Genomic DNA, 56,731 nt, shown 5'->3' on the forward strand with positions numbered 1-56,731 from the left:
TATTGCCGTGACACGCCGAGGCGAGAGGCAATAACTTCATGATCAACGCGGGCGGGCCGGGGGGCGGGGGCGGGCCGGGCGGGGCGGGGGCGGGGCGGGGCGGGGGCGGGGTGGGGGTTACCAGCTGGTGGGGAGGGGCATTCCTTCGGTGAAGCCTGCGGCGCTCTGGACGCCGACTATCGCCCGCTCGTGGAACTGGGTCAGGTTGCGGGCGCCGGCGTAGGTGAAGGCGCTGCGTACTCCTGCGATGATCTCGTCGATCAGGTCCTCCACGCCGGGCCGGTGCGGGTCCAGGTGCATCCGGGCCGAGGAGATGCCCTCCTCGAACACCGCCTTGCGGGCCCGGTCGTACGGGCTGTCGTCGGCCGTACGCGCGCTGACCGCCCGCGCCGAGGCCATGCCGAAGCTCTCCTTGTACCGCCGCCCGTCCGGCTCCGTGTAGAGGTCACCGGGGGACTCGTAGGTGCCGGCGAACCAGGAACCGATCATCACGTTCGACGCGCCGGCGGCCAGCGCGAGCGCCACGTCGCGGGGGTGCCGCACGCCGCCGTCGGCCCAGACGTGCCGCCCCAGCTCCCGTGCCGCCGTCGAGCAGTCGAGGACGGCGGAGAACTGCGGCCGGCCGACGCCGGTCATCATCCGCGTGGTGCACATCGCGCCCGGACCGACACCGACCTTGATGATGTCCGCGCCGGCCTCGACCAGGTCGCGTACGCCCTCGGCGGTGACCACGTTGCCGGCCGCCACCGGTACGCCCGGGTCGAGCTTGCGGACCGCCCGCAACGCCGAGATCATCCGCTCCTGGTGCCCGTGCGCGGTGTCCACGACCAGCGTGTCCACACCCGCCTCGAGCAGCGCGGCGGCCTTGCCGGTGACGTCCCCGTTGATGCCGACCGCAGCCGCGATGCGTAGCCGACCCCGATCGTCCACGGCCGGCGTGTAGAGGGTGGCCCGCAGCGCGCCCTGCCGGGTCAGTACGCCGACGAGCCGGCCGTCGGCGTCCACCACCGGGGCGAGCCGACGTCGGCCGGCGGAGAGCCTGTCGAACCCGGTACGCGGGTCCGCGTCCGCCGGGACGGTGTGCAGCTCGGTGGACATCACATGCCGGAGCTGGGCGAACCTGTCCACGCCCAGCGTGTCCGCCTCGGTGACCACGCCCATCGGCCGGCCGGCGTCGTCGACCACGATCACCGCGCCGTGCGACCGCTTCGGCAGCAGGTGGATCGCGTCGCCGACGGTCTCGGTCGGGCCCAGGGTGATGGGCGTGTCGTAGATCAGGTGCCGCTGCTTGACCCAGGCGACGACGTTCGCGACGACCTCGATCGGGATGTCCTGCGGGATCACTGTGATCGCGCCCCGCCGGGCCACCGTCTCGGCCATCCGCCGCCCGGCGACCGCCGTCATGTTCGACACCACCAGCGGGATGGTGGTGCCGGTGCCGTCGCCGGTGGACAGGTCCACGTCGAGGCGGGAGCCGAGGTCGGAGCGGGCCGGCGCCATGAAGACGTCGGTGTAGGTCAGGTCGTGCGCGGGAACCGCGCCGTGAAGGAAGCGCACCTGAACATCATTCCTGCTCGCGCCCACTCCTGCCGCCGCTGGTGGTCCAAACCACCCCACCACCCGGTCCTGCGCGGTGGGTCACGAGCCGTCGCGTGCGCCGGCACGGCCGTGGGCAGCGGTCCGTGGCGACGTGGGCGGTCCCGTCGATCAGGTCAGTCGCGGGTGGCGCTCTCGTAGGCCGCGCGAAGCTCGTCGACAGCTCGTCGGGCGTGCGGGTCCGGGCGGGGGACGCCGAGGTGCAGCTCGCGGAGGTCGTCCATGAAGCGGGCGAGCAGTTCGGGGCCGCCGTCGCGGAGCAGTTCGGCGCGCACCCGCAGGCGACGGTCGCCGCCGCGCTGGGCAAGCCCCCACGTGCCGAACGCCGCCATGACCGGCAGTGTCTGGATGCCCGCCTCGGTCAGCGAGTAGGCCGCCCGCTGCCCCCGGCGGGCATCCGCACGGGTGAGCAGGCCCGCGTCGGTGAGGCGCCGCAGACGGCTGCTGAGGATGTTCGGCGCGATGCCCTCCTCGCTGCCGGTGAGCAGCTCGCGGAAGTGCCGTCGATTGCCGAACATGATGTCCCGAAGTACGAGCATCGCCCACGGATCGCCCAGGACCTCCACCGCCTGGTTGATCGGGCAACCCGAGCGTGGCGCCGACTCCATCGAGCCCTCCCGGCAAGTGATTGCATCTTGCTATCACCTCATCCTAGGGTAGGGCGGAGCAGTTGCATATCGCTATCACTGAGGGAGAGCCCGTGCCGGGACGATTCGTGTACTGGATGAACGTGTCCACCGATCTGTTGATCGAGCGTGTTCACGGCGAGCAGGGCGGCGGCACCTGGATGCGCATCGGAGAGTCACTGCACCGCGAGTTCAACGCGCGGGCGCGGTCGCTGTCGCTCATGGTCCAGGGACGCACGATCCACGAGACGATGGAGGGCTTCTGGCCGGCAGCGCGCGACGACGAGTCGTTGCCCGACTACCTGCGCGAGTACGGCGAGATCTGGACCTCGAAGCCCAAGGTGCTGGTCTCCCGCACGCGCACCAGCGCCGAGTACAACACCGTGATCATCGGCGGCGACGATGCCATCGGTCAGCTCGCGGAGCTACGGCGGCGGACCGACGGTGACATCGGTGTCGGCGGCGCCACACTGGCTACGGCGCTCTTGCGCGCGGGGCTGCTCGACGAGTTGATGCTCTTCACGCACCCCGTCATCCTCGGTGCCGGCCGCCCCCTGTTCGACGGCCACGACGAGCCGCTGGAGCTGGACCTGCTCGAGCAGGCGTGCTTCGACGAGGGCGTCACGCTCCATCGATACGCCGTCCGAAGCGCGCCTGCACCGCTGCCGCAGACCACCTGACGGGTCCGCCGCCGAGTCAGCCCACCCCTCAGGCGATGGTGCAGATGGCGGCCCCGGCGGTGATCACGGCGCCGACCTCGGCGGCGAGCCCGCTGACCGTACCGGCCTTGTGGGCGTGCAGGGGCTGCTCCATCTTCATCGCCTCGAGCACCACCACCAGGTCACCCTCGGCAACGGTGTCGCCGTCGGCCACCGCGATCTTGACGATGGTGCCCTGCATCGGGGAGGTGAGCGCGTCGCCACCGACCGGTGCGCCGGCCTTGACGCCGCCGCCACGCCGGGTCGCCTTACGGGAGGCGGGTGCGGCTGTGGTCGTACTCCCGCCGAAGCCGGCGGGGAGGCTGACCTCGATGCGCTTGCCGCCGACCTCGACCACGACGGTGTCGCGTTCGGCCGGCGCGTCGGCGGCGCCGGCGGCGGCGGCGAACGGCGGCACGGTGTTCTGGAACTCGGTCTCGATCCACCGGGTGTGCACGGTGAACGGTTCGGCGGTGAACGCCTCGTCCCGCACGACGAGCCGGTGGAACGGCAGCGCGGTGGCCATCCCGTCGACGACCATCTCGTCGAGGGCGCGGCGGGCGCGTTCCAGCGCCTCGGTCCGCGTCTCACCGATGATGATCACCTTGGCCAGCAGCGAGTCGAAGTTGCCGCCGATCACGTCGCCGGCCGAGATGCCGGTGTCCACGCGGACGCCGGGCCCGGTGGGCAGGCGCAGCGTGGTGACGGTGCCGGGCGCGGGGAGGAAGTTGCGGCCCGGGTCCTCGCCGTTGATCCGGAACTCGATGGCGTGCCCGCGCGGCGTCGGGTCCTCGGTGATCCGCAGCTTCTCGCCGTCGGCGATCCGGAACTGCTCGCGGACCAGGTCGATGCCGGCGGTTTCCTCGGTGACCGGGTGCTCGACCTGGAGTCGCGTGTTGACCTCCAGGAAGGAGATCGTGCCGTCCTTGCCGACCAGGTACTCCACCGTGCCGGCGCCGTGGTAACCGGCCTCACGGCAGATCGCCTTGGCGCTGTCGTGGATCTGCGCGCGCTGCGCGTCGGTGAGGAACGGCGCGGGGGCCTCCTCCACGAGCTTCTGGTGCCGGCGCTGCAACGAGCAGTCCCGGGTGCCCACCACGATCACGTTGCCGTGCTGGTCGGCGAGGACCTGCGCCTCGACGTGGCGCGGCTGGTCCAGGTAGCGCTCCACGAAGCACTCGCCACGACCGAACGCCGCGACGGCCTCGCGGGTGGCCGACTCGAAGAGCTGGGGGATCTCCTCCATCGTGCGGGCGACCTTGAGGCCACGCCCGCCGCCGCCGAAGGCGGCCTTGATGGCGACCGGCAGGCCGTGGTCGACGGCGAACGCCATCACCTCGTCCGGGCTGCCCACCGGATCGGGAGTGCCGGGGACCAGCGGCGCGCCGGCGCGCTGGGCGATGTGCCGGGCGGTGACCTTGTCGCCCAGGTCGCGGATCGCCTGCGGGGTGGGGCCGATCCAGGTCAGCCCGGCGTCGATGACCGCCTGGGCGAAGTCGGCGTTCTCACTGAGGAAGCCATAACCCGGGTGTACGGCGTCGGCGTCGGCCCGGGCGGCGATGTCGAGCAGCTTGTCGATGCGCAGGTACGTGTCGGTCGCGCTGTCCCCGCCGAGCGCGTACGCCTCGTCGGCGAGCGTGGCGTGCAGGGCGTCGCGGTCCGAGTCCGCGTACACGGCGACGCTGCCCAGGCCGGCGTCACGACAGGCGCGGATGACCCGGACGGCGATCTCGCCGCGGTTGGCGATCAGTACCTTGCGCACCTTCGTGGCTCCTCCCGGCAGGTTACTGACGGGGAGTGTATCGGCCACCCCTGGCGGCCCCTAACGATCGCTCAGTGTGGGATGACGCACTGAGCTTAGTCAAACTTGGCTATTACGCTTGGCTGGTGTCTGCGACTCGGATGATGATCCTCGGACTGGTGCGGTGGATGCAGCCCGTGCACGGCTACGACGTGCGCCGCGAGCTGCTGAGCTGGAGCGCCGACAAGTGGGCGAACGTGCAGCCCGGCTCGATCTACCACGCGCTGCGCAAACTCACCGAGGAAGGGCTGCTGCGGGCCGTCGCGACGGAGCAGGTCGGCGCCCGTCCGGCGCGTACGACCTACGAGGTCACCCCGAAGGGGGACGACGAGTTCGAGACCCTGCTGCGCAACTTCTGGTGGAACTTCACCGAGCCGGTCGACCCCTTCACGGCGGCCTTCTCCTTCCTGCCCGCCATGCCCCGCTCCGAGGCGGCGGCGGCGCTGCGCAACCGGGCCAACCTGCTGCGCGCCGGCATGGAGTCGATGCGCGCCTCGCTCCAGTCGGACTGGGTGCGCAACACCAAGCCGGTGCACGTCAGTTGGATGTTCGAGCTGTGGTCGGCGAAGGCGGAGGCGGAGCTGAACTGGTGTGAGCGCATCGCGGAGCGGATCGAGTCCGGAGTGTCGTACCTGCCTGCTGAGCTGGCGAACGCCGAGGGTTGGTCGGGCCCACGGGAGGGCGAGGAACGGTTCGACCGTGACGCGAAATAATCAACGTTGACTACAGACGCTATATCGCGTTAGCCTGCTGTCGGCACAGCGGGGGAGTGCGCCGTCCGGCGTCGTCCCACTCGACGGCCGGCCCGACCGGCCGGATCGACACTCGACGGCCGGCTCGGCCGGCCCGACCGACCAGGAGCAGAAATGATCGAGACCAGGGGGCTGCGGAAGTCGTTCCGCTCCCGCGCGGGTCGAGAGACGAAGACGGTGGACGCCGTGCGCGGCGTCAACCTCGAGGTCGCCGAGGGCGAGATCTTCGGCTTCCTCGGCCCCAACGGCGCCGGCAAGACCACCACGCTGCGGATGCTCGCCACGCTGATCGAGCCCGACGGTGGCGAAGCCACCATCGCCGGCGCCGACCTGCGCAAGGACCCGGCGGAGGTCCGCCGCCGGATCGGGTACGTGCCGCAGGGCGGCAGCACCTGGGACGAGTCGACCGCCCGCGAGGAGTTGGTCCTGCACGCCCGGATGTACGGCATCGGCAAGGCCGACGCACAGCGGCGCGCCGTCCGCGCGCTGGAGGCCTTCCAGCTCACGGAGTACGCCGACCGCAAGTGCAAGACGTACTCCGGCGGCCAGCGTCGGCGGGTCGAGATCGCGCTCGGCATCATCCACGAGCCGAAGATCGTCTTCCTGGACGAGCCGACCACCGGCCTCGACCCGCAGAGCCGCGCCCACATGTGGGACGAGATCCGGCGACTGCGCAACGACGGGATGACCGTCTTCATCACCACGCACTACCTGGACGAGGCCGACGCCCTCTGCGACCGCATCGCGATCATGGACAACGGCGAGGTCGTCGCCGAGGGCACGCCGGCCGAGCTCAAGCGGGAGATCTCCGGCGACGTGGTGCTCGTCGGCCTCGACCTCGCCGACACCCCGCAGGCCACCAAGGCGCTCGACGGCGAGCCGTACGTCAACAAGCTGGAGACCGCCGACGAGGGCGGCCTGCGCCTCTACGTCGACGAGGGCGCCACCGCCATCCCCCAGGTGCTGCGCCGCCTCGACCACGCCGGTCTGGAGCTGCGCTCGATCGAGCTGCACCGGCCCAGCCTGGACGACGTCTTCCTGACCAAGACCGGCCGCTCGCTGCGCGAGTCCTGACCCCGGAGAGACGACTCATGAAATTCGCCCGCGACACGTGGCTGATCTTCCAGCGGCAGATCCAACTTCTGCTGCGCAACCCGGTCTGGGTCTTCGTCGGCGTGTTCCAGCCGGTGATGTACCTGCTGCTCTTCGCCCCACTGCTCAAGCCGGCCCTGAACGCGCCCACCCAGGCCGCCGCCTACAAGATCTTCGTACCGGGCCTGCTGGTGCTGCTGGCCATCTTCGGCGGCCTGTTCCAGGGCTTCGGCCTGATCGCCGAACTGCGTGCCGGCGTCATCGAACGCTCCCGGGTCACCCCGATCAGCCGGCTCGCCCTGCTGCTCGGTCGCTCGCTGCGCGACGTGGTGTCGCTCATCGTGCAGGCCGTCATCATCACCCTGCTGGCGCTCCTGTTCGACCTGCGGGTCTACATCGGTGACCTGCTGCTGGCGTACCTGATGCTCGCCCTCATCGCGCTCATGACCTCGGCCGTGTCCTACGGCGTCGCGCTCAAGGTCAAGAGCGAGGACGCACTGGCCCCCCTGATGAACACCGTGGCGCAGCCGGTGCTGCTGCTCTCCGGCATCCTGCTGCCGCTGACCTTCGCACCGGGCTGGTTGCAGGGCATCGCCGACTGGAACCCGTTCTCCTGGGCGGTCGACGGCACCCGGGCGCTGTTCGCCGGTGACCTGGGCAGCGACAAGGTCTGGCAGGGCCTGACCATCACCGCGGTCCTCGCGGCGCTGGGCGTCTTCTGGGCCGCCCGCCAGTTCGCCCGCAGCGTCCGCTGACGCTTGCCCTTCGCCGTGGATCGGGGTGCCCCTTCTCGTAGGGGCACCCCGATGCCGGGTTGTCGGGGTTCAGCGCACCCGGGCGAGGGTGAGGCCGTCCGCGATCGGCAGCATCACCGGGTCGACCCGCACGTCGGCCAGCACCTCGTCGTTGAACGCGGCGATGGCCCGGTCGTTGACGTCCTGCGGCGCGATGACCCGCCCGCCGCGCAGCACGTTGTCGACGGCGATCACCCCGCCCGGCCGCATCCGCGGCACCAGCTCGGCCCAGTAGACCGGGTACCCGGTCTTGTCGGCGTCGATGAACGCGAAGTCCAGGTGGCGCTCCTGCGGCAGCTCGCGCAGCGTTTCGCCGGCCGGGCCGATGCGCAGGTCGATGCGGTCCTGCACTCCGGCGCGGGCCCAGTAACGCCTGGCGATCCCGGTGTACTCCTCGGAAATGTCGAAGCAGGTCAGCCGCCCATCGTCGGGCAACCCCCGCGCGATGGCCAGTGCCGACAGGCCGGTGAACGTGCCAACCTCGACAGCCTGCCGTACGTCGAGCAGCCGGGTCAGGAACGTCAGGAACGCGGCCTGCTCCGGTGCCACCTGCATGGTGGCGTGCTCCGGCAGCACCGACCGGGTCTCCTCGGCCAGATCCTGGATGATCTCGTCCGGCGGTGCGCCGTGTGCGACCAGGTACGCGTGCAGCTCGTCGGTGAGTGGGATCGACTTGGTGGTCATGAATGGACGTTACCGAGCGGCTCGACCGATTGGCCGCCCGGCGCGACCTTTGTCCACAGGTCCGTGATCTCCAGGCCCAGTTCCGCCAACAGCCGACGCAGCAACGGCATCGACAACCCGACCACTGCACCCGGGTCACCCTCGATCCGCTCCACGAACGACCCGCCCAACCCGTCGATGGTGAACGCGCCCGCGACCGCCAACGGCTCACCCGTGGCGACGTACGCGGCGATCTCGTCGTCGCTGATGTCCGCAAAGTGGACGACCGTCGACGCGACCGCCTCCGCCCGCTGCCCGCTGACCAGGTCGATCAGGCAGTGTCCGCTGTGCAGGACGCCACTGCGCCCCCGCATCCGCAACCAACGACGGGTGGCGTCCGCCGGATCGGCCGGCTTGCCGAGAATCTCCCCGTCGAACGCGAGCACCGAGTCACAGCCGATGATCAGAGTCCGCTGACCGGTCCCGGCAGTGGTGTCCTCGCCGGCGCTGCCGGTGGCTGGGTTGGCGTCGGTGGCTGAGCTTGCGCCGGTGTCGTTGGCTGGGCCGGTGTCGTTGGCTGGGCGGTTCGGCGTGGTGCTGCCGGTGCCGGCGGCTTTCGTCGTGGCGGCCGGATGCAGCCGGCCAAGCACCGCTTGTGCCTTGAGCCGAGCCAGCTCCAAGCACAGATCTTCGGCGCGATCGGTCACCACCACGGATTCGTCCACCCCGCTGACCAGCACGTCCGGCTCGATGCCGGCAGCCTGGAGCAATTTCCGGCGAGCAGGGCTGGCAGAGGCGAGTACGAGGCGGAGCGGCAGAGTGTCAGACACCAGCCCGACGTTACCGCCCCCGCCCATCACCACACTGGTCCCCGGCCCTCAACGCCGCGTCCGCCGCCCGTCCCAGCCCTTGATCCACACCACATCGCCGATATCGCGCGATCAACCCGCCCCGATACCCCCACATCGCCGATACGGAGTCGATCAACCCGCCCTCCGCCATGATCCACTCGACTTCCTGCAAACCGGGGCGTCCAATGGCGTGGAATGCCCCGACTTCAAGGAAACCGAGTCGATCGAGGCGCCGAATCCGACTACCGGCTGATTTTGGGCGGCGGATCATCACCGCGCCGCCGACGACGCGCCACGAAAGCCCATCCGGCACCGATGGCAATGATCACTCCGAGGGTGGCAAGGCCGCGAGCGGATGCGCCGTCATCCTCGCCCGGCCGAACACCGGTCGCCGTGGTCGACCCACCGCCGGCGGGCGCGCTCACCGATTCAAACCCCAACGGGGGTACGTCTGCCGTCAGCGCCGCCACAAGATCGATCACGCCATCCCCGTACTCGTCGTCCCGTCCCGGCGGCCCCTTGTCAATGGCCGTGGCCTTGAGCCGATGGGCCACCTCCTGCGCCGGCAGGTACGGATACTTCGACCTGATCAACGCCGCTGCCCCGGCCACGATCGCGGTGGCACTCGACGTTCCCGTGCCCTTCGAATACTTCCCGCCATAGCTGGTGCTGTAAATGTCGACCGCAGGCGCGACCACATCGACCTCCGGCCCAGCCACTGACACAGAGGCATGTTGCCCGGCGCGATCAACACCGCCGACGGCAATTACTCCCTCTTCGGTCGCTGGATATGAGGGGTGGTCATTGGGCTTGTTCCCCGCCGCTGCAACGATAACGATATTCGCTGAAATGGCGGCTTCTACTGCGCGAACGAGTCGTGGTGTTGAGGCCCCACCGCTCGAAATGCTTATTACTTGCACTCCCTCTGATACTGCGAACTCGATAGCTTCGGCAAGGTCGTCTGCTTCGCCGGAATTGTCTGAAGTGGAGGACCTTATCGGAAGAATCTTGGATCGGGGGGCGATGCCAAGCGCGCCCGTTTTTGTAGTTCCGCCATGCGCCGCGATTAGTCCAGCCATGCTTGTGCCATGGCTGTTCAAGTCTGTTCGTCCATCCCCCGAACCGCCGGGAGTGGTATCGGTTCCGATCAGCAAATTCCCGATGAGATCAGGATGAGGATCAACGCCGGTGTCAGGTATCGCAACCACTACGCCGTCGCCTTTGCTGATTAGATGCGCTCGGGGAACCTTCAGAAAGTCTAGATGCCACTGATCCGCTCGAATTCTTTCCGAGCCGGCGGGTTGGGGAGCGCTCTGCGCGGGCCGTGCCAACGTTGTCGATAGCGGTTGGGGGAAGATGATTGGTAAGGTCAGTGCCGTTGCCGTGATCCTCGCAAAAATCGACATTATCGATTGATGCCGATGGCTGGCCCCGGGTTGATCGGCCCTTCGTCTTCAGGGGGCAGAACTACCGGCGCGACGCCCTTATCTGTTTCCCAAGGGTGATCAGGGTCCCAGGAAACCACGTTGTGGCCTGCTGGCCCTCGATCAGTCCATCGAGTGGCGTTGGACTTGATGCCGTGATGGCTGGTTAATCCGGGCGCGCCGCCCGTGGGTATGCCTGCCGTAGGCAACAGGCCACGCCCTGATCCGGGTCGGGAACCTGCACCTCCGCTCGGCGCTGTACCGGCTCCACCGCCTCCGATGACACCGCCGACTGGGTTGACGCGTCGAGGTGAATTCTGTATTGGACCAGGTTGGTTCACACTGCTCCCTGGCACGCCCCCAATTAGGCCTCCTGGTGGCATGGAGCGGCTGGCAGTCGGCGGTATCGGTCGTGGGGTAGGGCTCTCGGCTCCCGTCGGGGGCCTGATATTCGTAGGTGTCCGAGAGATTAGGCCACCGGTGGGTGTAGTGGATATACCAGGTAACAGGCTCGGCGACGCTGTGGGTGGCGCTGATTGCGAAGCTCCGAGGCCGGGAGGCGCTGGGTTCGCTATGCCTGGCGTTAACAACGAACCTGTTCCGCCTAGTACAGGCCCCACCCCTGTTGAACTTTGAACAGGCATGAGACCTGAGGGCGGGGTCTTGCTCGCCACCGCGGTTGCGGTAGTAGCCGGTGTCATCGGTACGGCGACGACTGGAGGAATAACTGGGCCTGGCGAACTGGGGCTGTACGCATCAGGGTCGTTTGGCTGATGGCCAATTCGCCGCGGTGGAGGTGGAGGTTTTTGAAGGGTGGCTTGGGCTTGTTGGAGTTCGCCACTGAGGTTGAACATCATCGCCCGTGCCTGCACGTTCAAACGTTCCAGCTCGCCGTCCGTCACCGGTGCGTCGACGACCCGGTTGCCCATGATGGCCTTCGGGTCGGCGGCTGTCGCCTCGTACGCCTGCTTCTGTTTGAGCTTGACCGCGTACTCCTCGTGGAGCTTGCGTAGCTCGGCCCTGGTGGTGCCGATGGCCTGGGTGGCGGCGGACAGCGCGGTGTAGTTGGCGGCGGCGGCGTCGTGGGTGTGGCGCACCTTGGCGATCAGGTCGTCGAGTTGGGAGAGGTACGTGCCGGAGGCGGCGCTGGTCTCGGGGGGCCACGCTTCGGCCAGCCCTCGGCGGTATTCCTGGAGTCGGCCGAGGTGGATCTGGGCCAGGTCGCAGACCTTGCGCCAGCCGGCGACCTGTTTCCAGTGGTTGGTGGTGTCGTGGTCCTGGAGGCACGCCCACATGCTGTTGAGGTCCATCAGGTGCCAGTCGGTCTGGCCGGAGGTGCGGCCGCCACCACGCTCGATCATGGCAGGACCACCGGCCTTTCGCTGTCGGGGCCGGTGGGGTCGCTGAGTGTCGGCGTGCGGCCTCCGGGTAGGACGGTCCCCGGGTCGGCGAGGGCCCGTTGGACGTCCACGGCGCGGGCGGCGGAGAAGGCGTCGCTGTCGGCGTACTGGGTGGCGACCCGGTCGGCGACGGCGGCCAGGTGGCCGGTGGCACCGCGGAAGGCGTACACCATGTCGGTGGTGGCCTGCTGGGTCTCGTGGTGGGCGTGCAGGAAGGTGACCAGCTCGACGAACGCGTCGCACGGGTTGGGGACCTTCGCGGACATGTCGTCGGCGATGTACGACAGGTGGGGCGCGTAGTTGCTCTCGACCTCGGCGGCGAGCCGGTCGGCGAACTCGCGGAGCTGACGGATGTCGGCCTCGATGCCGCCGTAGCTGTTGAGCCAGGGCGCCGGGTGGTCCTCTTCCGGGATCATCGGTCCTCCCTGTCCGTCACTGCACCATCTCCCTGAGTGAGGTTAACGGCTGCACGGCGATCCTGGCAGCCCCGCAGAGGGGCGAGCCGTGGTCAGCGGGGGAGGCCGGAGGCGCGCCAGGTGTCGTGGCGCGCCGGTCGGCCGCTGCGCGCCCACGCGGACACGGTGGCCGGTGCGGCTGCCGCGGCCGGGCGGGACCGGACGAGGACCGCCCCTACCAAGGCGGCCAGTTCGTCGGCGGTCGGCACGCCGCGGACGACCCGGAACAGCGGCTCTTCGGCAGACATGCCGCCAGGGTACGCGGCCAGAAGTCACGTCACACGCACAGTGGCGTGCCGGCGGTGTGAGCGTCGGCGGGTCCGGGTACCGTCTCACCGATGTCGAACGCGCTTCCCCAACTCGTCGCTGACCGATACCGGCTTCTGTCGCCGCTCGGCCAGGGCGGCATGGGTCGGGTGTGGAAGGCGCGCGACGAGGTGTTGCACCGGGACGTCGCCATCAAGGAGTTGGTGCCGCCGCCCGGCCTCACCGACGAGGAACGCCGCGAGATGCGGGAACGTTCGCTGCGTGAGGCTCGGGCCATCGCCCGACTCAACCACGTGAACGTGGTGCGCATCTTCGATGTTCTGCGGACCGACGGCGACCCGTGGATCGTCATGGAGTACGTGGCGTCGAGGTCGTTGCAGGACACCCTCGCCGAGGACGGGCCGGTGTCGGTGGCCCAGACGATCGAGATCGGCCTGGGCGTGCTCGGCGCGTTGAACGCGGCCCACAAGGCGGGCGTCATGCACCGCGACGTCAAGCCGGGCAACGTGCTGCTGGGCGAGGACGGTCGGGTGGTGTTGACCGATTTCGGTCTCGCCACGATTCCCGGTGACCCGAATGTCACCCGTACCGGCATGGTGCTCGGTTCGCCCGCGTACATCTCGCCGGAACGGGCCCGGGAGGGCACCGCCGGGCCGGAGGCCGACCTGTGGTCGCTGGGCGCGACGCTGTACGCGGCGGTGGAGGGCAAGTCGCCGTACGCGCGGCCGTCCGCGATCGCCACGCTGGCCGCGCTGGCCACCGAACCGATGCCACCCCCGAAGAACGCCGGCCCACTCAAGGCGGTCCTCACCGGGCTGCTGCAGAAGGACCCGAAGGAACGCATCACCGCCGAGGTGGCGGAACGCCTGCTGCGCCGCGCCGGTGGCAAGCGGACGCGGGGGATCTCACTGCTCGACGGCGTACGCCGGCCGGGGCCGAACGGTCCGCGTGAGCCGCGCCCGCCGCTCGTGCCGGCGCCCCGCCCGGCCGAGGAGGTAACCGACCGCCCGGTGTCGCCGCCTGCTCCGCGTACCCCGCCGCCGGTAGCCGCAGCCGCGGCCGGGCCGGCGGTGGCCGACGCGACGCCGACGGAGGTCGTGCCGGGCCGTGTGGACGCCGAGCCGACGGCCACGGTGCCGGCCGAGCCGACCGCGACCATCGACCGACCGGCCACGCCGGAGGCCGACCCGACCGCCGTGGTGTCCGCCGGGGGCGGTGCCAGCGGCGACGGTACGACGGACGCTGACGACGAGCCGACGGCCGTGGACGGTCCGCCGGTGGCGCCGGAGCAGCGCAAACCCTCGACGCCCACGTCGGTGATGCCGCCGGTGGGCCCGGCGGGGCGCGCGGCGGTTCCGCAGTTCGACGGTACGAAGCCGAACAACACCCGCCGGAACGTGCTGATCGGTGCACTGGTGGCCCTGCTGCTGGTCGGCCTCGTGGTGATCGTGCCGATGCTGACCAAGGGCGACGACGACGGCACCCAGCAGGCCGACCCGACGACTGCCGCCGCGACTACCGGGGCCGCGCCGACGACCGCCCCGGCGGCACCCCCGCCGACCAGCGCCGCTCCTAGCCCGACTCCATCGGCCACGCCGTCCGTGGACCCGAACGCGCTGCCGGCGGGCTGGACGCTGCACAAGGGGCCGACCTTCTCCATCCCGCTCCCACCCGGCTGGAGCGGCCGTCAGACCAGCTCGGACACGGTCGTCTTCGACCAGTCCGGCGGGCCCGGCAAGATGCTCGTCCAGTGGACCTCCAGCCCGCTGAAGGACGCAGTCGCCGACTGGAAGGAAAAGGAGCCGTACCGTCGGAATCTGGTCAGCAACTACCAGTTGGTGGGCAGCATCAAGGCCTGCGACTGGTATCGGACCTGCGCCGACTGGGAGTGGTTGGAGACCCGGGACAACGCCCGCATCCACGTGCGCAACCGGGGCTTCGTAACGGCCAGCAACCGGGGCTACGCCATCCGGTGGGAGATCGCGGAGAAGGACTGGCAGGCCAACCTCGCCAACTTCGACCAGATCGTCAAGGGCTTCAAGCCCGACCGGGTCAACTGACCCGCGTTCCACACCTGCGCGAACCTCTCTCGCATGTTCTTGCGTCGTTCGGGGTATCTGATCTCCAACGACGGAGGGAGGTGCGACATGGGTTACCGATACAGGAACGCCCGGCCCCGGCTGGCACTGTGGATGCTCGTCGCACTAGGCGATGTGGCACTGCTGCTGATCAGCGTTGGGCTTCCGGTACTCGTCGCGCTGTTCGGCGTCGTCGCCATCACCGTTGGTGCGGTGGGTGTCCGGCGGCTCGTTCGGCGGGACTCAGTCGTCCGCGAAGAAGCTCCGGTGTTGGTGCCCGCCCTGAGCCGACGGCGGGCCTGAACCGAAACCGGTGGTGTGGCGGCAGCCGGACCGATTGTGCACCGTGAGGTGATAGTCGATCCCGCTGCCGCCAACGGCCCGATCAGGTGTTGTTGGCCAGCGCCACGAGGCGGCTCCGGTCCCCGTTCCAGTAGTTGCGGTCCACGTTGCCGCTGATCCCGGAGACGGCGCCGCTGCTGGTGTACTGCCAGAAGCTCCACACCGACGCGCCGGCCGGCAGGGCACCCGGGGTGCTCGACCAGCGGGCCAGCCAGAGCGGGTGGTTGGCCCACGGGCCGGTCCAGCTGCCGGTGCACTGGTTCCACCAGCTCGTGGTGGTGTAGATGACCGCGTACCGGCCGGTGCGCGAGCGGTAGGTGTTCAGGAAGTCCTGCACCCAGTTGCGCATGCCGGTGGTGCTGAGGCCGTAGCAGTAGCCGCCGCTGTACGGGTTCGCCTCGATGTCCAGCGCCGCCGGCAGGGTGCGGCTGTCCGCCGACCACGCGCCACCGTTGGACGCCAGGTAGTTGGCCTGGGTCGAGCCGGCGGAGATGTTCGGCCGGGCGAAGTGGTACGCCCCGCGGATCACTCCGGCGTTGTAGGCGTTGACGTAGTTCGTGTTGAAGGCGGAGTCCTTGACGCTGGTGCCCTCGGTCGCCTTGATGAAGGCGAACTCGATGCCCGCGTTCCGGACGCTGGTCCAGTTGATGCTGCCCTGGTAGTGGGACACGTCGACACCGGCGGTGGTGGCCGCTGCCGCCGGACCGGCGGTCGCGACCAGGGTCGCCGCCGCGGTGGCGAGGACGGTGAGGCCGGCCGCGAGCGCGCGGCGCAGCGATGATCGGGTACGGGCCATGAGTGCCTCCAGGGACGCCTGTCTATTGACGCCCATCTTTGGAGGTAACTGCCCTAGATCGCAAGAGTCTTAGAAGAAAGTTTCATCGATGGGCGTCTGTCGTCCTACCGTCAGCTGGCGGACGATCAGCGCAACGCGGCCGGATCGAGCTGCCAGCGAAAGGGCTCGACCACGCTCAACGTCTCGCCGGCCTTGGCGACCTGGTCCTCGACGTAGTGCTCGCCGTCGAGCCGGTACAGGCGCAGCGAGTGACCGTCACCGTCCTGCTCGACCAGCAGGTACCAGGGGATGCGCGCGATGGCGTAGAGCTGCATCTTGATGAGGCGATCGGCGGCAGCGTTGCCGGGCGAGACGATCTCGCCAACGAGAGATACCCGGTCTGCGTCGAGAAAGATGCCGTCGCCGTCGATGTCGGTCACGACGAGATCCGGGATGACGACCCGGTCGATGCCGAGCCGGACGTTGATGGCCTCGTAGACCGAAAGCCCGTCTGGATCTGCCGCTGCCTCGATGCTGTTCGCCAGTAGACGCGACACCCGCTGGTGCCAACGGCTCGGGGCAGGGCTCACGATCAGGCTCCCGTCGAGCAGCTCGATGCGGTCAGGCGTCTCGCCCAAGGCGAAGTAGTCGGCCTCGGTCCACAGGCCGATGTGCGGCTCCAGGGGCGCTGCGCTCACCCGCGTTCACCTCCCGCTCGACTCGCCACCCGATCAGTCTCCCAGGATACGGGCCGGTGCCTCGGGCGCGACACGGAACGCCGCCGGTAGGCTCGCGCCCCATGATGTCGATCGACGGACTGGGCGAGATGTGGGACACGCTGTTCGGCGCGCAGCCGGACCCGCCCCCACTGCTGGTGCTGATCACCGCCGCCGTCGCGCTGGTGGTGGTGTCCACCCGGCTGCCGTGGCGCATCGCCCGCAATGCCATCACCATCGCCCACGAGGGCGGGCACGCCCTCGTCGCCCTGCTCACCGGCCGCAAGCTGCGCGGAATCCGGCTGCACTCGGACACGTCGGGACTGACGCTCTCCGCCGGTCGACCCTCCGGGCCGGGAATGATCCTCACCCTGCTCGCCGGCTACGTCGCCCCGCCGCTGATCGGGTTGGCCGGCGCCTGGCTGCTCGGCGGTAACCGCATCACCCTGCTGCTCTGGGTCGCGGTGGCAATGCTGCTCGCCATGCTGGTCATGATCCGCAACGCGTTCGGCGTGGTGTCGCTCCTGGTCACCGGAGCGCTGGTGTTCGCCGTCTCCTGGTACGCGACGCCGCAGGTGCAGGCCGCGTTCGCGTACACCGGGGTGTGGTTCCTGCTGCTGGGCGGGGTGCGGCCGGTGGTGGAGCTGCAACGCCTGCGCTCGCGTGGTCGGATGCCCGCCTCCGACGCCGACCAGCTCGCCGGGCTGACCCCGTTTCCGGCGTTCTTCTGGGTGGTCTTCTTCGCCCTGGTCAACCTGGTCGCCCTCGTCGTCGGCGCCCTGCTGCTCGCCGGCCCGATCCTCACCGACGCCGGCCTGACGCTCTGATCCCATCGGGGCAGAATGAGCCCATGCGATACGTGATCATCGGGGCGGGCGCGGTCGGCGGGACCATCGGTGTACGGCTGGCGCAGGCCGACCGGGACGTGACACTGGTGGCCCGTGGGGCGCACCTGGACGCGATCCGGGAGCGTGGCCTGACGCTGCGGCAGCCGGACGGCGACGTGACCGCCCGGCTCGCCGCCGTCGACGGCCCAGGTGACCGGCCGCTGTCGCCGGACACGGTGCTGGTGCTCACCGTCAAGTCGCAGGACACCGAGGACGCGCTGGCGACGTGGGTGGACGCTCCCGTCGCCGGCGGCGGGACGGCCGGCGAGCGGCTGCCGCTGGTCACCGCGCAGAACGGGGTGGCGAACGAGCGGGCCGCCCTGCGGCTCTTCGCGGACGTGCACCCGATCTGCGTCTGGCTGCCGGCCACCCATCTGGAGCCGGGCGTGGTGGTGGCGAACGGACACCCGCACCCCGGGATGCTCCACATCGGCCGCTATCCGGGCGGCGCCGACGACACCGACCGGGCGATCGCCGCTGACCTGACCGCCGCCGGTTTCGTCGCGCCGGTACGCGAGGACGTGCTGCGCTGGAAGTACGGCAAGCTGCTCAGCAACCTCGGCAACGGGCTTCAGGCGCTGCTCGGGGATGACATCCCGGATGCCCTCATCGAGCGGGTACGCGCCGAGGGCATCGCCGCGCTCGCCACCGCCCGCATCCCGCACACGTCCCCCGAGGAGGAACGGGCCGAACGTGGTGACCTCGTGCAGCAGCGCGCGGTCGGCGGCGCGAACCGGTCCGGCGGCTCCACCTGGCAGAGCCTCGCCCGAGGCACGGGCTCGACCGAGGTCGACCACCTCAACGGGGAGATCGCGCTGCTCGGCCGGCTGCACGGCGTACCGACGCCGGCCAACGTGGCCGTGCAGCGGGCGGTACGGCGGGCCACGCGGGAGCGGATCGGGGCCGGCGCGTTCCCACTCGCCGAGCTGGAGAAGATGATCGCCTGACCGGGGCAACCGAGCGCCCCGCCCGGCGCGTGTTCCCTGCGACCGACACGGGGAGGTAGCGGGGTGCCGGACGTCGACGGGTTCGACGAGTTCTACCGGGGGAGCCGACAACGGCTGCTCGGTTTCGTCTACGCCCTCACCGGCGACCGGGTCGAGGCGCAGGATGCCGTGCAGGAGGCGTACATCCGGGCCTGGCAGCGCTGGTCGACGATCAGCGCCTACGACGACCCGGAGGCGTGGGTACGGGTGGTCGCCAGCCGTGTCGCCGTCAGCCGGTGGCGCAGCCTGCGCAGCCGTGCCCGCGCGTACCTGCGGCACGGCGCGACCGAGACCGTTCCCGGGCCGGGCACCGACACGGTCGAGGTGGTCGCCGCGCTGCGCCGACTGCCCGAGGAGCAACGCACCGCCATCGCCCTGTACTACCTGATGGGCATGCCGGTCGCCGAGGTGGCGCGGGAGACCGCCGCCCCCGTCGGCACGGTCAAGGCCCGCCTCTCCCGTGGGCGTACCGCGCTCGCCGGTCTGCTCGCCGTCTCTGAGCTGGAGGAGGCCACCGATGCATGACGACCTGGCATTCGTCGAACAGGTCCACCGCGACCTGAGCGACGTGCAGTGGCCGGAGCCGCAGGAGATCCGGGCCCGTGCCCGTCGCCGCAGTCGTCGTACCGTCGCGCTGGCGACCGTCGCGGTGCTCGCGGCGGTGACAGGCCCGGCATACGCCCTGACGGGAGGCACCTCCGCTGCGCCCGATGCCGCCCTGCCCGTCTCGACGCAGGGCCCCGCTCGGGCGGACATTCCCCTGGACTCCCTGCTGGCGGTCACCGAGGTGCCGGTGAAGAACCCCGTGCAGCTCGGCGATGCCGGTCTCGGGGAGGTCGTCCGGTTGGATCCGACGTTGCAGAGGTGCGGCGACGACCGTGGCGTACCGGCGGTGCCCGCGTACTCCCGTTACTCGCGGTCGCAGACCCTGTTGTCGTCGACGAAGGACGGTGGCGCGCCGGCGCGGGTCGAACTCAGCCAGGACGTCTACCGGGTCGATCCGCTGGTGAGCACGCGACTCTTCACCCACCTGAGGGCGCTGCTCGAGGCCTGCCCCGAGTGGTATTTCGCCGAGCGCACCCTGGTGGCGGGTGCGACGACGCCGAACGAGAGCAGGCACGCCTGGGAGACGGCGGCGAGCAACTTCGCCGGTGACGAGTCGATCCTGGTGCGGTACGTACCGTTCGCTCCCGCTGGTCCGGCCACCACCGAAAGGACACTCCAGCGCTCCAGCCCGGTCGGGATGACAGTCATGGTCCGGGTCGGCGACCTGCTCACCGTGCTGGAGCCCAATCCGGACCTGGGCCTGCACGACGCGGACCTCGAGGCGCTGGGTCGAGTCGCTGCCCGGCGACTGTGTCCCGCTGCCAACCCGGCCTGCTGACTGTCCGCACAACTTCGGGGATGTTGCTGCCTCCCAGGGCAGGGAAGCAGCACTTTCCCCGAAGTTGCGCGAAAACAGCGAGCGTGCGCGAGAAGCGAGCGTGCGCGAGAAGCGAGCGAGCGGTCAGAGCGGGATGTTGCCGTGCTTCTTGGGCGGCAGGGTCTCGCGCTTGGTCCGCAGGACGCGTAGTGCCCGGACGATCTGGGTGCGCGTCTCGTGCGGGGCGATCACCGAGTCGACGTACCCGCGCTCGGCCGCCACGTACGGGTTGGCCAGCGTGTCCTCGTACTCGGCGATCTTCTCGGCCCGGACCGCCGCCGGATCATCGGAACCGGCCAGCTCCGAGCGGTAGAGGATGTTCACCGCGCCCTGCGCGCCCATCACGGCGATCTGTGCGGTCGGCCAGGCGAAGTTCAGGTCCGCGCCGAGGTGCTTGGAGCCCATCACGTCGTACGCCCCGCCGTACGCCTTCCGGGTGATCACGGTGACCTTCGGGACGGTCGCCTCGGCGTACGCGTAGATGAGCTTCGCGCCCCGGCGGATGATGCCGTCCCACTCCTGGCCGGTGCCGGGCAGGAACCCGGGCACGTCGACGAAGGTCAGCACCGGAATGTTGAACGCGTCGCAGGTGCGCACGAACCGGGCGGCCTTCTCGGAGGCGGCGATGTCCAGGGTGCCGGCGAAGTGCATCGGCTGGTTGGCGACCACACCGACCGGCCGACCCTCGACCCGGCCGTAGCCGACGACGATGTTCTGCGCGTAGAGCGGCTGGACCTCCAGGAACTCCCCGTCGTCGAGGACGTGCTCGATGACGGTGTGGATGTCGTACGGCTGGTTGGCCGAGTCCGGGATGAGCGTGTCCAGCGCACGGTCCTCGTCGGTGATCTCCAGGTCCGCCGGGGCCTCGAAGACGACCGGCTCGTCGAGGTTGTTCGACGGCAGGTACGACAGCAGTGCCTTGACGTAGTCGACCGCGTCGTCCTCGTCGCTGGCGAGGTAGTGCGCGTTGCCGCTGCGGGTGTTGTGCGTACGGGCCCCGCCCAGCTCCTCCATCCCGACGTCCTCGCCGGTGACGGTCTTGATCACGTCGGGTCCGGTGATGAACATGTGGGAGGTCTGGTCGACCATGACGGTGAAGTCGGTGACCGCCGGGGAGTAGACCGCGCCGCCCGCGCAGGGCCCCATCACCAGCGAGATCTGCGGGATCACCCCGGACGCCCGGACGTTGCGGAAGAAGATCTCCCCGTACAGGCCGAGCGACACCACGCCCTCCTGGATGCGGGCCCCGCCGGAGTCGTTGATGCCGACCACCGGGCAACCGATCTTCATGGCGAGGTCCATCACCTTGACGATCTTCTCGCCGAAGACCTCACCGAGCGAACCGCCGAAGACCGTGAAGTCCTGGGCGAAGACGCAGACCTGCCGGCCGTCGACAGTGCCGTAGCCGGTCACCACGCCGTCGCCGTACGGGCGGTTGCGCTCCAGGCCGAAGGCCGTGGACCGGTGTCGGGCCAGCTCGTCCAGCTCGACGAAGGAGCCCTCGTCGAGCAGCATCTCGATGCGCTCGCGGGCGGTCTTCTTGCCCCGCGCGTGCTGCTTCTCGACCGCACGCGCCGACCCGGCGTGCACCGCCTCGTCGACCCGGCGCTCCAGGTCCGCCAGCTTGCCGGCAGTGCTGTGGATGTTGGTCCCGGTCTCGGTAGTCACCCAGGGAATATAACGATGGTTCAGGTCCGTGCGGCTGTGCAGTACGCCTCAACGCCCGTACCGGTCGCCGCCGTAGGCTGACGGTATGCCGGGTTCCCCGTACACCGATCTGGACCGACCACCGCTGTCGGCGGCCCGGCTGCGGCGCGCGCTGGTCGCGCCGAACGGTCCCTGGACGCGTCTGGAGCTGTACGCCGAGACCGGCTCCACCAACGCGGACGTGTCCGAGGCCGCCGCCGCGGGCGAGCCGGAGGGTCTGGTCGTGGTCGCGGAGCGGCAGACCGCCGGGCGCGGCCGTCGCGGCCGGGTCTGGCAGTCGCCGCCGCGCGCCGGCATCGCCACCAGCGTCCTGCTGCGCCCCGGCGAGGCCGCGCCGGACCGCGACTGGGCGGCCGTTCCACCGACGGGGTACGGCTGGCTGCCCCTTCTCGCCGGCGTCGCGCTTGTCGAGTCGGTGGCCCGGCTGTCCGAGCTGGACGCGACCCTGAAGTGGCCCAACGATCTGCTCATCGGGGATGCGAAGTGTGCCGGCGTGCTGGCCGAGGCGGTGCCGGGGCGCTCTGCGGCACAACCGCCGGCCATCGTCCTCGGCATCGGTCTCAACGTGACCCTGCGCGCCGACGAGCTGCCGGTGAACCCGACCGGGCTGCCGGCCACGTCGCTGCAACTGGCCGGCGCGGCGGCCACCGACCGGGACCCACTGCTGCGGGCGTTGCTGCGGGCGCTCGCCGACTGGTACGACCGTTGGCGCACCGCCGGCGGAGACGCCGAGGCGAGTGGGCTACGCGCCGCCTACCTGGCCTCCTGCGCCACGATCGGCCGCGAGGTACGCGTCCTGCTGCCCAACGGCGAGACCCGAACCGGCACCGCAACAAGCATCGACAGCGACGGCCAACTCCAACTAACCACCCCGCTGGAAACCCGAACCATATCCGCCGGAGACGTCCTGCACGTGCGCTAGCCCCCCTCCGCGGCGATCTTGCACTTTCTGTCGTGGCGTATCGGGCTCAAGGGCGCGTAACGGCGACCGAAAGTGCAAGATCGCGGAAGCTGGGGTGGGGCCGCGTGGCGGATGTCGCTGACTGGCTTTCGGGGTTTACCGTCGGCGCGTCAAAGAAAAGGCGTTGGAGGTTGTCGTGGCGTTCCCCGAAGACGTGCTCACGAAGGACGAGCACGTCGTGCTGCACCTGCACCCGCACTGGAAGGCCCTTGTCCGGCCGATTCTGGTGCTGGTCGTCGCCATCGCCGCGGTGGTGGTCGGCGTGCTGCTGCTACCCGAGAGTTCCGGCGGTTCGATCGCGCTGGCCGTGATCGGCGTGATCGGCCTGGTCGCGGTGCTCTGGCTCGGTCTGTGGCCGTTCCTGGTCTGGCGTACCACCCATTACCTGTTCACCAACGAGCGCGTGCTGTTGCAGCAGGGTGTCTTCTCCCGGGACCGGCGGGACCTTCCGCTGACCCGGATCAACGACCACTCGATGAACCAGCACTTCTTCGAGCGGATGCTCGGCTGCGGCACCCTCACCATCGAGTCCGCCGGTGAGCGCGGTCAGTCGGTGCTCAAGGACGTACCGGGGGTCGGCCGGGTGCAGACCACCCTCTACGAGCTGGTCGAGGCGCAGCACGACAAGCACTCGCTCGGCGACGGGGAGATGCGCGACATCCTCGCCGACATGCGCGAGGGCAAGCCGCTGCGCGACACCACGAGCTGATCGGATCGGCACTGATCGCCCCGGCCCGCGTCTGGGCCGGGGTGGTCAGGCGTGCTGCTCGGCCTGGGTCGTCTGCTCGGATGGTCGCGCCTGCACCGGGCCGGCGTGGGGCGGCCCGGCGTGGGGCGGTCCGGCCTGCTGCGGTCCGGCCTGCTGCGGTCCCGCCTCTGCCGGCTCGGTCACGGCAGGCTCGGTTCCGGCCGGCTCGGCCGATGGCGGCGCGGCGTCCGTCGGCTCTGCCGACGACGGTTCCGGCTCGGTGTCCGTCTCGACCGGGCGCAGCGCGAACCAACCGCGGAAGCGCGTACGCAGCACCTCCTGCTCGGGCCGGTTGTCCGGGCCGAGGCGGAGCATGGTGCCGGTGAGGATGACGGTGCCGAGCCCCGGGCGAGCGGACGACGGACGGGCGCCGATGACGTCGACCCGCACGGCGAGACGGTCCCCGGCGCGTACCGGGGCGAGCCACCGCAGCTCCTCCAGACCGGGGGAGGCGTCGGCCGCCGCGCGGGACAGCAGGTGGTCGACGTACGCCCGCATGAACAGGCTGACCGTGTAGAAGCCGCTGGCGATGACGCCACCGTGCCGGCTGGCCTCGGCCAGCTCCGGGTCGACGTGGTACCACTGCGGGTCGAAGCGCCGGGCGAACGCCCGCATCTCGTCGCCGTCCACGGCCACCGTCCCGAGGTCGACGGTGAGGCCCGGGACGAGGTCCTCGAAGAACAGCTCGGCGGGCGCTCCGGTGCCGGAGCGGAGGGCGGGTGGCGTCACCGGCGGGGTGCGCGACGAGTGCCGGCGTGCAGCTCCGCGGCGAGTTCCGCGTCCAGGTCGGCCGGAAGGCCGGCGGTCAACGGCCGCCCCTGGGTCGGAGCGGCGCCGGTCGGGCCGGGTGTCGGGTCGGGACGCTCGGCGGACTGCGCCTCTTCCAACTCGGAGACCGATTCGGCAAGCTCGGCGACCGGGTCCATCTCGGCCATGGTGTCCCACTCGTCGCGCGGGATGTCGTGCCAGGTGGGCTTGGTCTTCGCGGCGTCCTCGGCCGGGGTGACGGGCTGGAAGACGAAGGTGCGGTACGACCAGAACCGGAACAGCGTGCCCAGCAGGACACCGGCGGTCTTCGCCACGTTCAGCGCCAGCAGGCCGTGTACGCCGAGCCCGTACTTCGCCGCCGCGACGGCCCCCAGCTCGATGAGCAGGCCGATTCCGTTGAACAGGAAGAACAGGACGTACTCCCGACGCATCGCCGATTTCGGGCGATCCCGGTACGTCCAGTGACGATTCATCAGATACGACGTGATCGTCGCGACGAGGGTCGCGATCACGTTCGCCTTCAACTGACCGTTGACGAAAACGGTAAGTGCAAGGACATTGAACACCGCGTAATTGATGACGGTGTTCACGCCGCCGACGATGCCGAATTTGAGCGCCTCGTGGATGAACTTCTGCCAGCGCTCAGGCAGCAGACGGACAAGACGCATGCGAAACACCTTAGGGCAGTCGGTGAAGCCGGCGATCACCGGCCGGACAAGGTAAGCGGCAGGTCACGCCCCGTGATCCTGGTCGTGCTCCACCTGCGGCGCGATCGGAGTTCCCGCTTCGACGAAGACGAACCGCCGGTAGGACCAGAATCGGAACAGCGTGCCGAGGCCAGCGCCCACGACGAAGCTGGCGATGTTGTCGGCCAGTTGCGTCTGGAACACGGACGGCCAGATGCTGCCGAGCCCGTACCGGCTGATCGCGAGGCAGGCCACCGCGATCCCCAGGCCGACAGCGTTGAAGAAGAAGAACAGCGCGTACTCCCGGGCCGGGTTGCTGCGCTGGCGGTGCCGCCAGGTCCAGAAACGGTTGCCCAGGAAGGCGAAGGTCGCGGCGATCACCGTCGAGATCGTCTTGGCCGTCACCTGCTCCATGCCGCGCGCGGTGGTCAGGTAGTTGAAGAGCGCGAAGTCGACGAGGAAGGCGATCCCGCCCACGGTGGCGAACTTGCTCAGCTCGTGCACGAGGTGACCGAAACGGTCGAGCAGTCCACGGACCAGACCCGGTCGGGTCTGCCGGGGACCCGGTTGCTCCCCGGTCATCGTGGCGGCCACGGAGCGAGCCTACCGGCTGTCGAGGTGTCGGCGGGGGAGCAACGGCGAGGGGGACATCGTCGCCGATGTGGGCCCTTTCAGCCGGTGCGCCGCAGTTGAACGCAGCGTAACCAGGTGGGAGGACTGACGCGCCTCGGAACGGGAATCCGCGAACCGGTCGGCGGGGTGGGTTGACGGCCCAACCGCAACGCGCGTCGACCGGGGTGCACAACAAGATTTGCGTGAAACTGCGCAGGAAAGCGGGTATCAGATCGCGATGCCGCAGCGTGGCCGTAGCTTGTGCAGTTCTTCACAACCAGTCCCACTGACTCGGAAGGCTGCCCGGTTTACGCTGAGCCCAATCCCAGGTTTCCACGACGGCGGCGCTTCGCGTCGCTGAGACTCGTGCATCCCATAGATCGGTCAGCGTCGACCACAAGGAGATGTGTCATGGTTGCTCCGGCTGTAGTGCGGGGTATCGATCAGGCCCCGACGTCCCATCCGAAACTGCTTGCCTGGGTCCGTGAGGTCGCGGAACTGACCACCCCCGACCGGGTCGTGTGGGTGGACGGGTCCGACGAGGAGTGGCGTCGCCTCACCGATGAGCTGGTCGAGGCCGGCACCCTCATCCGGTTGAACCCGGAGAAGAAGCCGAACTCGTTCTACGCGCGCACCGACCCGTCCGACGTCGCCCGGGTCGAGGAACGCACCTACATCTGCTCCGTCGACGAGGCGGACGCCGGCCCCACCAACAACTGGATGGCGCCGGCCGAGATGAAGCGGACGATGACCGAGCTGTACCGCGGCTCGATGCGCGGTCGCACCATGTACGTCATCCCGTTCGTGATGGGCCCGGTCGAGGCCGAGAGCCCGATGTTCGGTGTCGAGATCACCGACAGCCCGTACGTGGTGGCCTCGATGCGCATCATGACCCGGATGGGCGCGGCGATCCTCGAGGCGATGGGCGACGACGCGGACTTCGTGCACGCGCTGCACTCGATCGGCGCCCCGCTCGCCCCGGGCCAGCAGGACGTGCCGTGGCCCTGCAACGAGACCAAGTACATCTCGCACTTCCCGGAGTCCCGCGAGATCTGGTCGTACGGCTCCGGTTACGGCGGCAACTCGCTGCTCGGCAAGAAGTGCTACTCGCTGCGTATCGCCAGCGTGATGGGCCGGGACGAGGGCTGGCTCGCCGAGCACATGCTCATCCTTAAGATCACCTCGCCGGAGGGCAAGGTCCACCACATCGCCGGCGCCTTCCCGTCCGCCTGCGGCAAGACCAACCTGGCCATGGTCGAGCCGACCATCCCGGGCTGGAAGGTCGAGACCATCGGCGACGACATCGCCTGGATGCGGTTCGGCCCGGACGGCCGGCTCTACGCGGTCAACCCGGAGTACGGCCTCTTCGGCGTCGCGCCCGGCACCGACTGGAAGACCAACGCCAACGCCATGCGCACGCTGGACCGGGGCAACTCGGTCTTCACCAACGTGGGCCTCACCGACGACGGCGACGTCTGGTGGGAGGGCATGGGCGAGCCCCCGGCGCACCTGATCGACTGGAAGGGCAACGACTGGACGCCGGAGAGCGACAGCCTCTCCTCCCACGCGAACAGCCGGTTCTGCACCCCGATCACCCAGTGCCCGATCCTCGCCGACGAGTACTTCGACCCGAACGGCGTGCCGATCGACGCGATCCTCTTCGGCGGCCGGCGCAAGGACACCGTCCCGCTGGTCACCGAGGCCCGCGACTGGGTGCACGGCGTCTACATGGGTGCGACGCTCTCATCGGAGACGACGGCCGCCGCGTCCGGCGCGGTCGGCGTGGTCCGCCGCGATCCGATGGCGATGCTGCCGTTCATCGGCTACCACGCGGGCGACTACTTCCGGCACTGGATCGAGATGGGCAAGGGCGCCGACGGCGACGAGGCCAAGCTGCCGAAGATCTACTACGTCAACTGGTTCCGCAAGGACCCGGACGGCTCGTTCCTGTGGCCGGGCTTCGGGGAGAACTCCCGGGTGCTCAAGTGGGTCGTGGAGCGGATCGAGGGCACCGCGGACGCGGTCGAGACCCCGGTGGGCATGGTCCCGGCGCAGGACGCGCTGGACGTCGAGGGACTGGACATGACCCCGGAGGACGTCCGGATCGCGCTGAAGGTCGACCCGGACGAGTGGCGTAACGAGCTGCCGATGATCACCGAGTGGTTCGAGAAGTTCGGTGACAAGCTGCCCGGCGTGCTCTGGGCCGAGCTGGACGCGCTGCGTGCCCGACTCGACGCGGCGCAGCCCCAGCGCCAGGTGTGAACATCGCCCGTCGCGGGCAACAACGGATCCCATGAGGACGGCCGCCGAGACCGAGGTCCGGCGGCCGTCCGCCGTCCGGGCGCTCACCTTCCTGCTCGCGACGACGGCGGCGGCCACCGTCGTGGTCGAGCTGCTCAACTGGTGGTACGCCCCGGAGCAGGGCTTCGGTCTGGCGGTACGCACCGGCTGGGCGATGCTGCGCTCGTTCGGCTTCCTGCTGCTGATCGGGCATGTGCGCCGTGGCCGGACGGTGGCCCGCCCGTTCGGGCTGATCCTCGCGGTCACCACGATCTTCGCCGTCGGCCGGCTCATCGTCCCTCGACAGGGGGTGCCGCCGCTGCCAGGCCTGCTCGGCTTCGCCGTGCTCAGCGCGCTCTGCGTGGCGGTGGTCTGGCTGCTCTACCGCTCGTCTGCGCTCGCCGGGCATCTCGTGCGGCATCGGCCCCGCCTGGTCATCGACAGGGCTGGAATCTCGTGGCGGGAGACCCCGCCGCGTCGGCCGCAGGCGAGCGCGTGGTTGTTGACCAGCCGGGTGGCCGCGTTCACCTACAGCCCGCTGATGCTGGTGCCGGCGTTGGTGGCCGGAGGCGCCATCCTGGACGATCGGCTCTCCGCCGTACCGGCCGTGCTGTTCTGGTTCGGTGCCGGCATCGCGGCCAGCTACGCCGTGCTGTTCTGCACCGCGTTCCTGATGCGCGGCAAGGACTGGGCACGTGGCCTGCTGGTCGTCGTCACGTTGGGCGTCCTCGCCGTGGACCTGCCGCTGTGCTGGTGGCTGCTGGGCCTGGACGGCCTGATCCGCGACGGCGCACCCCTGCTGGTCGCCGCCGCCCTGGCCCTCTACGGCCTACGCCGAGCCTCCCGCGCCCCCGACGCCACCGTCCCGGCCTGAGAACCCCACCCACCCCCACCCCCACCCCCGCGCCCCACCCCCGCGCCCCACCCCCACCCCCACCCCCGCCCTCGTCGCGCGGCGATCTTGCAGTTTCTGTTGCGACGAAACGTCCTTAAAGGTGCGAAGCGTCGACACAAAGTGCAAGATCGCGTGGGCGTGGGCGTGGGCGTGGGCGTGGGCGTGGGCGTGGGCGTGGGCGTGGGGTGGGGCGTGGGGCGGGGCGGGGTTGGGTGGGGGAAGATTGCGTGGCGGTGGTCACAGCGGGCGGGACGGGAGGTGCGCGGTGAGCGACGAGTTCGACGTGGTGGTGGTGGGTGCGGGTCCGGCCGGAGCGGCCGCCGCGCTGACGGCCTGCCGGGCGGGTGCCAGCGTGTTGCTGCTGGACCGTGCCGACTTCCCTCGGGACAAGGCGTGCGGCGACGGGATCGCGGCGCACTCGGTGGACGTGCTCACCGAGCTGGGCGTGACCGACGCGGTGGCCGGGTACGCCCCGTTGCCCGCGCTGCGGATGGTCGCGCCGGGCGGCCAGGCGGTGGCTCGGGCGCTGCCCCGGCCGGCGTACACCGTGCCCCGGGAGGTCTTCGACGCGCGACTGGTGGCTGCCGCGGTGGCCGCGGGCGCGCAACTGCGCCGACACAGCGTCCGGCGGGTCCAGCCGCGCGGCGATCGGGTGGTGCTCGACGGGGAGCTGTCCGGCCGGGTGGTGGTGGGCGCGGACGGGGCCGGGTCGGTGGTGCGCAGGGCCCTCGGTCATCCGGTCAACCCCGACCGGCACCTCGCGCTGGCCATCCGTGGGTACGCCCCCGCGCTGCCCGGCCCACCCGAGCAGCTCATCGTCACCTCGAAGGCGCGCTGGCCGGCGTACGCCTGGTCGTTTCCGATCGGTGACGGTCGGGCGAACGTCGGGTACGGGGAGGTGCTGCGTGGCGAGCCGCTGAGCCGGACGTACCTGCTGGACCGCCTGGCCGCGTTGCTGCCCGGCACCGACCTGTCGACGGTGACCGCGTTGCGCGCCCACCACCTGCCGCTGTCCACGCACCGGCCGACGCCGGGTCGGGACCGCACCCTGCTCGCCGGGGACGCCCTGTCGCTGATCAATCCGTTCACCGGGGAGGGCATCTTCTACGCGCTGCTCTCCGGTGCGCTGGCCGGGGCCGCGGCGGCCAGCGAGCCCGAGGCGGCGGCCAGCCGCTACGCCGCGGGTCTGCGTCGTCGCCTCGGCACCCACCTGCGCCACAGCTCGGTGGCCGCCTGGTTGGCGCGGCGGCGTCGGGTGGTCGACGCGGCCGTGCGGGCTGCCCGTCGGGACGACCGGGTCTTCGACGATGTTGTCGAGTTGGGGCTCGGCGACGGGCGGCTCACCGCCCGTACGCTGGGCATGATCGGCATCGAACTGTCCGGCGGGGATCGCCCTCCGAAGGGGTGATCCGGCGGGAGGGTCGCTACGCTGCTAGGTGATGACGCTGCGGAACCTTATCTACTCCGTGTACGAGCGCCGGCTCACGGCAAAGCTCGCGGGCAAGCCGGTGCCCCGACACGTCGGAGTGATGTGCGACGGCAACCGCCGGTGGGCCCGGGAGATGGGCTACGTCGACCCGAACGACGGGCACCGGGTCGGCGCGGCGAAGATCAAGCACGTACTCGGGTGGTGTGACCAGGCCGGTGTCGGGCACGTCACCCTCTATCTGCTCGCCACCGACAACCTGCGCCGCCCGGCCAGCGAGCTGGATCCGCTGCTCCAGATCATCGAGGACCTGGTGGTGGAGCTGTCGGAGGAGGGCAATCCCTGGCGGCTGCGTATCGTCGGCGCGCTGGACCTGCTGCCCGCCCAGACCGCCGCGGCCCTCAAGGGGGCCGAGGAGCGTACGCGGGACCGCAGCGGCGGCGCGGAGGTCAACATCGCCGTCGGGTACGGCGGCCGGCGGGAGATCACCGATGCCGTCCGTTCGCTGCTGCTCGAGCACGCCGCCTCCGGCGGCACCATCGAGGAACTGGCCGAGGTGCTGGACGTCGAGCACATCGCCGAGCACCTCTACACCCGTGGTCAGCCCGACCCCGACCTGGTCATCCGCACGAGCGGGGAGCAGCGGCTGTCCGGGTTCATGCTGTGGCAGTCCGCGCACTCGGAGTTCTACTTCTGCGAGCTGAACTGGCCGGATTTCCGGCACATCGACTTCCTGCGCGCGCTGCGCTCGTACGCCACCCGCCAGCGCCGCTACGGCGCCTAGGGCAGCCGGCTCAGGGCCCGGGTCAGGAAGTCGCCAAGCGCATCCGGGGACTCGATGGTCAGGTCGGCGGCGTCGGCCACCTCCTGGCCCGTCTCCGGGTTGGCGACGGCCACGCAGACGCCGAAGAAGTCCGGGTCCGCCTCGGCGCGGGCACGGACCGCGGCGAACGCCTTGATGTCGGAGACGTCGTCGCCGAAGTACCACGCCCCGGTGGCGCCCTGGACCACCTCGCCGATCACCATGCCCTTGTCCCGGTCGACGGGTGGCTTGAGTTCCAGCACCATCCGGCCGGCCTGGACCCGCAGCCCCAGCCGGTCGGCCTGCGCCTGACCCCACTGCTGCACCGTCGTGCCGAGCTGCGGGGCCGTACGCCAGTGCAGCGCGACCGAGAGCCGCTTGTACTCCACGAGGGCGCCGGGCGGCAGCTCCTCCCGAGCCAGGTCGGCCAGCTCGGACATGGTGGGCACCCACGGCAGGGCGGTGGGCTCGGTGACGGTCTCGCCGCCGGAGTGGCTGTGCTCCAGGCCGTAGAGGCCGTAGAGGTCAACGCCGCTCAGCTCGCCGAGGCGGTCGCGCAGGAACTCGACGGGTCGCGCGGAGACGATCGCGATCCGCTGCACCACCGGCGCCAGCGCCTCGATGGCGGCGAGCGCGTTGGGCGCGGGCCGAACCGCCGTCGGGTCGTCGTCGACGGGCGCGAGTGTGCCGTCGAAGTCGAAGAAGAGCACGGTTCCGGCGGCCCGGCCGGCAGTTATCTGCCACGCCTGGTCGGCGTTCAGCGGGGTCCTCGGCTGGTGGTTGCCCAGATTCAACGGCGGCACGCGCGTCAGCGTACCCCGGCGTTGGGGGCTCATTCCTGGCCGAGCGGACCCACTCGGCGGCGCTCGTCAGCGTTCGGCGGCCCCTCGTCCTCGGCGGCCGAACGGCACCACCGCCGCCTCCTGGCCGTGGCTCAGCAGGTAGCCCTCCACGAAGCCGGTGTTGCGATCCCCGGTGTGGGTCTCTATCTCGGTGAGGCGTGCCACCAGGAACTCGGTGAGTGCGCTGATCCGGTCGTTGAGCCGCTCGTGCAGCTCCGCGACGACGGCCAGGATGACCGCCGTGCCGGCGCTGGTGAGCGCGAGCAGGTTGACGAGCAGCGGCAGCTGCCCACCGTTGACCGCGAGGGTCACCACGTTGCCAGTCGCCCACAGTGTCAACGACACCGTGGCGACCACGACTGCCCACCACTTCAGGGTCATGGACAGACCCCTCCTTCTGTCCCGCAGGGCTAGGTTCGGCCTTGTCCCGTCCCCCCGCCGATGACGAGCCCAAGCAGTACGAATAGGGACGCTAGCGTGCCCGATCCTGCCCCGGAGCGAAACGAATGAACCTGACCAGGCGTTCTTTCGCCATCTGAGGAACTACCCGGCCTGATTACCTCTTTTTCGGACATCGACCGGCAGCGTTGGGCGGTATGCGAGGTATCTAATGGTTTCGCGGATGTGGAACTTCTCCGCGTCCGACACGTTCGGGTCGACCAGGCGGCGCAGCAGGGCCTCCACGTCCGGGTCCATCGGAGGGGCTGGCTGGCCTGCGCGTGGACCGCTCGCGGTGCGGTCCCAGCCGAGCGCGGCGAAGGCGGCGGCGGGATTCAGCCCGAGGCCCTCGCAGAACGCGACCACGCGTTCGGCCTCGGGGTCGCTGGCCCAGTCGCCACGAACCCACCGGTTGATCGTCTGCCGCGAGACGCCGGTACGTCGTGACACCTCGGTGCCGCTCCAGGCACGCGTCGCCCGCGCCTCGTCGAGGGCGCGCCGAACGAAGGTGGCGAAGGCGATTTTTCGCGCGTTGGCCGTCTCGGTCACCCCGTGACGGTACGACCAGGCGTCCGCAGGTGTTTGCCCAGCCACGCTGCTGTCACGCGGACGTGACGGAACTCTCGGATTCGCGGTAAACGATCCAGAATCACTTTCGAGGGGTGTCACCCGGGCAGAATAGATGCCCGTCGTGGTGAATGTAAGCGGACGAAAAGCTGATACTGTCACGCTCATGGGACAATCTACGGTGTGTCACGTGCATGAGACGATTGGTGCTCACATGCGTCACGCCCCCGGTGCCGAGGGGGTGTGGTGACCGAGCTCGCCACCCGAGCCCAGGCCTTCGGGCTGATCGCCGAGGGGGTGGCCGCGGGGTTGAGTGCCCCGTGGCGCCTCTACCTCGCCCAAGGCTGCCGATATTTGTCGCTGAGCGTTGGCGACCGCACCGAGTGGAACGCCTGGCGTACCCACCTCGGCTGCCCCGAGCTGAGCGTCCGGGTCTACGACGCCGGCGGGGAGATCCGCCGCTCCTCGGTCGCCGAGGTCGTGCTCGACGGCTGCCGGATCAGCGTCGAGCTGGTCGAGGAGGTCAGCACCGACGACCTGGATCGGCTGCTGGTCGCCGACCCCACCGCCGACCCCACCGCCGATTCCACCACTGTCGAGCCGGAGGAGCGATGAGCAGGCGTCCGGGCCGGGGCGGGGCCGCCCGATGAGCCCGTTCCTCGTGGTCTTCCTCGTCCTGGTGCTCGGTGCCACCAGCTACGCCGCCGGTCGCCTGCACGGACAGCTCAGCTACCGGATCGGCTACCGCTTCGGCTACCGCCAGGGCTACTTCGACGGCGACCGGGGCGCCTGGAACCGCCGTCGCCGCGACGCCCAGGCGGCGATCGCCAGCGCGCTGTCGGTCTCCTCGCCCGCGGCCGTCCGCTCCGCCGGCACGGTGGTACGCCCCGAAACGGCGGCCCGCCCCGGCACCACCTACACCGGTTCGTCGTTCACCGCGCCGGCCGCCCCGATCACCGGGCGGCACCCGACCGGCACGCTGGTTCGACGGACCGGCTGAGCCGGCCGGCGGGCCGCTGCGAGCGTCCCGCCGACCGGCGCGCGGAAACGCGGTGCGTCGTCCGCGACGGACACGCACCGTCGGGGCCACGTCAGACCGGTGACGGTGGCCCCGCCGGCCGGGATGCGCGCAGGGGGCATGCATCCCGGCCGGCTCGCCGCGTCGTGGGACGTCCCCGCGCCGGCTCGTCCGTTCGGCGCTGTTCACATGGCCGTCTCCAGAGATCCACGATCGCCCCTAGCCGGGACGGTCCGCCGCCGCTAGCGTCTAGGCATGGCGCGGGGTTCTCCCGAGCCAGCCGGTCCGCCCGGATCTGCGACCTCGCGCACGGGGTTCCGCATCCGACCCCGTGTCCCCGGGCACCGGACGAGGCGGAACACGGGTGGCCGGGTGCCCATCCGTCGGAGCAGGCCTGTGACGACTCGCCGTACCACCGCCGGTGCCGACCAGACCCCGGCCGCGACTGCCACGACCCGCCGTGCCACCCGGAGCCGCCGTACGGCGGCCGCCGCGCCGGCCGATCCCAAGGAGCCCCGACCAGCGGGGCAGGCATTCGTTCTGGACACCTCCGTGCTGTTGTCCGACCCGGCGGCGTTCCACCGCTTCGCCGAGCACGAGGTGGTGCTGCCGCTGGTGGTCATCACCGAGTTGGAGGGCAAGCGGCACCACCCGGAGCTGGGCTGGTTCGCCCGGCAGTCACTGCGGATGCTCGACGAACTGCGCATCCTGCACGGTCGGCTGGACACGCCGGTGCCCGCCAACGACGTCGGCGGCACCCTGCGGGTGGAGCTGAACCACACCGACGACGGCGTGCTGCCTCCCGGCTTTCGCACCGAGAGCAACGACGCCCGGATCCTGTCGGTGGCGCTCAACCTCGCCGCCGAGGGGCGGGACGTGACGCTGGTCAGCAAGGACATGCCGCTGCGGGTCAAGGCGGCCTCGGTGGGTCTGCGCGCCGACGAGTACCGCCACGGCCAGGCCAGTGACCCCACCTGGACGGGTATGTCCGAGCTGGATCTCGGCGAGGAGCAGATCTCCGCGCTGTACGCCGGTGAGACGCTCGACGTGGACGAGGCGGCCGGGTTGCCCTGCCACACCGGGCTGGTGCTGCACTCGTCCCGTGGTTCCGCGCTCGGGCGGGTGCTCGCCGACAAGTCGGTCCGGCTGGTCCGGGGCGACCGGGAGGCGTTCGGGCTGCACGGCCGCTCCGCCGAGCAGCGCGTCGCCCTCGACCTGCTCCTCGACGAGACGATCGGGATCGTCTCGCTGGGTGGACGGGCCGGCACCGGCAAGTCGGCACTGGCGCTCTGCGCCGGCCTGGAGGCGGTGATGGAGCGTCGCCGGCACAAGAAGGTCATCGTGTTCCGCCCGCTGTACGCCGTCGGCGGTCAGGAGTTGGGCTACCTGCCCGGCTCGGAGTCGGAGAAGATGTCGCCGTGGGCGCAGGCGGTCTTCGACACGCTCGGCGCGGTGGTGCACGAGAACGTGCTGGAGGAGGTCACCTCGCGGGGCATCCTCGAGGTGCTGCCGCTGACCCACATCCGGGGGCGCAGCCTGCACGACGCCTTCGTGATCGTGGACGAGGCCCAGTCGCTGGAGCGCGGGGTGCTGCTGACCGTGCTCTCCCGCATCGGGCAGGGGTCGCGGGTGGTGCTCACCCACGACGTGGCTCAGCGGGACAACCTGCGGGTCGGCCGGCATGACGGCGTGACCGCGGTGATCGAGGCATTGAAGGGTCATCCGCTCTTCGCCCACGTCACGCTCAGCCGTTCGGAGCGGTCGCCGATCGCCGCGATGGTGACCGACCTGTTGGAGGACATCCCGTTGTGATGCGGATTTTGTAGCTATTCGTCCCTGTTTTCGGTGTGGCACAGGTCACAAACGGCACGGTCGGTTTCCCATGTGTCTCACTGTGCGCGATGGTGTCCCACGAGCGCCCACGCACCACAGGCATCGTCGGTGATCGTCGTCCCACCTCGGGGCGGCATCAGTGACGGTCGGTACGTCGGCGCGACCGGCTCACCGGTCGGGGCGCTCACGGCACGGCTGAGGGCTGACGTGGCCCGGTCGCGCCGTGTCCTTGCCCCCGACGAAGGGACCACTTCGTGAGTCGGCTGTGGAGCCGGTTGGGCGCCCGTACGGCCGCTGTCGCGTTGCTCTCCGTGGGCGTCGCCGGTGGCTTCTACCTGGGCGAAGACCGGGAGACCCAGCAACAGGGCCTGACCGCGCAGGAGAGCGTCGAGGTCGACCGCGTCGACTTCGCCTACCAGCGCGAGCGCCAGGCCAGCCATCAGGTCGGGTTCGCCCGGCAGCGGGCCGCCGAGTACCAGGCCAAGCTGCGGGCGGCTCAGGCTGCCAAGGAAGCCGCCGAGCGGGCCCGCAGGGCCGAGGCCGCAGCGGCATCGCGCAAGCGCGAGCGGGACGCGGCGGAGAAGGCCGCCAAGCCGTACGACGGGCCGATCCCGGCATCCTGCGCGGAGTACAGCGGCAACCGCAAGATCGGCTGCGCGCTGATGCTCGAAAAGGGCTTCGGCATCTCCGAGTTCCCCTGCCTGGAGAAGCTCTGGACCAAGGAGAGCGGCTGGAACCACAAGGCCAGCAACGGCTCCTCCGGCGCGTACGGCATTCCGCAGTCGCTGCCGGGCAGCAAGATGGGCTCGGTCGCGGACGACTGGAAGACGAACCCGGCCACCCAGATCATCTGGGGGTTGGGCTACATCAAGGGCAAGTACAAGTCGCCCTGTGGCGCCTGGACCTACTTCCAGAACAACGGCCACTACTGACACGACGTCCGACGGCGGGGTGGATGGACGACCATCCGCCCCGCCGTCGCGCGTACCCCGGTCGGGATGCGAGTGGCGGTAGGCCCCGTTTGCTGATAGCAGTTGGGGGGTGAGCCTGCACCCGCCAAGCGGCGACCCGTTCCGGTTCGGCACCGAGGCGTTCTACGCCTCGCTCGGCCGGGCCTTCGTCGCCATGTGCGCGGTGGTCCCGTTCCTCTTTCTCATCGAGGCGATCGACCAGGGGCTCGCGTTCGGTCTGGACGCGACCGCCGGCATCATCCCGCACCGCATCGACGGCCTCGACGGGGTCTTCTTCTCTCCGTTCCTGCACCACGGCTTCGACCACCTCTACAGCAACAGCATCCCGCTGATCCTGCTGGGCACCTTCGTGCTGGCCGCCGGCGCGCGCCGGTTCCTGTGGTCGACCCTGATCATCATCCTGGTCTCGGGGCTGGGGGTCTGGTTCACCGGCTCGCCGAACTCGATCGTGGTCGGCGCGAGCGGGGTGATCTTCGGCTACCTCGGCATCCTGCTCACCCGCGGCATCGTCGAGCGCAGTTGGTGGAACTTCGCCGTCTTCCTGCTCGTCGGCCTGCTGTACGGCTGGCAGCTCGTCGGCATCCTCCCCACCGACGAACGGATCTCCTGGCAGGGGCACCTGTTCGGGCTGCTCGGCGGCGTGGTGGCGGCGATCCTGTTCCGTCGTCGCCGGCCCACGGTGGACGGTCCGGACTACTCGGGGTCCACCCTCAGCCTGCCCTGACCTGCTCGTCGGCGCGCCTCTGGGACATGCTTGCCCGACCGCTGCGCCCCGCCTACCGTCGTGATCAGCACGCGTTGATCCGCGAGCGGAAAGCGACGGTAAGCCATGCGCGAGGTCGATGTCGCCGTGATCGGGGCCGGTCCCGCCGGCCTCTTCGCCGCGTACTACGCGGGTTTCCGAGGGCTGTCCGTGGCGGTGATCGACGCGCTGCCGGAGCCGGGCGGCCAGATCACCGCCATGTACCCGGAGAAGCTCATCCTCGACGTCGCCGGGTTCCCCGCCGTCAAGGGGCGAGACCTGGTCGCCAACCTCGTCGCCCAGGCGGCGCCCTTCGGTCCGCAGTACCTGCTCGGGACGAGGGCCGAGAAGCTGTCGTACGCCGACGACCGGCCGGTGCTGGGCCTGGCCGGCGGCGAACAGCTCGGCTGTGGCGCGGTCGTGGTCACCGGCGGGCTCGGCAGCTTCAGCCCACGGCCGCTGCCCTGTGCGGACGGCGCCCCCGGCGACGGCATCGTCTACTTCGTGACCGACCCGGCCGAGCTGACCGACCGGGACGTGCTCATCGTCGGCGGCGGCGACTCGGCCTTCGACTGGGCGCTGGCGCTGGAACCGCTGGCCCGCTCGGTGACCCTCGTGCACCGACGGGAGAAGTTCCGGGCACACGCCTCGACGGTCGCCCGGGTGCTGTCCCTGCCGGTACGGGTGGTGGTCAACGCCGAGGTCACCCGCCTGGTCGGGGACGCCACGGTGACCGGTGCCGAGGTGACCGTGCGCGGCGGCGCGGCCGAGACCCTGCCGGTGGACACGGTCGTCGCCGCCCTCGGCTTCACCGCCGACCTGGGCCCGCTCGCCGAATGGGGGCTCCGGCTGGACCGCCGGCACATCGTGGTGGACAGCGCGATGGCGACGAACCTGCCGAGGGTCTTCGCGGCCGGCGACATCACCGAGTACCCGGGCAAGGTGCGCCTGATCGCCACCGGCTTCGGCGAGGCCGCCACGGCGGTCAACAACGCTGCGGTGGCCATCGACCCGAGCGCCCACCTGTTCCCCGGGCACTCCTCCGACGTGGGCTGACCGTGGGCTGACCGTGGCCCTGGCACCTCCCACCCGCGTCGATCTTGCACTTTCTGTTGCTGAAGTGTGTGCAAATGCGGCTTAGGTCGCGACAGAAACCGCAAGATCGGCGCGGGTCGGGGTGCCCCGGCCTCGGCCCGGTCAGGGTTTGCGGGTCGGTGGTGCCAGGGCGGTGACCAGTACGGCCAGCATCGTGAGCGCGGCCCCGAGCAGGGTGTTCCCCCCCGGGTGTGAGGCTGCTGTGGGCAGCACCAGGTCCAGCAGGACGGCCCCGATCACCTGACCAGCGATGGTGGCCAGGCCGAGCAGCAGCACACCTGTGAAGCGCACGATCGCGGCGGCGATCGCGATGAACACGATGCCGATCGGGCCGCCCAGATAGAGCCACGGCTCGCTCGGCGGGTGACCGGTCGGCCAGCCGCGTACGGCGATGTCGATCGCGAACGCGACCAGCAGCGTGACCGTACCCACGGCGAAGTTGACCAGCGTGGCGGTCAACGCGCTGTCGGCCGCGGCGCGGACCTGGCCGTTGACGGCCTGCTGCCACGCGATGCCCACCCCGGCCAACAGGGGCAGCAGCGCCAGGGCCAACCCTCCGGGGTCGCCAAGCCGGTCACCGACCGCCAGGACGACCGCGAGCACCGTGAGCACCGCGCCGGCCAGGCGCTGGCGGGTGATCGGCTGCCGACCGGTCGGGCCGATGCCGGCGCGGTCGACAACGAGACTGCTGCCGGACTGGCCGGCGACCACCGCCACGGTGAAGACCGCCACCCCCAGCGCACCGATGGTGAGCCCCTGCGTGGCCACCAGGAGCGCGCCGCACATCCCGCCCAGGCACTGCCAGGGACGCAGGGTGCCGGCGGTGAGTGCACGCCGTACCGCGAGCAGCCCTCGTCGTCCGCCGGGGGTGGCCGGTACCAGCACCAGCAGCACCACCAGGCCCAGCCCGAACGAGACCACCGCGGCGGCGAACCCGTCGGCCAGGCGTACGCCCAGTTCGCCGTTGATCCGGGACTGCACCGCCACCGCGACCCCGGCGACCGACGCCAGCGCGACACCGATGATCCGGCGGGGGGCTGGCAGGGTCGGCGGTGTCGCGGTGCCGGTGCCGTTCACTCCTGTTCGGCGAGCGGACGACCGTCGAAGTCGACAGCGGAGTAGAGCGCCAACTTCTCGAGCCGGTGGTACGAGTCGATGACCCGGATGGTGCCGCTCTTCGAGCGCATCACGATCGACTGGGTGTACGCGCCACCGGCCCGGTACCGCACCCCGCGCAGCAGGTCGCCGGAGGTGACGCCGGTCGCCACGAAGAAGCAGTTGTCCCCGGTGACCAGGTCGTCGGTGCTGAGCACCCGGTCCAGGTCGTGCCCTGCGGCGAGCGCCTTCTCCCGCTCCTCGGCGTCGCGCGGCCAGAGCTTGGCCTGCATCGCGCCGCCCATGCACTTGAGCGCGCAGGCCGAGATGATGCCCTCCGGTGTGCCGCCGATACCCATGAGCACGTCGACGTCCGACTCGCCGCGGGCCGCCAGGATGGAACCGGCGATGTCGCCGTCGGAAATGAACCTGATGCCCGCGCCGGTCCGGCGGATCTGGGCGACCAGGTCGTCGTGGCGGCTGCGGTCCAGTACGCAGACCGTCACCTCGGAGACGTCGGTGCCCTTGACCTTGGCGATCCGGCGTAGGTTCTCGGCCACTCCGGCGTTGATGTCGATCACGTCGGCGTACGCCGGGCCGACGGCGAGCTTCTCCATGTAGAAGACCGCGCTGGGGTCGAACATCGCGCCTCGCTCGGAGACGGCGAGCACCGCGAGGGCGTTCGGCATGCCCTTGCTCATCAGGGTGGTGCCGTCGACGGGATCGACCGCGACGTCCACCTCCGGGCCCGTGCCGTCGCCGACGTGTTCGCCGTTGAAGAGCATCGGGGCGTTGTCCTTCTCGCCCTCGCCGATCACCACGATGCCGCGCATCTGGATCGAGTTGATCAGTTTGCGCATGGCGTCGACGGCGGCTCCGTCGCCGCCCTCCTTGTCGCCCCGACCGACCCAGCGGCCGGCGGCCATCGCCGCGGCCTCGGTGACCCGGACCAGGTCGAGGGCCAGGTTACGGTCGAGATCCTGTGGGATCCGCGTCCTGGTGTTCGTCATGACGGCTGCTCCTCCTCGCGACGGTGCGGGGACAGCCGGCGGCGGAGCGGCACCGCTGCCGGCTTTGTCGCTGATCCTCACACGATGGCCGACCGAGCGACGGTGCGGGGCGGTGATGGGCCGGATACCGCCGGTCGGGCTGCTGCGAAGATGGCAGGGTGGAACCCGCACAGCCTGCCGACCGCGTACCCGCCGACCGCACGCCGCCCGACGGCCAGCCGCCGGCCGACCTCGCGGCTTCCGAGCCCGCCGCGACGGACCCGGCGACGCCGGCCGCCGGCGAGCCGGCCCTCGTCGCCGATGAGCCGACGCCGGACCCGTCGGCGCAGCCTCCGGTGCCGGCTGACCTCGCCGGTGGGCCCGACGACGTGACGGGAACCGGTGAACGTCCCGCGCCGCCGCCCCGGGCCGCTGCGGCGAGGACGGCCAAGGCCGAGCGGTCACCCAAGGCCGAGCGGTCGCCCAAGGACATGGCGATCTCCCTGCTGGTGCTGCTCATCCCGATCGCGCTGCTGCTGGCGTTCTACCGGGGTTTCCTCGGCGGGGACCAGGCCACCACCGTCGACCCGGCTCCGGCCATCGAGCAGGCGCGGTCCGCGAACACCTTCGCGGTGAGCGAGCCGCAGGGGCTCGGGTCCGGCTGGCGTACGGTCAGCGCCCGCTACCAGACCGTCGAGGGCGGCGCGACGCTGCGGATCGGCTACCTCACGCCCGAGGGGCGGGGTGTCCAGCTCGTGCAGAGCAGCGTGCCGGCCGAGCGGCTGCTCCCGGCCGAACTGACCGACCAGGGCCAGCCACAGGGCCAGACCGAGCTGGATGGCCGCACCTGGCAGCGGTACACGGCCCGCGGAAACCAGCAGGCGCTGGTCCTGCTCGAGCCGAACCGCGCGGTGCTCGTCATCGGCGACGCACGGGACAACGAGCTGCGGGAACTCGCCGGCGCGCTGCGCTGACGAGTCCACCGTCGACAGGCCCCCACGCCGAGGGGTACATCCGTTACGCTCCCTCGGCTCGGTCCGGTCCGCACGCTGCGACCGGGCCATGTCCATTCCCGGTGAAGTGAGAACCCAGTGAACATTCGACGGTGGAGCTTCGGCTTCCTCGCCGCCGCCCTGCTCGTCCCCGGCCTGGCCGCGTGCAAGTCCGACGCTGCCGAGCCGGCCGCCGCACCCAGCCCGACCGCACCGGCCGTGCCGGCCGACCCGAAGGAGGCGCTGCTCGCCTCCACGAAGGAGGCGGCCAAGGGGGACTTCACCTTCACCCTGGCGGGCGCCGACCTGACCGGCGGCGGCCTGGTGCACAAGCCCAGCAACAGCGCGCAGTTGACCATGAAGCTGGGCGACGCCTCGCAGGACGTGTCGATGGAGATGGACCTCATCTACATCGACTCGGAGAGCTGGGTGAAGATGGACGTCGGCGGCGCCCTGGGCGCGATGATCCCCGGCGCGGCCAAGAACAAGGGCAAGTACCAGCACCTCGACAAGACCAAGGTCAAGGGCATCAAGGACCTCCAGCTCGACCCGGAGACGCTCGACCCGCTCGACAGCGAGACCCTGGTCAAGGGCCTGACCGAGGTGCAGAAGACCGGCGAGGGCACCTACGCCGGCAAGATCGACATCACCGCCTCCAGCGAGTCGGTCGCCCTCGACGAGGACGTCGTCACGGCGCTGGGCGCGCAGGCCAAGGCGCTGCCGTTCACCGCCAAGCTCGACCCGCAGGGCCGCCTCACCGAGTTGGTCATCTCGGTTCCGGCCGCCGGCGAGACCGCGGCGCACGACATCAAGATCGGGTACGCGGGCTACGGCACCGGCACCGGCGCGCAAAAGCCGTCGGCGGACAAGGTCGTCGAGGCCTCGGCGGAGACGTACGAGCTGTTCAAGTAGGCCGTCTACGGACCGGGGTGGCCACCGGTCACCCCGGTCCGGCGCGTTCGACGCCGGTTGTTCACGAGTAACCGGACAAGAAGGGTGATTGTCCGACCCCTCGACAGGGAACAAGGAGGGAGTGATCCGGGCGTGCCGATCGGCCCGGATCGCGCGACGTGGCCGAAGGGCTGCCGCGTCGCCCGGTTTCCGGCGCCGACAAGGTCGTCGGGTGACCCCCTTGGGAGACACGCATGACTGTTCGACGACTCGGTGCCGGCCTGGTAGCCGCCGCCCTGTTCACGCCCGCCCTGGCCGCCTGCGCCGGCGGTACGACCGGCACCGCCGGGTCGACCGCGTCCCCGACGGTGAGCGCGTCCGGCGCGCCGAGCCAGTCCGGCGGTGCGCCGGTGTCCGGTGACGCCAAGCAGGCCCTGCTCGACTCCACCAAGGAGATCAGCAACGGCAACTTCCGGTTCACCCTCTCCGGCGCCGGGTCCACCGCCGAGGGGCAGGTGCACCAGCCGAGTCAGAGCGCCGCTCTGAAGTTCGCCATCGGTGGTCCCTCCTCCGACCTGGCCATGAAGCTCGACGTGATCCACGCCAAGCCGGACAGCTGGGTGAAGCTGGAACTGACCGGCCCCACGGCCGACAGCCTGCCCGCGATCAAGCAGCTCAACCTCGGCAAGTACCAGCACCTCGACCAGGCCCGCATCAAGGGCAACAAGAACCTCGGCTTCGACTTCGACAAGGTCGACCCGGCCGGCAGCACCGTGCTGACCCAGGGCATCACCGAGGTCCGCAGCACCGGCACCGGCACGTACGCCGGCACCATCGACGTCACCAAGGCCGCCGAGGCGGGCTCGTTGAACGCCGCCACGATCGCCGCGCTCGGCACCCAGGCGAAGACGGTCCCGTTCACCGCGAAGGTCGACCCGCAGGGCCGGCTGAGCGAACTGGTGCTGCAACTCCCGGCCTCCGGCCAGACCACGGCTCAGGAGATCAAGATGACCTACTCCGACTACGGCACCGCCACCGCGGCCCAGAAGCCCCCGGCGGACCAGGTCGTCGAGGCGCCGGCCGAGCTGTACAGCCTGTTCAACTGACCGCCGTACGTCGGTGGGGTGGCTCCGGTCGCCCCACCGACGGTGCCGGTCCCGGCGGCCGTCGTGATGTCGCCGCCGGGCTCGGCGGCGACACCTGCGGCCCGCGATCAGGCTGAGGGGTCCTGGCGGGCGGCGTCGATCCGCTCCCGGGCGCCGTCCAGCCAGCGTTGGCAGATCACCGCCAGCGCCTCGCCGCGCTCCCAGAGCGCCAGCGACTCCTCCAGGGACGTGCCACCGGCTTCCAGCCGCTCGACCACCGAGGCCAGTTCGGCGCGGGCCTGCTCGTAGCTGAGCCGCTCGTCCGGCCCGGCCTTCGTGTCGTCAGTCATCGCGTCCATCTCAGCACACCCCGGTCGACGTCACCGCGTCGCCACGTCCCCGTCGACAGTCGCGGCCAGTTCGCCCTCGGCGAGGCGTACCCGTAGCGGATCGCCCTTGCCCACCTCGGTCGCCGCGCGGACGACGTGCCCGTCGGCGCGTTGCACGATCGCGTACCCCCGGTCCAACGTCGCGGCGGGGGAGAGGGCGCGCAGCCGGGCGAGGGTGTGTCGCAGATCGTCGTCGGCGGCCGCGAGACGGTGGTCCAGGCAGCGGCTGGCGCGTTGACGCAGCGCCGCCAACTCGGTCGCGCGGTGCTCCACCATCACCTGGGGGCGGGCCAGCACGGGCCGGGACCGCAGGCTGTCGAGGCGGTGGGACTCGCGGTCGACCAGGTGGCGGACCGCCCGCTGGAGTCGGTGCCGGGCCTGGCCGATGAGGCGTACCTCCTCGGTGAGGTCGGGAACCACCCGCTTGGCCGCGTCGGTCGGGGTGGAGGCCCGCAGGTCGGCGACGTAGTCGATCAGCGGCGCGTCCGTCTCGTGGCCGATCGCGCTGACCACCGGGGTACGGCAGGCGAAGACGGCCCGACAGAGCGCCTCGTCGGAGAAGGGCAGCAGATCCTCGATGCCCCCACCGCCCCGGGCGATGATGATCACGTCGATGGTCGGGTCCGCGTCCAGGACCTTGAGGGCGTCCACGATCTGCGGTACGGCGGACGGCCCCTGCACGGCGACGTTGACCGTCCGGAACTCCACGGCTGGCCAGCGCCGACGGGCATTGGTCAGCACGTCCCGCTCGGCGGCGGACGCCCGGCCGGTGATCAGCCCGATCCGGCCGGGAAGGAACGGCAGCCGGCGCTTGCGGGCCCGGTCGAACAGGCCCTCGGCGGCGAGCAGTTTCTTGAGCTTCTCCAACCGGGCCAGCAGCTCGCCGAGCCCCACCTGCCGGATCTCGTCGGCCCGCAGGCTCAACGTGCCCCGGGCGGCGTAGAACTCCGGCTTGGCGTGCAGCACCACCCGGGCGCCCTCGCGCAGCTCCGGTGCGCCCGCGTCGAGCACGTCACGGTTGGTGGTGACGGTCAGGCTCAGGTCGGCGGACGGATCACGCAGGGTCAGGAAAACCGTGGTGGCACCGGGACGGCGGCTGATCTGCGCCACCTGCCCGTCCACCCACACCCAGCCCAGCTTGGCGATCCACGCCCCGACCTTCTGCGAGACAACCCGAACCGGCCAAGGTTCCTCCGCGCTGCTCCTACCCTCGCCGCCCCCACCACTGCCCCCACCACCAACACCCACCCGCCCACCCTACGACCACCCCCGCTGGCCCCCGTTGATCATGAAGTTATTGCGCTGGCTGGCGGCGTGTCGTGGCAACAACTTCATGATCGACGAGCTGGAGCGGGGCCCAGGTTGTGGACGATGGTGGGTCGGGGGCGAGCACGTACGATGGGGACGTGACTGATCTCCGGAGCGGTAAGCGCGTGCTTTTGGCCAAGCCTCGCGGCTACTGCGCGGGTGTGGACCGCGCCGTGCAGACCGTCGAAGAGGCGCTGAAGCTGTACGGCGCCCCGATCTACGTCCGCAAGCAGATCGTGCACAACAAGCATGTCGTGCAGACCCTGGAGGCCCAGGGCGCGATCTTCGTGGAGGAGAACGAGGAGGTGCCGGAGGGCTCGACCGTGATCTTCTCCGCGCACGGCGTGGCACCCGAGGTCTACGAGCAGGCGCGGGAGCGTTCGCTCAAGGCCATCGACGCGACCTGCCCACTGGTCACCAAGGTGCACCAGGAGGCGAAGCGGTTCGCCGCCGCCGACTACGACATCCTGCTGATCGGTCACGAGGGGCACGAGGAGGTCATCGGCACCGCCGGAGAGGCCCCCGCGCACATCCAGCTCGTGGACGGTCCGGACGGCGTCGACAAGGTGACCGTGCGCGACCCGGAGAAGGTGGTCTGGCTCTCCCAGACCACGCTCTCGGTGGACGAGACCCTGGAGACGGTCGCCCGCCTCAAGCAGCGGCTGCCGCTGCTCCAGTCCCCGCCCAGCGACGACATCTGCTACGCCACGTCCAACCGGCAGCACGTGGTCAAGGAGATCGCCCCGGAGTGCGACGTCGTGATCGTCGTCGGCTCGACGAACTCCTCCAACTCGGTCCGGCTGGTCGAGGTCGCCCTGGACGCCGGAGCACGCGCGGGGCACCTGATCGACTTCGCCCACGAGATCGAGGACGCCTGGCTGGTCGACGCCCGGACGGTCGGCGTGTCCTCCGGCGCGAGTGTCCCGGAGGACCTGGTCCGCGACGTGCTGGCGCACCTGGCCGAGCGCGGCTTCGCCGACGTCGAGGAGATCACCACCGCCAACGAGCGGCTCACCTTCTCGCTCCCGCAGGAGCTCAAGCGGGACATGAAGGCCGCCGCGACTCGCGGCTGACAACGCCCAGCTCCGGCTCGGTGGGAACGCCGCGCCCCTCCCGTACGTCGAAGGCGACATGAGGACACTTCGGTTTGTCGTACCCGCTCTGGTCATCTGCGCGGCGCTGAGCGCCTGCGGTGGGACCGACGGCTCCGCCACCCCCGGCGCGCCCGCGGAGACGACCGGGCAGCCCGCCTCCGCCTCGCCGAGCAGTCCCGCCCCGCCGATCAAGTCGCCGGGCGGGCCCAGCGTCCCGCCGCCGATCGGCGCCACCGAAATCACCGGCACGATCACCGCCGGGGTGGAGCCGAACTGCGTGCTCCTCGACGAGTACCTGCTGGTGGGCGGCCCCCGCGACGTGCTGACCCCCGGTGCCCGGGTCACCGTCACCGGTCGGGTGGAGAAGGGCACGATGACCACCTGCCAGCAGGGCATCCCGTTCCTCGTGGAGGATGCCAACCGCCGCTAGTCAGTGGCCCGCGCCAGCGTCGTCGAGCAGTTCCGGTGCCTGCGGCTGGCGCGGGGTCAGCTCGACCTGGGCGGGGGCCGCCAGCTCCTCGTCCGAGACGCCCAACTCGGCGAGCTTGCGCGCGCTGACCAGCACCCGCGCCTCCAACGACCCGACCGCCCGGTTGTAGGCGGTGACCGCGCCGGCCAGCGACGACCCGAGCTTGCTCACGTGGTCGCCGAGGGTGGAGAGCCGGCCGTACAGCTCCCGGGCGAGGGTGTGCACCGCCAGCGCGTTACGGGCCAGCGCCTCCTGCCGCCACGAGTAGGCGACCGTGCGCAGCAGCGCGACCAGGGTGGCCGGTGTGGCCAGCACCACGTTGCGGGCGAACGCGTGCTCCAGCAGCGTCGGGTCGCGTTGGAGCGCGACGTCGAGGAACGGGTCGGCCGGGACGAACAGCACCACGAACTCGGGCGAGCTGTCGAACGCCGACCAGTACGACTTGGCGGCCAGGGCGTCGACGTGCCCCCGCAGGTGCCGGGCGTGCGCATCGAGGTAGGTGTCCCGGCCACGCTCGTCGCGGGCCTCCATGGCGGTGAGGTACGCGTCGAAGGGCGCCTTCGCGTCCACCACCACCGACCGGCCGCCGTGCAGGCGTACCACCAGATCCGGGCGGACGACCTGCTCGTCGGTGGCGGCGGTCACCTGTTCGGAGAAGTCGCAGTGCTCCAGCATCCCGGCGGCCTCGACGATGCGGCGCAGTTGGTGTTCGCCCCAGCGACCCCGCACCTGCGGGGCGCGCAGCGCGGCCACCAGCTGCTTGGTCTCGGTGCGCAGCTCACCGGAGACCGCGTTCATCGAGCGGACCTGCTCGCGCAGCTCGGCGTACGCGTCGACGCGGTCGTGTTCCAGCTCGGCCACCCGCTGCTCGTAACGGCGCAGGCTGTCGTGCAGTGGCGCCACGGCACGGGCCACCGCCTCCTGCGACTGGGCCGTGGCCTCGTAGCTCAACGCCCGCATGGACTGCTCGAGCCGCCCCTCGCCCTCGCGGGTCGCGGTCAGGGTGGCGTCCAGTCGGGCGATGTCGGCCGCCGACCGGGACCGGGCCGCGAGCCAGCCCACCGCCCCGCCGGCACCGAGGCAGACGACCACCACCAGCAACGTCGAGACGTCCATCACCGGAGCTTGCCAGACGGGTACGACGTGACACCCGGGGGTACGTTCGTTGACATGGAAGCTGTGCTGTGCCTCGCGGTCATCCTCGCCGGTGTGGTGGGTGCCGCCGTGCTCGCCTACTCCCGGGCCAAGGCCCAGCGGAGCGCCGCGCTCGGTGACGCCCGCGCCGACGCCCAACGGTGGTACGAGCGCCTCGGCGGCCAGTTGATGACCCTGCACGGCGAGGAGCCCGCCGTCCGGCAGGCGCTGGCCGACGCGGGGGAGCGCTACAACGCGGCCGGTTCCCAGTTGGAGCAGGCGCGTACGCCGCACCAGTTCGCGCTCGCCCGGGAGACCGCGCTGGAGGGGTTGGCGTACATCCGGGCGGCGCGGACCGCGCTGGGCATCGACCCCGGCCCCGAGTTGCCGGCGCTCGCCGCCGCGCGGGGCGTCGGGCAGCTCACCAAGGAGCGCGAGGTCGACGTGCAGGGCCAGACCTTCCGGGCGGGCCCGCAGCCGGGTCGGGAGACGCCCTACTACTACCCGGGTGGGCGGTACCAGGGCCGGCCAGTGCCGGCCGGTTGGTACTCGACGCCGTGGTGGAAGACCGCGCTCGGCGCGGGCGCCGGTGTGCTCGGCGGCATGCTGATCGCCGACGCGCTGTTCTCGCCGGCCTTCGCCGATCCCGGGTACGGCTATGACCAGGGCTACCAGGAGGGCTTCGGCGACGGTGCCGACGCCGGCGACCAGGGCGGCGACTACGGCGACCAGGGCGGCGACTACGGCGACCAGGGCGGCGACTTCGGTGGCGGCGACCAGGCGGGTGACTTCGGCGGCGGCGGTGACTATGCCGGCGGCGACTTCGGCGGCGGGGGTTTCGGTGGCGGTGACTTCGGCGGCGGCGACTTCGGTGGTGGCGATTTCGGCGGCGGCGACTGGTGACGACACGACGGCCGGGCACCCGCTCGTAACGGGCGCACACCGCTGACCACCATTGCGAAAACGGGCCCCGGTCGGCTCGACCGGGGCCCGTTGCCGTGCTGTCTGGTCAGCCGGTGTTGCGCATGCCGGCGGCGATGCCGTTCACGGTGGTGAGCAGCGCCCGCTCCAGAGCGGTGCCGTCGCTGGGAGCGCGTCGCCCACCCGGTGCGGTGGCGACCGCCCGGCCCGCCGCCCCGGACTCCCGGTACTGGCGCAGCAGCGCCACCTGGAGGTGGTGCAGCGGCTCCAGGTAGGTGTCGCGCACGGCCAGGGTGCGCTGGAGCACCGGAGAGTTCTCCAGCAGGGCCGGCGAGGCGGTCACCGCCAGCACCTCACGTTTGGTCAGCTCGTACTCCTGCTCGATCTGCTCGAAGATCGGGTGCAGCTTCTTCGGCACGAGGGTCTCGACGTACCGGCGGGCGATGCTGAGGTCGGTCTTGGTCAGCATCATCTCGACGTTCGACAGGAACGTGCGGAAGAAGTGCCAGTTGCGGTGCATCTCGGCCAGCACGTCCGCCAACCCGGCCTCGCGGGCGGCGGCCAGGCCGGAGCCGACGCCGAACCAGCCCGGCACGATCTGCCGGGTCTGCGTCCAGCCGAACACCCACGGGATGGCCCGCAGCCCGGACAGCCCGGCGCCGGTGTTCGGGCGCTTCGCCGGACGCGAGCCGATGTTGAGCGCGCCGAGCAGCTCGGTGGGCGTGGACGCCCAGAAGTACGCCGGCAGGTCCGGGTCCTCGACGAGCGACCGGTAGGACCGGAACGCCGACTCGGAGACCACGTCCATCGTCGCGTCCCAGCGCTCCAACATCTCGGCCGGCTGCCGGGGTGCGGTGTGCAGAAGCGTCGCCTGGAGCACCGCGGCGAGGGTGAGCTCCAGGTTCTCCCGGGCCAGTGAGGGCAGGGTGTACTTGTCGGAGATCACCTCACCCTGCTCGGTCACCTTGATCGCGCCGTCCATGGTGCCGTACGGCTGCGCCAGGATCGCCTCGTGCGTCGGGCCGCCGCCGCGCCCGACCGTGCCGCCCCGGCCGTGGAAGAGCCGCAGGTGTACGCCGTGCCGGGCGGCCACGTCACGCAACGCGCGCTGCGCCCGGTGGATCGACCACTGGCTGGTGGTGATCCCGGCCTCCTTGTTGGAGTCGGAGTAGCCGAGCATGACCTCCTGCACGTCGCCGCGGGCCGCGACCAGCGCCCGGTACGCGGGCAGCGACAGCAGCTCGTCGAGGATCTCGCCGCCGGCGTTCAGCTCGCCCGGGGTCTCCAGGAGCGGCACGAAACCGATGCGGGCCCGGCCGCTGTGCACGTCGACCAGCCCGGCCTCGCGGGCGAGCACCACGGCGGCGAGGACGTCGTCGACGCCCAGGGTCATCGAGATGATGTACGACTCGATGACCTCGCCGCCGAACCGGTCCTGCGCCTCCCGGATCGTGCTGAACACGTCGAACGTCTTGCGGGACAGCTCGGAGAGCGGGGTGTCCGCGGTGGACAGCGGCCGGCGGCCGGTCAGCTCGTCGGCGAGCAGCTTGGTGCGTTCCAGCCGGCTCAACGACGGGTAGTCGGACACCTCGCCGACCGCCTCGTAGAGCTGGGCGAGGACGGCGTGGTGCGCCTCGGCGTGCTCCCGGACGTCCAGGGTCGCCAGGTGCAGGCCGAACGCGGACACCGTCCGGATGGTGGAGGCCAGCCGGCCGACGGCCGTGAGCTGCCCCGAGTTACGGGCCAGCGACGCGCGCAGCAGGTCCAGGTCGGCGATCAGCTCGGCGGAACCGCGGTAGTCCCGACCCGGGACGTGGGCGGTGCCCTGGCGCAGCCGCTGGCGGGTATTGGCGAGCTTCGCCTTCACACAGCGCGCCTTGAGCCGGTAGGGCTCCTCGGCGTTGACCCGACGGAACCGGGGCGCCACCTCGGGCAGCGCGTCGAGGTCGGCGGCGAGGCTGGCGGAGAGGTCCAGGGACACCCCACGCAGCCGGCGCGAGACCGAGACCTCGTTGATCAGGTGGTCCATCGCCTTCTCGGTGGCGGCGATGCCGTGCTCGTGCTGGATGGTCAGCACCTCGCGGGTGACCGCCGGGGTGACGAACGGGTTGCCGTCCCGGTCGCCGCCGATCCAGGTGCCGAAACTCAGCGGGCGGGCCGTCGGCGACGTCTCCACGCCGAGGGCGCGCAGCGTGTCGGCCAGGTCGTCGAGCACCTGCGGGGCGGCCTCGGCGTACAGGTCGCGCAGGTAGTAGATGGCGTTACGCGCCTCGTCGGTCGGATCCGGCCGGTCCAGTCGCAGCTCGTCGGTCTGCCACATGAGGTCCAGCAACTCGGCCAGCCGGCGGTTGGCCGGGCCCTCGTCGCTCGCGCCGTAGAGGATCGCGTTGGCGGTCTCGGTGTCCAGTTCGTCGGCGATGGCCCGCAGCTTCGACAGGATCGAGCGGCGAGCGGCCTCGGTCGGGTGGGCGGTGAAGACCGGCCGGACCGCCAGCCGGCGAGCGGCGGCGGCGATCTCCTCGGCCGGTACGCCGCGTTCGGCGATCATCTTGGCCGCCTGGTCCAGCCAGCCGCCCTGCACGGCGCGGCGACGGCGCAGATCCCGGGCGCGGTGCACCTGCTCGGTGATGTTGGCCAGGTGGAAGTAGGTGGAGAAGGCGCGAGCCAGCTTGGTGCCGGTCGTCACATCGAGCCCGCCGAGCCGCTGGGCGGCGGCCGGGACGTCGGTGCGTACCTGGGCGCGGATCTCCTCGACGAGGTCGAGCAGTGGGCGACCCTCCTGGCGGGCCAGGGTCTGGCCGAGGAGGGTGCCGAGCCGGCGGATGTCAGCGCGCAGCGCGGCGTCCGGGCCGTCGTGGTCGTGCTGGTCGGTCACGATGCGCTCCTTACGTCAGTACGAAGGACAGCGCTGTCCGACTCCCTGGATGGTATCCGCGTCTGGCCGTTCCGCAGGAGGGGCTCTCCACATGCCGCGCCGTGAGACGGAACACCCCGGAGATCACCTCAGGGTCTTGCGCGGGCGGTTGCCCGACCTCCCCGCACCACTGTCGCGGCGAGCAGGGCCACCAGGGCGAGTACCGCCCACAGCACCAGTCCGGTCAGCGGCCAGCCGATCGAGCGCCGGTCGAAGTACACCGCCGACTTGATCAGGTCGGTGGCCAGACCGGGCACGTTCCACCGGTGCATGCCGCGCAGCCAGGTGGGCAGGAACTCCGGTGCGTAGATGCCGCCGGAGCCGGGATTGCCGAGCACCACCAGCAGCAGGATGACCAGTCCGGTGCCGAGCACGCCCAACCATCCCTGTACGGCGGCGGCCACTATCGCGGCGGCGAAGGCGGCCAGCATGCCGGTGCCGGCGACGGCCGGCAGGTCGTGGTGCCAGACGTCCAGCACCGGGCCGACGATCACCGCGCCGGCGATGCCGAGCACCACGCTGTAGACGGCGAGCGCCCCGATCCGCAGGCCCGCGCGACGCAGGGTGCGCGGGGTGGTGCCGACCGAGATGCCGAGCGCGGTCGAGGCCAGGTACCCGCCGAGGACGTACCCGATCGCCAGGTAGAACGGAACCAGACCACGGGGATCGGTGTCGGCGACCGGCACGTCGTCGGTCACCCGCAGTGGCAGGCGGGCCTGCTCGGCGGCGGTGGTGAGCACCTGGATGACCACGTCGGTGGCGGCCGGCGCGCTGGCGCTGGCGGTGGTCAGGACGAGGCCGCCGTCGGGGGTGGAGCCGAGCACCCCGTACACCGCGCGGCTCGTCAGGGCATCCTCGGCGGCGCCCGGGTCGGCGTACTCGATGGCTTTGATCTTGTCGGTCCGATCGCGGACGGCGGCCAGGACCGTGCGTGCGTCCTGGTCGCCGGTCGCCACGCCGACCGGCACGTCGCGGGGGTGGGGCTGGTGCAGCGCGCCGACATACGCGGCGATGAACGCGACGGCCAGCGCGAGGGTGCCGAGCAGCAGGCCGATCGTACGGGGGAGCTGGTCGCGTACCCGGACCTCCGGCGCCTCGTCCACCAGTCCAGCCTAGGGCGCTGTTTGCCCTGAATGCGGCGTTTCCACCGGCGGTCGTCCGACCCTGGCCACCGCCCGACCGGCTTCCTCAAGACCTGTTCAAGCCCGCGCCGCGACGATGGTTCACGTCGGTGCGGTGGCCGCCCCACCGGAGGCGGCCGGACCGGAGCACGCGGGCCTGTTCGGGGAGGCCCGAAGCCCCGGTGAGGACCCGTGCCCGTGGGGGTGCCGTACGACCCGCGTACGGCACCCCCATCGCCCGTCAGGCCGCCGCGCCCTCCACGACGGCGAAGGCGCGGACCGGGAAGGTACCCATACCGGCCACCATCGGCGGGGCCGCGGTGAACCGGAACCCGGTCGGCGGCAGCGCGTCGAGGCCGGTCAGATGCTCCACCACCGGGATGCCGGCGGCGAGCAGGATGCTGTGCGCAGGGCGTACGCCCGCCGACGCCGGGCCCATGTCGTCGATGTTGATCGAGTCGATGCCGACCAGGGCCGCCCCGGCGTCGACAAGCGCCTGGGCGCCGTCCTCGCTCAGGTACGGCGCCTCCGGAGCGCCGTACCGCGCGGTGCCGAAGTGCGCGTCCCACCCGCTGTGCAGCAGTACCGCGCGCCCGGCCACCTCGTACGGCGCCAGCATCAGCCGATCCACGGCCCGGGTGTCGGCCGGCACCCGCACCACCACCCCGGGCAGGTCGGCGAGGCGGTCCAGCGACACCCCGGTCAGATCCTCCCGGCCCGCCCAGCGGTGCGCGGGGGTGTCCACGTACGTGCCGGTGTTGGCGATCATGTCGATCCGGGCCACGTGGAACTCGGTGCCCGGCGCGTACCGCTCCCGGGACGCCGCGTACGTCAGCCAGTCGGTGATCCGCGGCCCCGGCCACCCGGGCAGGGTGCCCATGCCGTCGCTGATCACATGGCTCAACTCGACCAGCCGACGACCGCCGCCGGCCGTGGCGACGGCGCGACCGCCCTTGTGCGGCTCTCGGATCATCGTCTTGGCGCTGATCCGGACCTCGGCGACCATGAGCAGCCCGAGGTGCCGGACGAAGAGCGCGGCGAGGTCGTCGTCGGTGATCTCCTGCCCCGGGACGTCCAGCCGGAACCCCTCGGTGCGCAGGCCGCCTCCGTTGGCGAAGCTCACCTGCGCGTCAAACTGCGCCCGCCACTGCTCACCCATCCCCGCCTGCTCAGCCATCCCCGCACTCGACCACGGCTCCCCGCCCTGGTCAAGATCCGTGCGCTGGGCTTCCCATGATCGCGCTCGATCCAGGATGTAGTGGCCTCGCGGCGTCGACAAGCCACTAGATCCTGGATCAAGCGCGATCATGGCGGGATCGGGCAGTACCGCGCGCGGCCGTGCGACGCGGGTGGGGACGCGCGGCCCCGCCTCCTGCTGTCCCGGCCCGCCTCGTTCCGGCCCGCCTCGTCCCGGCCCGCCTCGTCCCGGCCCGTCCCGCCTCGTCCCGGCCCGTCCCGCCTCGTCCCGGCCCGGCCCGGCCCGGCCAAGATCCGCGCAACAACAGGGAAGTTGCTGCCTCAGCCGCGCCGGAGACAGCAATTTCCGTGAAGTTGTGCGGATCTTGGGGGCGCGGGGCGCGGGGCGCGCGGGGGTGCGGGGCGCGCGGGACCTGGGCGGAACGGGGTGGGTGTCGGTGGACGGGGATAGGCTTGACGGGCGTGCACCCCCCGTCCGGCTGGACGAGGGGCCGCGCTCGTGTGCGTCCACTCCCCTGGAAGGTTTCCCTTGCTCACCGGTCTGTTCTCCGCCGCCCTGGCCGATCCCGGGCTGGCCCGGGCGCGTGACCTGGCGCGCTCCGGTGCTGCCCAGGTCGACGGCCTCGACATCACCGCTCCTGCCGCGCTGCGCCCGTTCGCTGTGGCGGCTGTCGCTGCCGACACCGAGGGCGCCGGGCGACCGGTACTGGCCGTGACCGCCACCTCCCGTGAGGCCGACGACCTGGCCGCCGCGCTGGGTGGGCTGCTGCCTCCGGAGCAGGTGGTGGTCTTCCCCTCCTGGGAGACGTTGCCGCACGAGCGGCTGTCCCCACGCTCGGACACGGTAGGTCGACGGCTGGCTGTCCTGCGCCGCCTCGCGCACCCCGGGTCGGCCGACGCGCACGGCCGGACCGGGCCGCTGCGGGTGGTGGTCGCCCCGGTCCGGTCGCTGCTGCAACCGCAGCTCAAGGGTCTGGGTGACCTGGAGCCGGTGCAGCTCGCCGCCGGCGAGGAGGCGGACCTGGAGGAGGTCGCCCGCCGGCTCACCGACATGGCGTACGCCCGGGTCGACCTGGTCACCAAGCGCGGCGAGTTCGCGGTGCGCGGCGGCATCCTGGACGTCTTCCCGCCCACCGACGAGCACCCGTCCCGGGTCGAGTTCTGGGGCGACGAGGTGGAGGAGATCCGCACCTTCGCCGTCGCCGACCAGCGCACCATCGAGCAGGTGCCGCTGCTGTGGGCGCCGCCCTGCCGCGAGCTGCTACTCACCCCCGAGGTCCGTGAGCGGGCCGCCGCGCTCGCCGAGCAGCACCCCGAGCTGGCCGAGATCCTGGACAAGCTGGCCGAGGGCATCCCGGTGGAGGGGATGGAGTCGCTGGCCCCGGTGCTGGTCGGCCCCGACTCGCTGGAGTTGCTGCTGGACGCGATGCCGGCCGGCACCCACGTGCTGCTCTGCGACCCGGAGCGCATCCGCACCCGGGCGCACGATCTGGTGCGTACCTCTGAGGAATTTTTGCAGGCCAGCTGGGCCGCCGCCGCCGTGGGCGGCCAAGCCCCGGTGGACGTCGGCGCCGCCGCCTTCCGCACCCTTGCCGAGGTACGCGCCACCGCCGGCACGCTCGGCCAGCCCTGGTGGACGCTGTCCCCCTTCGGTCTCGTCGAGGCCGAGACGACCGGGACGGCCGAGGCGCGGCAGCCCTGGGAGGACGCGCCCGAGCAGGCCGCCGTCACCCCGGACGACGCCATCGCGGTGACTCTCTCCGCCCAGCCGGCCCCGCTCTACCACGGTGAGACCGCGCGGGTGGTCGACGACCTCAAGCGTTGGGCCGGCGAGGGCTGGTCGATCGCGCTGGTCTTCGAGGGGCACGGCCCCGCCCAGCGGGCGGTGGAGGTGCTGCGCGACGCCGGGCTGGGCGCCCGGCTCACCGAGGAAGTGCCGACCGCGCCCACCCCCGGCGAGCTGGTGGTCACCTGTGGTGCGCTCAGCGCCGGCTTCGTCGACGAGGCGTCCCGTTTCGTGCTGCTGACCGGCAACGACGTCACCGGTGGCCGGGGCACCTCGACGCGGGACATGCGCAAGATGCCGAGCCGCCGACGCAACACCATCGACCCGTTGGAGCTCAAGGCCGGCGACTTCGTGGTGCACGAGCAGCACGGCATCGGCCGGTACGTCGAGCTGGTGCAGCGCACCGTCAACGGCGCCAGCAGGGAATACCTGGTCATCGAGTACGCGGCCAGCAAGCGCGGCCAGCCCGGCGACCGGCTGTTCGTGCCGACCGACCAGCTCGACCAGCTCTCCCGTTATGTCGGCGGTGAGCAGCCGACCCTGCACAAGATGGGCGGCTCGGACTGGCAGAAGTCCAAGGCTCGGGCGCGCAAGGCGGTCCGGGAGATCGCCGCGCAGCTCATCCAGCTCTACGCCGCGCGCAAGGCGTCCAAGGGCCACTCGTTCGGCCCGGACACCCCGTGGCAGCGGGAGTTGGAGGACGCCTTCCCGTGGCAGGAGACGCCCGACCAGCTCGCCGCGATCGACGAGGTTAAGCGGGACATGGAGCAGACCGTCCCGATGGACCGGCTGATCTGTGGCGACGTCGGCTACGGCAAGACGGAGATCGCGGTCCGGGCGGCGTTCAAGGCGGTGCAGGACGGCAAGCAGGTGGCGGTGCTCGTGCCGACGACCCTGCTGGTGCAGCAGCACTACAACACGTTCGCCGAGCGGATGAGCCAGTTCCCGGTGCAGATCCGGCAGCTCTCCCGCTTCCAGACTCCCAAGGAGACCGAGCGGACGTTGGAGATGGTCGCCGACGGCACCGTCGACATCGTCATCGGCACGCACCGGCTCCTGCAGACGGCGACCCGGTTCAAGCAGTTGGGTCTGGTCATCGTCGACGAGGAGCAGCGCTTCGGTGTCGAGCACAAGGAGCACCTGAAGACGCTGCGCGCGTCGGTGGACGTGCTGAGCATGTCGGCTACCCCGATCCCGCGCACCCTGGAGATGGCCATCACCGGCATCCGGGAGATGTCCACCATCGCCACCCCGCCGGAGGAGCGGCACCCGGTGCTCACCTTCGTGGGCGCGCAGGACGACCGGCAGGTCGCCGCCTCCATCCACCGC

54 protein-coding genes (1 of these 54 cut by a window edge) are annotated in these 56,731 nt (G+C 70.9%); 29 read left to right on the forward strand and 25 right to left on the reverse strand.

Annotated features, from left to right (window positions below):
* Nucleotides 1-117 precede the first annotated feature (117 nt).
* Both ABZU91_RS14610 and ABZU91_RS14615 read right to left on the reverse strand, forming a co-directional pair.
* Complete coding sequence (locus tag ABZU91_RS14610) at nt 118-1,557, reverse strand: GuaB1 family IMP dehydrogenase-related protein (protein ID WP_355239357.1); 1,440 nt, start codon at nt 1,555-1,557, stop codon at nt 118-120.
* A 155-nt stretch (nt 1,558-1,712) separates the two neighbouring features.
* The gene (locus ABZU91_RS14615; RefSeq protein ID WP_355239360.1) at nt 1,713-2,204 is read right to left on the reverse strand and encodes a helix-turn-helix domain-containing protein; all 492 of its coding nucleotides are present in this window, start codon (nt 2,202-2,204) and stop codon (nt 1,713-1,715) included.
* 92 nt (nt 2,205-2,296) lie between these two features.
* Between ABZU91_RS14615 and ABZU91_RS14620 the strand changes: the two genes are divergently transcribed.
* Nucleotides 2,297-2,902 carry a dihydrofolate reductase family protein gene (locus tag ABZU91_RS14620; protein WP_355239363.1) on the forward strand — a complete coding sequence of 202 codons (606 nt, stop codon included), beginning with the start codon at nt 2,297-2,299 and terminating at the stop codon, nt 2,900-2,902.
* 28 nt (nt 2,903-2,930) lie between these two features.
* On the opposite strand, the gene ABZU91_RS14625 is transcribed toward ABZU91_RS14620, so the two are convergent.
* Entirely contained in the window at nt 2,931-4,682 is a 1,752-nt protein-coding gene (locus tag ABZU91_RS14625) for a biotin carboxylase N-terminal domain-containing protein (RefSeq protein ID WP_355239366.1), read from the reverse strand.
* A 140-nt stretch (nt 4,683-4,822) separates the two neighbouring features.
* On the opposite strand from ABZU91_RS14625, the gene ABZU91_RS14630 reads away from it, so the two are divergent.
* From ABZU91_RS14630 to ABZU91_RS14640, 3 genes are all read left to right on the forward strand, one after another.
* Nucleotides 4,823-5,434 carry a PadR family transcriptional regulator gene (locus tag ABZU91_RS14630; protein ID WP_355239810.1) on the forward strand — a complete coding sequence of 204 codons (612 nt, stop codon included), beginning with the start codon at nt 4,823-4,825 and terminating at the stop codon, nt 5,432-5,434.
* 153 nt (nt 5,435-5,587) lie between these two features.
* The gene (locus tag ABZU91_RS14635; protein WP_355239369.1) at nt 5,588-6,547 is read left to right on the forward strand and encodes an ATP-binding cassette domain-containing protein; all 960 of its coding nucleotides are present in this window, start codon (nt 5,588-5,590) and stop codon (nt 6,545-6,547) included.
* Between the two features lie 17 nt (nt 6,548-6,564).
* Nucleotides 6,565-7,320, forward strand: a complete 756-nt coding sequence (locus ABZU91_RS14640; RefSeq protein WP_355239372.1) for an ABC transporter permease — start codon at nt 6,565-6,567, stop codon at nt 7,318-7,320.
* A 69-nt stretch (nt 7,321-7,389) separates the two neighbouring features.
* Here ABZU91_RS14640 and ABZU91_RS14645 read toward each other — a convergent pair whose 3' ends face one another.
* From ABZU91_RS14645 to ABZU91_RS14665, 5 genes are all read right to left on the reverse strand, one after another.
* Nucleotides 7,390-8,043, reverse strand: a complete 654-nt coding sequence (locus ABZU91_RS14645; RefSeq protein ID WP_355239375.1) for an O-methyltransferase — start codon at nt 8,041-8,043, stop codon at nt 7,390-7,392.
* Nucleotides 8,040-8,852, reverse strand: coding sequence for a Maf family protein (locus ABZU91_RS14650; protein WP_355239378.1), 813 nt, complete (start codon nt 8,850-8,852; stop codon nt 8,040-8,042). Before ABZU91_RS14650 ends, ABZU91_RS14645 begins: the two co-directional genes overlap by 4 nt.
* Nucleotides 8,853-9,115: 263 nt before the next feature.
* Nucleotides 9,116-10,279: a S8 family serine peptidase gene (locus ABZU91_RS14655; protein ID WP_355239381.1), complete on the reverse strand. Its 1,164-nt coding sequence runs from the start codon at nt 10,277-10,279 to the stop codon at nt 9,116-9,118.
* A 1,375-nt stretch (nt 10,280-11,654) separates the two neighbouring features.
* A complete protein-coding gene (locus ABZU91_RS14660) occupies nt 11,655-12,113 on the reverse strand; it encodes a hypothetical protein (protein ID WP_355239384.1) in 459 nt (152 codons plus the stop codon).
* Nucleotides 12,114-12,205: 92 nt separating this feature from the next.
* Nucleotides 12,206-12,400: an acyl-CoA carboxylase subunit epsilon gene (locus ABZU91_RS14665; RefSeq protein WP_355239387.1), complete on the reverse strand. Its 195-nt coding sequence runs from the start codon at nt 12,398-12,400 to the stop codon at nt 12,206-12,208.
* A 90-nt stretch (nt 12,401-12,490) separates the two neighbouring features.
* Between ABZU91_RS14665 and ABZU91_RS14670 the strand changes: the two genes are divergently transcribed.
* On the forward strand, nt 12,491-14,479 hold the full coding sequence (locus ABZU91_RS14670) for a protein kinase (RefSeq protein ID WP_355239390.1): 1,989 nt from the start codon (nt 12,491-12,493) through the stop codon (nt 14,477-14,479).
* A gap of 87 nt (nt 14,480-14,566) precedes the next feature.
* Nucleotides 14,567-14,800 carry a hypothetical protein gene (locus tag ABZU91_RS14675; protein WP_355239393.1) on the forward strand — a complete coding sequence of 78 codons (234 nt, stop codon included), beginning with the start codon at nt 14,567-14,569 and terminating at the stop codon, nt 14,798-14,800.
* Nucleotides 14,801-14,882: 82 nt separating this feature from the next.
* On the opposite strand, the gene ABZU91_RS14680 is transcribed toward ABZU91_RS14675, so the two are convergent.
* Both ABZU91_RS14680 and ABZU91_RS14685 read right to left on the reverse strand, forming a co-directional pair.
* A complete protein-coding gene (locus ABZU91_RS14680; RefSeq protein WP_355239813.1) occupies nt 14,883-15,635 on the reverse strand; it encodes a GH25 family lysozyme in 753 nt (250 codons plus the stop codon).
* Nucleotides 15,636-15,760: 125 nt separating this feature from the next.
* The gene (locus ABZU91_RS14685; RefSeq protein WP_355239397.1) at nt 15,761-16,312 is read right to left on the reverse strand and encodes a Uma2 family endonuclease; all 552 of its coding nucleotides are present in this window, start codon (nt 16,310-16,312) and stop codon (nt 15,761-15,763) included.
* A gap of 101 nt (nt 16,313-16,413) precedes the next feature.
* Here ABZU91_RS14685 and ABZU91_RS14690 point away from each other — a divergent pair, with 101 nt between their 5' ends.
* The 4 genes from ABZU91_RS14690 (at nt 16,414) to ABZU91_RS14705 (ending at nt 19,587) form a co-directional block, all read left to right on the forward strand.
* A complete protein-coding gene (locus ABZU91_RS14690; RefSeq protein WP_355239400.1) occupies nt 16,414-17,157 on the forward strand; it encodes a M50 family metallopeptidase in 744 nt (247 codons plus the stop codon).
* Between the two features lie 23 nt (nt 17,158-17,180).
* A complete protein-coding gene (locus tag ABZU91_RS14695; protein ID WP_355239403.1) occupies nt 17,181-18,164 on the forward strand; it encodes a 2-dehydropantoate 2-reductase N-terminal domain-containing protein in 984 nt (327 codons plus the stop codon).
* Nucleotides 18,165-18,227: 63 nt separating this feature from the next.
* Entirely contained in the window at nt 18,228-18,728 is a 501-nt protein-coding gene (locus ABZU91_RS14700) for a sigma factor-like helix-turn-helix DNA-binding protein (RefSeq protein WP_355239406.1), read from the forward strand.
* Complete coding sequence (locus ABZU91_RS14705) at nt 18,721-19,587, forward strand: hypothetical protein (RefSeq protein WP_355239409.1); 867 nt, start codon at nt 18,721-18,723, stop codon at nt 19,585-19,587. Before ABZU91_RS14700 ends, ABZU91_RS14705 begins: the two co-directional genes overlap by 8 nt.
* A gap of 123 nt (nt 19,588-19,710) precedes the next feature.
* Here ABZU91_RS14705 and ABZU91_RS14710 read toward each other — a convergent pair whose 3' ends face one another.
* Nucleotides 19,711-21,294 (reverse strand): acyl-CoA carboxylase subunit beta, encoded by a 1,584-nt coding sequence (locus ABZU91_RS14710; protein WP_355239412.1) that lies wholly within the window; start codon nt 21,292-21,294, stop codon nt 19,711-19,713.
* A gap of 85 nt (nt 21,295-21,379) precedes the next feature.
* On the opposite strand from ABZU91_RS14710, the gene ABZU91_RS14715 reads away from it, so the two are divergent.
* Together ABZU91_RS14715 and ABZU91_RS14720 are read left to right on the forward strand one after the other, a co-directional pair.
* Nucleotides 21,380-22,255, forward strand: coding sequence for a biotin--[acetyl-CoA-carboxylase] ligase (locus tag ABZU91_RS14715; RefSeq protein WP_355239414.1), 876 nt, complete (start codon nt 21,380-21,382; stop codon nt 22,253-22,255).
* A gap of 175 nt (nt 22,256-22,430) precedes the next feature.
* Nucleotides 22,431-23,003: a PH domain-containing protein gene (locus ABZU91_RS14720; RefSeq protein WP_355239417.1), complete on the forward strand. Its 573-nt coding sequence runs from the start codon at nt 22,431-22,433 to the stop codon at nt 23,001-23,003.
* Nucleotides 23,004-23,048: 45 nt separating this feature from the next.
* On the opposite strand, the gene ABZU91_RS14725 is transcribed toward ABZU91_RS14720, so the two are convergent.
* From ABZU91_RS14725 to ABZU91_RS14735, 3 genes are all read right to left on the reverse strand, one after another.
* Nucleotides 23,049-23,771 carry a MaoC/PaaZ C-terminal domain-containing protein gene (locus tag ABZU91_RS14725; protein ID WP_355239420.1) on the reverse strand — a complete coding sequence of 241 codons (723 nt, stop codon included), beginning with the start codon at nt 23,769-23,771 and terminating at the stop codon, nt 23,049-23,051.
* On the reverse strand, nt 23,768-24,478 hold the full coding sequence (locus ABZU91_RS14730) for a GtrA family protein (protein WP_355239816.1): 711 nt from the start codon (nt 24,476-24,478) through the stop codon (nt 23,768-23,770). The genes ABZU91_RS14725 and ABZU91_RS14730 overlap by 4 nt, the downstream gene beginning before the upstream one ends.
* A gap of 63 nt (nt 24,479-24,541) precedes the next feature.
* Entirely contained in the window at nt 24,542-25,078 is a 537-nt protein-coding gene (locus tag ABZU91_RS14735; RefSeq protein ID WP_355239818.1) for a GtrA family protein, read from the reverse strand.
* Between the two features lie 441 nt (nt 25,079-25,519).
* Here ABZU91_RS14735 and ABZU91_RS14740 point away from each other — a divergent pair, with 441 nt between their 5' ends.
* From ABZU91_RS14740 to ABZU91_RS14755, 4 genes are all read left to right on the forward strand, one after another.
* Entirely contained in the window at nt 25,520-27,370 is a 1,851-nt protein-coding gene (locus tag ABZU91_RS14740) for a phosphoenolpyruvate carboxykinase (GTP) (protein ID WP_355239422.1), read from the forward strand.
* Nucleotides 27,371-27,401: 31 nt separating this feature from the next.
* Nucleotides 27,402-28,262 carry a hypothetical protein gene (locus tag ABZU91_RS14745; protein ID WP_355239425.1) on the forward strand — a complete coding sequence of 287 codons (861 nt, stop codon included), beginning with the start codon at nt 27,402-27,404 and terminating at the stop codon, nt 28,260-28,262.
* 286 nt (nt 28,263-28,548) lie between these two features.
* A complete protein-coding gene (locus ABZU91_RS14750; RefSeq protein WP_355239427.1) occupies nt 28,549-29,691 on the forward strand; it encodes a geranylgeranyl reductase family protein in 1,143 nt (380 codons plus the stop codon).
* 31 nt (nt 29,692-29,722) lie between these two features.
* Nucleotides 29,723-30,493: an isoprenyl transferase gene (locus tag ABZU91_RS14755; protein WP_355239430.1), complete on the forward strand. Its 771-nt coding sequence runs from the start codon at nt 29,723-29,725 to the stop codon at nt 30,491-30,493.
* Here ABZU91_RS14755 and otsB read toward each other — a convergent pair.
* From otsB to ABZU91_RS14770, 3 genes are all read right to left on the reverse strand, one after another.
* Nucleotides 30,490-31,314, reverse strand: coding sequence for a trehalose-phosphatase (gene otsB, locus ABZU91_RS14760; RefSeq protein WP_355239433.1), 825 nt, complete (start codon nt 31,312-31,314; stop codon nt 30,490-30,492). The genes ABZU91_RS14755 and otsB overlap by 4 nt on opposite strands.
* Before the next feature lie 66 nt (nt 31,315-31,380).
* On the reverse strand, nt 31,381-31,734 hold the full coding sequence (locus tag ABZU91_RS14765; RefSeq protein ID WP_355239436.1) for a hypothetical protein: 354 nt from the start codon (nt 31,732-31,734) through the stop codon (nt 31,381-31,383).
* Nucleotides 31,735-31,896: 162 nt separating this feature from the next.
* Complete coding sequence (locus tag ABZU91_RS14770) at nt 31,897-32,340, reverse strand: XRE family transcriptional regulator (protein WP_355239439.1); 444 nt, start codon at nt 32,338-32,340, stop codon at nt 31,897-31,899.
* 264 nt (nt 32,341-32,604) lie between these two features.
* Between ABZU91_RS14770 and ABZU91_RS14775 the strand changes: the two genes are divergently transcribed.
* The 6 genes from ABZU91_RS14775 to ABZU91_RS14800 all read left to right on the forward strand — a co-directional run bounded on the left by ABZU91_RS14775 (nt 32,605) and on the right by ABZU91_RS14800 (nt 37,978).
* Nucleotides 32,605-32,973: a hypothetical protein gene (locus tag ABZU91_RS14775; protein ID WP_355239441.1), complete on the forward strand. Its 369-nt coding sequence runs from the start codon at nt 32,605-32,607 to the stop codon at nt 32,971-32,973.
* 31 nt (nt 32,974-33,004) lie between these two features.
* Nucleotides 33,005-33,358: a hypothetical protein gene (locus ABZU91_RS14780; protein WP_355239444.1), complete on the forward strand. Its 354-nt coding sequence runs from the start codon at nt 33,005-33,007 to the stop codon at nt 33,356-33,358.
* A 414-nt stretch (nt 33,359-33,772) separates the two neighbouring features.
* Nucleotides 33,773-35,188 (forward strand): PhoH family protein, encoded by a 1,416-nt coding sequence (locus ABZU91_RS14785; RefSeq protein ID WP_355239446.1) that lies wholly within the window; start codon nt 33,773-33,775, stop codon nt 35,186-35,188.
* A 275-nt stretch (nt 35,189-35,463) separates the two neighbouring features.
* Nucleotides 35,464-36,141, forward strand: a complete 678-nt coding sequence (locus ABZU91_RS14790) for a lytic transglycosylase domain-containing protein (protein WP_355239448.1) — start codon at nt 35,464-35,466, stop codon at nt 36,139-36,141.
* A 109-nt stretch (nt 36,142-36,250) separates the two neighbouring features.
* The gene (locus ABZU91_RS14795; protein WP_355239451.1) at nt 36,251-36,904 is read left to right on the forward strand and encodes a rhomboid family intramembrane serine protease; all 654 of its coding nucleotides are present in this window, start codon (nt 36,251-36,253) and stop codon (nt 36,902-36,904) included.
* Nucleotides 36,905-37,009: 105 nt separating this feature from the next.
* On the forward strand, nt 37,010-37,978 hold the full coding sequence (locus tag ABZU91_RS14800; RefSeq protein WP_355239454.1) for an NAD(P)/FAD-dependent oxidoreductase: 969 nt from the start codon (nt 37,010-37,012) through the stop codon (nt 37,976-37,978).
* A gap of 141 nt (nt 37,979-38,119) precedes the next feature.
* On the opposite strand, the gene ABZU91_RS14805 is transcribed toward ABZU91_RS14800, so the two are convergent.
* A complete protein-coding gene (locus ABZU91_RS14805) occupies nt 38,120-39,094 on the reverse strand; it encodes a DMT family transporter (protein WP_355239457.1) in 975 nt (324 codons plus the stop codon).
* The gene (glpX, locus tag ABZU91_RS14810; RefSeq protein WP_355239460.1) at nt 39,091-40,122 is read right to left on the reverse strand and encodes a class II fructose-bisphosphatase; all 1,032 of its coding nucleotides are present in this window, start codon (nt 40,120-40,122) and stop codon (nt 39,091-39,093) included. The genes ABZU91_RS14805 and glpX overlap by 4 nt, the downstream gene beginning before the upstream one ends.
* A gap of 158 nt (nt 40,123-40,280) precedes the next feature.
* Here glpX and ABZU91_RS14815 point away from each other — a divergent pair, with 158 nt between their 5' ends.
* The 3 genes from ABZU91_RS14815 (at nt 40,281) to ABZU91_RS14825 (ending at nt 43,090) form a co-directional block, all read left to right on the forward strand.
* Entirely contained in the window at nt 40,281-41,075 is a 795-nt protein-coding gene (locus ABZU91_RS14815) for a DUF4245 domain-containing protein (RefSeq protein ID WP_355239463.1), read from the forward strand.
* 117 nt (nt 41,076-41,192) lie between these two features.
* A complete protein-coding gene (locus tag ABZU91_RS14820; RefSeq protein ID WP_355239466.1) occupies nt 41,193-42,005 on the forward strand; it encodes a hypothetical protein in 813 nt (270 codons plus the stop codon).
* Between the two features lie 233 nt (nt 42,006-42,238).
* Nucleotides 42,239-43,090: a hypothetical protein gene (locus ABZU91_RS14825; protein WP_355239469.1), complete on the forward strand. Its 852-nt coding sequence runs from the start codon at nt 42,239-42,241 to the stop codon at nt 43,088-43,090.
* Between the two features lie 107 nt (nt 43,091-43,197).
* Here the strand turns inward: ABZU91_RS14825 and ABZU91_RS14830 are convergent, their stop codons facing one another.
* Nucleotides 43,198-43,419 carry an exodeoxyribonuclease VII small subunit gene (locus ABZU91_RS14830; protein WP_355239472.1) on the reverse strand — a complete coding sequence of 74 codons (222 nt, stop codon included), beginning with the start codon at nt 43,417-43,419 and terminating at the stop codon, nt 43,198-43,200.
* Between the two features lie 30 nt (nt 43,420-43,449).
* Nucleotides 43,450-44,706: an exodeoxyribonuclease VII large subunit gene (gene xseA / locus ABZU91_RS14835; protein ID WP_355239475.1), complete on the reverse strand. Its 1,257-nt coding sequence runs from the start codon at nt 44,704-44,706 to the stop codon at nt 43,450-43,452.
* Between the two features lie 158 nt (nt 44,707-44,864).
* On the opposite strand from xseA, the gene ABZU91_RS14840 reads away from it, so the two are divergent.
* Together ABZU91_RS14840 and ABZU91_RS14845 are read left to right on the forward strand one after the other, a co-directional pair.
* Nucleotides 44,865-45,839, forward strand: coding sequence for a 4-hydroxy-3-methylbut-2-enyl diphosphate reductase (locus tag ABZU91_RS14840; RefSeq protein ID WP_355239477.1), 975 nt, complete (start codon nt 44,865-44,867; stop codon nt 45,837-45,839).
* A gap of 58 nt (nt 45,840-45,897) precedes the next feature.
* Nucleotides 45,898-46,290, forward strand: a complete 393-nt coding sequence (locus tag ABZU91_RS14845; RefSeq protein ID WP_355239480.1) for a hypothetical protein — start codon at nt 45,898-45,900, stop codon at nt 46,288-46,290.
* On the opposite strand, the gene ABZU91_RS14850 is transcribed toward ABZU91_RS14845, so the two are convergent.
* Nucleotides 46,291-47,445: a DNA recombination protein RmuC gene (locus ABZU91_RS14850; RefSeq protein WP_355239483.1), complete on the reverse strand. Its 1,155-nt coding sequence runs from the start codon at nt 47,443-47,445 to the stop codon at nt 46,291-46,293.
* A gap of 54 nt (nt 47,446-47,499) precedes the next feature.
* Here ABZU91_RS14850 and ABZU91_RS14855 point away from each other — a divergent pair, with 54 nt between their 5' ends.
* Nucleotides 47,500-48,366, forward strand: a complete 867-nt coding sequence (locus tag ABZU91_RS14855) for a hypothetical protein (protein WP_355239486.1) — start codon at nt 47,500-47,502, stop codon at nt 48,364-48,366.
* A gap of 106 nt (nt 48,367-48,472) precedes the next feature.
* Here the strand turns inward: ABZU91_RS14855 and ppc are convergent, their stop codons facing one another.
* From ppc to ABZU91_RS14870, 3 genes are all read right to left on the reverse strand, one after another.
* Entirely contained in the window at nt 48,473-51,259 is a 2,787-nt protein-coding gene (gene ppc / locus ABZU91_RS14860; protein ID WP_355239488.1) for a phosphoenolpyruvate carboxylase, read from the reverse strand.
* A 128-nt stretch (nt 51,260-51,387) separates the two neighbouring features.
* Nucleotides 51,388-52,401, reverse strand: coding sequence for a hypothetical protein (locus ABZU91_RS14865; RefSeq protein ID WP_355239491.1), 1,014 nt, complete (start codon nt 52,399-52,401; stop codon nt 51,388-51,390).
* 259 nt (nt 52,402-52,660) lie between these two features.
* Nucleotides 52,661-53,596, reverse strand: a complete 936-nt coding sequence (locus ABZU91_RS14870; RefSeq protein WP_355239494.1) for a cyclase family protein — start codon at nt 53,594-53,596, stop codon at nt 52,661-52,663.
* Between the two features lie 549 nt (nt 53,597-54,145).
* Between ABZU91_RS14870 and mfd the strand changes: the two genes are divergently transcribed.
* A protein-coding gene (mfd, locus tag ABZU91_RS14875; protein ID WP_355239497.1) for a transcription-repair coupling factor crosses the window boundary here: on the forward strand, nt 54,146-56,731 show its 5' portion. The gene runs 1,053 nt beyond the window's last position; only the first 2,586 of its 3,639 coding nucleotides appear in the window; its start codon is at nt 54,146-54,148; the stop codon falls past the right edge of the window.

The sequence above is a fragment of the Micromonospora sp. NPDC005174 genome, from assembly GCF_040608495.1.
Lineage (GTDB): Bacteria > Actinomycetota > Actinomycetes > Mycobacteriales > Micromonosporaceae > Micromonospora.

Bases quoted from the DNA above. Each gene is read 5' to 3' on its own strand.
- ABZU91_RS14745 (WP_355239425.1), top strand. From the start codon at position 27,402: ATGAGGACGGCCGCCGAGACCGAGGTCCGGCGGCCGTCCGCCGTCCGG.
- ABZU91_RS14680 (WP_355239813.1), bottom strand. From the start codon at position 15,635: ATGGCCCGTACCCGATCATCGCTGCGCCGCGCGCTCGCGGCCGGCCTC.
- ABZU91_RS14715 (WP_355239414.1), top strand. From the start codon at position 21,380: ATGCCGGGTTCCCCGTACACCGATCTGGACCGACCACCGCTGTCGGCG.
- ABZU91_RS14740 (WP_355239422.1), top strand. From the start codon at position 25,520: ATGGTTGCTCCGGCTGTAGTGCGGGGTATCGATCAGGCCCCGACGTCC.
- ABZU91_RS14640 (WP_355239372.1), top strand. From the start codon at position 6,565: ATGAAATTCGCCCGCGACACGTGGCTGATCTTCCAGCGGCAGATCCAA.
- ABZU91_RS14845 (WP_355239480.1), top strand. From the start codon at position 45,898: ATGAGGACACTTCGGTTTGTCGTACCCGCTCTGGTCATCTGCGCGGCG.
- ABZU91_RS14870 (WP_355239494.1), bottom strand. From the start codon at position 53,596: ATGGCTGAGCAGGCGGGGATGGGTGAGCAGTGGCGGGCGCAGTTTGAC.
- ABZU91_RS14730 (WP_355239816.1), bottom strand. From the start codon at position 24,478: ATGCGTCTTGTCCGTCTGCTGCCTGAGCGCTGGCAGAAGTTCATCCAC.
- ABZU91_RS14665 (WP_355239387.1), bottom strand. From the start codon at position 12,400: ATGTCTGCCGAAGAGCCGCTGTTCCGGGTCGTCCGCGGCGTGCCGACC.
- ABZU91_RS14630 (WP_355239810.1), top strand. From the start codon at position 4,823: ATGATGATCCTCGGACTGGTGCGGTGGATGCAGCCCGTGCACGGCTAC.
- ABZU91_RS14850 (WP_355239483.1), bottom strand. From the start codon at position 47,445: ATGGACGTCTCGACGTTGCTGGTGGTGGTCGTCTGCCTCGGTGCCGGC.
- ABZU91_RS14655 (WP_355239381.1), bottom strand. From the start codon at position 10,279: ATGTCGATTTTTGCGAGGATCACGGCAACGGCACTGACCTTACCAATC.
- ABZU91_RS14755 (WP_355239430.1), top strand. From the start codon at position 29,723: ATGACGCTGCGGAACCTTATCTACTCCGTGTACGAGCGCCGGCTCACG.
- ABZU91_RS14705 (WP_355239409.1), top strand. From the start codon at position 18,721: ATGCATGACGACCTGGCATTCGTCGAACAGGTCCACCGCGACCTGAGC.
- ABZU91_RS14780 (WP_355239444.1), top strand. From the start codon at position 33,005: ATGAGCCCGTTCCTCGTGGTCTTCCTCGTCCTGGTGCTCGGTGCCACC.
- ABZU91_RS14765 (WP_355239436.1), bottom strand. From the start codon at position 31,734: ATGACCCTGAAGTGGTGGGCAGTCGTGGTCGCCACGGTGTCGTTGACA.
- glpX (WP_355239460.1), bottom strand. From the start codon at position 40,122: ATGACGAACACCAGGACGCGGATCCCACAGGATCTCGACCGTAACCTG.
- ABZU91_RS14735 (WP_355239818.1), bottom strand. From the start codon at position 25,078: ATGACCGGGGAGCAACCGGGTCCCCGGCAGACCCGACCGGGTCTGGTC.
- ABZU91_RS14645 (WP_355239375.1), bottom strand. From the start codon at position 8,043: ATGACCACCAAGTCGATCCCACTCACCGACGAGCTGCACGCGTACCTG.
- ABZU91_RS14660 (WP_355239384.1), bottom strand. From the start codon at position 12,113: ATGATCCCGGAAGAGGACCACCCGGCGCCCTGGCTCAACAGCTACGGC.
- ABZU91_RS14800 (WP_355239454.1), top strand. From the start codon at position 37,010: ATGCGCGAGGTCGATGTCGCCGTGATCGGGGCCGGTCCCGCCGGCCTC.
- ABZU91_RS14635 (WP_355239369.1), top strand. From the start codon at position 5,588: ATGATCGAGACCAGGGGGCTGCGGAAGTCGTTCCGCTCCCGCGCGGGT.
- ABZU91_RS14670 (WP_355239390.1), top strand. From the start codon at position 12,491: ATGTCGAACGCGCTTCCCCAACTCGTCGCTGACCGATACCGGCTTCTG.
- ABZU91_RS14690 (WP_355239400.1), top strand. From the start codon at position 16,414: ATGATGTCGATCGACGGACTGGGCGAGATGTGGGACACGCTGTTCGGC.
- ABZU91_RS14825 (WP_355239469.1), top strand. From the start codon at position 42,239: ATGACTGTTCGACGACTCGGTGCCGGCCTGGTAGCCGCCGCCCTGTTC.
- ABZU91_RS14830 (WP_355239472.1), bottom strand. From the start codon at position 43,419: ATGACTGACGACACGAAGGCCGGGCCGGACGAGCGGCTCAGCTACGAG.
- ABZU91_RS14855 (WP_355239486.1), top strand. From the start codon at position 47,500: ATGGAAGCTGTGCTGTGCCTCGCGGTCATCCTCGCCGGTGTGGTGGGT.
- ABZU91_RS14615 (WP_355239360.1), bottom strand. From the start codon at position 2,204: ATGGAGTCGGCGCCACGCTCGGGTTGCCCGATCAACCAGGCGGTGGAG.
- ABZU91_RS14695 (WP_355239403.1), top strand. From the start codon at position 17,181: ATGCGATACGTGATCATCGGGGCGGGCGCGGTCGGCGGGACCATCGGT.
- ABZU91_RS14675 (WP_355239393.1), top strand. From the start codon at position 14,567: ATGGGTTACCGATACAGGAACGCCCGGCCCCGGCTGGCACTGTGGATG.